This is a genomic window from Nonomuraea sp. NPDC049129 (genome assembly GCF_040648495.1).
GTDB lineage: Bacteria > Actinomycetota > Actinomycetes > Streptosporangiales > Streptosporangiaceae > Nonomuraea.
Genome location: NZ_JBEZDU010000029.1, coordinates 55,691 through 112,702, shown reverse-complemented (window position 1 = coordinate 112,702; position 57,012 = coordinate 55,691). Strand labels below are relative to the sequence as shown.

Below are 57,012 nucleotides of genomic sequence, written 5' to 3'. Positions count from 1 at the left end.
CGTCTTGGTGCCCTTGGTCTTGAAGTAGACCTCCAGCTTCTTCTTCGGATACCCCTTGGAGCCGCGATAGACCTTGCCGGAGACCGTGACGGAAGCGCCCTTCCGTACCTTGGCCGGGGCCTTGATCGTGATCCTGACCTTGGCCTTCTTCGAGGCGCCGCCCACCGGGGCGACGACGGTGAAGGAGCTGACGCCCTTGAGCGACTGGCCGCCGCGGTTGGCGTACACCTCCAGCGTCCAGTCGCCGGGAGGCGTGTCGTCGCTGAAGAACGTGCTGCCGCGGTAATAGCCGTCGGAGCCGCGCTCCAGGTCGCCCAGGTCGTAGGACTCGTTGGACTCCTCGCTGATGAGCTTGGCGGAGACCGACTCCGCATCGGTCACCGAAGCCTTCACCGAGACCTTGACGTCCTTGCCCTTGACCAGGCGCACCGGGTTGGGCGTGACGCCGCCGCTGGTGATGCCCTGCTTGCCGGAGACATTGAGGACGAAGGCGTTGTTTCCGGTGCCCGAGGCACGCGGGACACTGACGTTCAGCTTCCAGTCGCCGGCGGGGTCGTCCTTGCCGATGCCGAACCTGCCGGTGATCGTCGTCTCCGTGGCCTTGCTCGCCGGAGACGGCCGGAAGTCGAAGTCCACGTCCCGTCCCGACTTGCCGGGCGGAGTGATGCTGCCAGTGACGGCCGCCGTGACGGTCGCCGGGTCCTTCAGCCTGAGAGTGACGCTGACTTCGATGTCCCGGTCGACCGGGATGAACGCGTCCGACGTGGCCGCCCCGTTGAAGTCGCTTCCAGCACTGGCCGCCTGCGCGGCCGAGAGGTTCACGCATCCGAGGAGAAGCGCGGCCCCCGTAGCGGTCGCGAGTAGCGACCGCAGCCCCTTCTTCATCTGATCGCAGTCCTTATGGGATAAAAGTAATGGTTTGTGCGCGGGAGCCTAATGTGACGGCAGTGAGTCCGCTATAAGGTTCCGGGAATGCCCAGTGGCCTGGGACGGTTACAGCATCTGGCACACTGGTAGCTGACCCGCAGCGGTTCCGGCTCCCGCCCGCGTTTGATCGCGACTTCTGGCGACCCGGCGACCGCACCTCGAAAGGACAGCAATGAAGCCCGACATCCACCCCGCCTACAACGTGACCCAGGTCTCCTGCACCTGTGGCAACACGTTCACCACCCGCAGCACCGCCAAGAACGGCGTCATCCACGCCGACGTGTGCTCGGCCTGCCACCCGTTCTACACGGGCAAGCAGAAGATCCTCGACACCGGCGGCCGGGTCGCGCGCTTCGAGAAGCGCTTCGGCAAGAAGTCCTCGGGCAACTAGCTTCACCGACGCCGACCCGGACGCACTCACGTGCGCCGGGTCGGCGTTCTTGGTGAAGAGACCGTTACACCCCAGACGAAGGACGCACGGTGAATCTCGACGAGTTGCTCAAGGAGTATTCCGAGCTGGAGCTGCAGCTCGCCGATCCCGCCGTGCACGCCGACCAGAACAAGGCCCGCACTCTCGGCAGGCGTTACCGGCAGCTGACCCCGATCGTGGGCACCTACCGGGAGCTGGCGTCGGCCCGCGACGACCTGGCCGCGGCCAAGGAGCTGGCGGGCGAGGACGAGGGCTTCGCCGCGGAGGCGGCCGAGATCGAGGAGCGCATCCCGCGCCTCGAAGAGCGGCTCAAACACCTGCTTATCCCGCGTGACCCCAACGATGACAAAGACATCATCATGGAGATCAAGGCGGGCGAGGGCGGCGAGGAGTCCGCGCTGTTCGCCGGCGACCTGCTCCGGATGTATCTGCGTTACGCGGAGCGGCTCGGCTGGAAGACCGAGATCATCGACACCCAGCACTCCGACCTGGGCGGCTACAAGGACGTCACGGTCGCGATCAAGGCCAAGGGCGACGAGGGCGTGTGGTCCAGGCTCAAGTTCGAGGGCGGCGTACACCGTGTGCAGCGGGTGCCTGTCACCGAGTCGCAGGGCCGCATCCACACCAGCGCCGCGGGCGTGCTCATCTACCCCGAGGCCGAGGACGTCGAGGTCCAGATCGACCCCAACGAGCTGCGCATCGACGTCTACCGCTCCAGCGGCCCCGGCGGCCAGAGCGTCAACACCACCGACTCGGCGGTCCGGATCACCCACCTGCCCACGGGCACTGTGGTCTCCTGCCAGAACGAGAAGAGCCAGCTCCAGAACAAGGAGTCGGCGCTGCGCATCCTGCGCGCCCGGCTGCTGGCCATCGCCCAGGAGCAGGCCGAGGCCGCCGCGCAGGCCGAACGCAAGTCGCAGGTGCGGACGGTCGACCGTTCCGAGCGGGTTCGCACGTACAACTTCCCGGAAAACCGCATCTCCGACCACCGAGTCGGCTTCAAGGCGTATAACCTCGACCAAGTTCTCGACGGCGAGCTCACCGCCGTCACCCAGGCCCTCATCGACGCCGAAATGGCGGAGAAGCTCGCACAACACTCATGACATTTCTGCTGGACGAAATCGCCCTCGCCACCGCACGGCTGGCCGAGGCAGGTGTGCCCTCACCGCGTACGGACGCGGAGGAGATCGCGGCCTTCGTCCACGCCGTGCGCAGGAGCGAGCTGCACACGGTCAAGGACGCCGACTTCGACGCGCTCTTCTGGGAGGGCGTCGCCAGGCGCGAGGCCCGCGAGCCGCTGCAGCACATCACCGGCCACGCCTATTTCCGCTACCTGGAGCTCGCGGTCGGGCCCGGCGTGTTCGTACCCCGGCCCGAGACCGAGGTCATGGCGGGCTGGGCCATCGAGACGCTGCGCGCGATGGACGTCGCCGCGCCCCTGGTCGTCGACCTCGGCACCGGCTCGGGCGCGATCGCGCTGTCGATCGCCCAGGAGGTCGCGCTCTCCGAGGTGCACGCGGTCGAGGTCGACCCCGGCGCGTACGGCTGGGCCAAGCGCAACATCTCCGAACACGGCCAGGGCCGCACCCACCTGCATCCGGACGACCTGGCCGAAGCCCTGCCCGAGCTCAACGGCAAGGTCGACCTGGTCATCTCCAACCCGCCCTACATCCCTCCTGGCGCGATTCCGCGTGATCCCGAGGTGCGCGACTACGACCCCTCACGGGCCCTCTACGGCACCGGGGACGACGGTCTGGGTGAGGTACGCGCCGTGGAACGTACCGCGCGCCGCCTGCTGCGCCCCGGCGGCTGGGTCTCCGTCGAACACGCCGACGAGCAGGGCAGGGCCGTCTACCTGACGTTCCCCGAGGACAACGGCTGGCGGGACGTACGACTGCGGCAGGATCTGACCCGCAGGGACCGCTTCGTCACGGCCAGACTTGGCCAGGACTAGGATGCACGCGAGCGGCGCGGCCTTCTCCTGACGGCGAGAGGTCGCGAAGTGACCGAATGAGGAGGGGGGAGCCTCGAGAGCACCGCTCCCCGCCGAGCGGAGCGAGGCGATAAGACCGTGGGAAGACGCTTTGACTGCACGGACATGGAGCAGCGGGCCGAGGGCCTGACGGAGGCCGCCTCCGCCGTACGCCGCGGCGAGCTGGTAGTGCTGCCGACCGACACGGTCTACGGGATAGGCGCCGACGCCTTCACTCCCGCGGCGATCACCGCCCTGCTCGAGGCCAAGGGCCGCGGCCGCGACATGCCGCCACCGGTCCTCGTCGGCACCGTCAGGGCGGCCAACGCCCTGGTCGACGACCTGGGACCGTACGGTCAGGACCTCATCGACGCCTTCTGGCCCGGTCCGCTCACGCTCGTCTGCAAGGCCAACCGGGCGCTGTCCTGGGACCTGGGCGAGACCAAGGGCACGGTCGCGCTGCGCATGCCGCTCCACCCGGTCGCGCTCGACCTGCTGAAGGAGACCGGCCCGATGGCCGTCTCCAGCGCCAACCGCTCGGGCGCCCCGGCGGCCGTCACGGCGGCGGAGGCCGAGGAGCAGCTGGGTGAGTCGGTCGCGGTCTACCTGGACGGCGGCAAGACCACGGACAACACACCGTCCACGATCCTGGACCTGACCACGGCGGTGCCGCGGATGCTCAGGCGGGGGGCGATCCCGGTGGAGAAACTGCGCGGCATCATCGGCTACGTCGCCACGGACGACTGACCACGGGGTCTGTCGGCCTGGTCCGTTTGTATCTCCATTTGCGGGGCCCCTCGGCCGCCTGGCCCGTCCGGCTTGTCGGCCTGGTCCGCCCGCTCGGCACGTCTGTCCGGCCCATCGGTCTGGCCTGTCGGCCTTGGTCTGTTCGTCCACCCGGCTCGTCCGTATGCCCGTCCGCCTGGTTTGCCCGGCGGGCTTATTCGGTTTGTCCGGTCGGCGTGTGCGGCTTGAAGGGACGCCTGACGTATACCGTCTGATTATCCCGGCTGCGGTGATGCCAGCAGGCCCTTACGGTGAAGTCCGGAGCGGCGAGACGTCCGGGAGTGACCCATGGGCAAGTTCGACGGCATGGATCCCAAGCTGGTCCGTGATCTGCTGGCCGAGGTTAAGCACGCGGTCACGCAGATGCGGTCGGTCGAGGGCCGTGTCGGGCAGGTCATGAGCGGGGCGGGTCTGGCCACCCAGACCACCCATCGCCCGGTCCAGGTGGCCGACGCCGCCGAGGTGATGGTCCGTGACGTGACGGCCCGGCTTGGGCTGCTGGAGAAGAAGGCCGATCACCCGCGGATGGGGGATCAGGCCAAGGAGGCCGCGCCGACGGTGGGCAGTGACGCCAAGGACGGCGACGAGCCCAAGAAGGACCGAGGCGATGAGCGGTCCAAGTACGAGAACCCGCGAGCGGACGACGGCACCCCTGCCGACAAGCCGGACGCCAAAACCGGCGAGGACAAGCCCGACACGAAGACGGGCGATAAGCCGGATGCCAAGACGGACGATAAGTCTGACGCGAAGAGGGATGACAAGCCCGACGCGAAGACAGGCGATAAACCGGACGCCAAGACCGACGATAAGCCTGACGCCAGGACGGGCGAAGACAAGCCGGACGCCAGGACGGGCGAAGACAAGCCCGACGCGAAGACCGACGATAAGCCGGACGCGAAGACGGGCGAAGACAAGCCCGACGCCAAGACGGGCGAAGACAAACCGGACGCGAAGACCGACGATAAGCCGGATGCCAAGACGGGCGAAGACAAGCCTGATGCTAAGGCTTGCGATGGCGACAAACCGGACGCCAAGACCGGTGCGGACAAGCCGGACGCCAAGACGGGTGACGACAAACCGGATGTCGACAACATCACGCCTGACACCGGTGACGAGCCCAAGGACGACGACATCGCCAGCAGGCGAGATCGCGGCGCCGACTCCGACAGCGGGATCATCGACACCCCGGCCAAGGACCATCCCGACGACTCCGACCCGCACAAACCTCGGGTCATCGTGGTCGACGGTGTCAAGGTGCTCCAGGTGCCCATTGATCCGCCTACGGCCGAAGAGTTGCGGGCGCTGCTCGACGACATCGAGAAGGTGCAGCCCGCCGAGATGCCCTCGGTCTCCGGCGACGCGTCCACGCACGGCGCGGACGTCAACGCCTGGGCCAACAACGGCAGCGACGTAGTGTCCATCGACGCCAAGCCGTTGGACCCCGACGCGGTGTCGACGGTGGTGGACCACGCGCGCGACGTCCAGCCGGCCGAGATGCCGAGGGTGGAGGTCCCGGCGGGCGAGTACGGCACGGGCGAGTGGGCACCCAGGCACATCAGCCCCGACGGCCAGCCGGGGACGATCGACCCCGGCAGTGCAACCTCATCCACGGGCCACCACACCCCATCAACCGGGGATATAGCCTCCGCAAGCGGCACGCCGTCCGTAGACGACATATCGGGCTCGACGGCGGACACGGCCGCTACGGCCCAGACAGCCGACTCCACCGCGACGGCGGACACACCCACGGCCACGACCGACACCGGCGAGTGCCAGGGAACGGACACGGGAACGCGCTCGACCGGCGACGGTTCGGTGGTCACACCGGCGGATCCGCCGGGTCAGCAGGTTCCGGATCAGAGGGCGGGTGATGCGACGCCCACCAACCCGCCGGGTCAGCAGGTGCCCGACCACAGAGCAGGTGACACGACACCGACCAATCCCTCGGGGCAGCGGGCCACGGATGTCTCGATGCCCACTGTCGGTGAACCGGTCGTGGTGCCACCTACCGAGCCGTCGGCGGATCAGGGTGGCTCCACCCCGCCGCCTGCCAGCGACAGCGCGACGCCCCCGCCCGCCGACACCTCCACCCGCGAGACCACCGCTACGACCGTCTACGCGGCACAAGGGGCAGATGCCGGGAAGTGGGCCGGCGACGTCGTCTCCATCGACGTGAAGCCGCTGGACACCGACGCGCTCAGCACCCTGGTCGAACACGCCCGTGACGTTCCGCCCATGGACATGCCGAGTGTGCAGGTGCCACAGGGCGAGTACGGCAAGGGCGAGTGGGCGCTCAGAGACATTCAGCCTGATGGGCCGCCCGGCACAATCGAGCCGGGGACCCACGAGAGGAGCGTGTGATGTACCTGGACCCGCCCGCCCCTCAACCCCGCCAACCGGGCGAGAACCCGCCCGTCAACGGTAACGGCAACCCCCTGGAAGCCCACCCAAGGGCCTGGGAGTTCAATCCCGAGTACCAGCGCCTGGTCACCGCCTGGCAGACCGTCCTACCCCTGCTAGAGGGCCTCACAACGGCCCTTGACAAGGCGTACCAGCTTGCCAAGAGCCCGCAGACGTGGGATGCCCCTGTGGGCACCCGCTACGTCGAGGACATCGGCGCGTGGCGCTCCAGGCTCGCCCTCTACCGTCAGGCCGTGCTGACGTCGATCAGCGAGGAGGCCGCCGACACGCCTCGCTGGGTGCCCAGTGCGATCGGCGCCCCTCACGCGTTCTCCTGACAGCCCGACCCACTGACCGCCCACCTGACCGCTCGGCTGGGTCGATGCTGGGCCCAGTCACTCGACTGGCCGCCACACCGGCTGCTCGGCTGGTCGCCTCCTCGGGGGCGGTGGCCCCAACGGTCCCCCGGTGTTTCGTCACCCGACCGTCTCAATCTCGGTGACGGTCTGACGTGGCTGGGGTCTTTTGGAGGCATATCCCCTGCGGGGAGTAGGGGAAGACGGTTCGTGGGGTTGGGGTGCCGTCGAGCGGCCCCGGGTGAGCGGAGGAGGCGGTCCGTGATGGCTTGGGTCCCTTCGGGCGGGTCCTCCGTCGGGGGAGTGGAAGATGACGGTCCGTCGTGGCTGGGGTCCCCGTCAGGTAGAGGAAGGACGGATGGTCGGCGCGCGTCCGTGGAGCAGCGCTTCGGCAGCCCGCCTGACTGCCGGAACGACGGTGGGGCATGGGAAAAACGGACAAATGGCCGTACAGTGGGAGAATGGGTGTAGTGCCCTACTACGGTCCGGACTTCGGACGGCTCCAGCGGCAGGACCCCGAGCTGGCTCAGGTGCTGCTCGACGAGCTGGAACGGGTCCGCGGTGGTCTCCAGCTGATCGCGAGTGAGAATCTCGCTTCCCCGGCGGTCCTCGCCGCCCTCGGATCCACCCTGACCAACAAGTACGCCGAAGGCTACCCGGGCCATCGCTACTACGGTGGCTGTGAGGTCGTCGACCGGGCGGAGCGGCTGGCGATCGAGCGGGCCTTGAGGTTGTTCGGGGCCGAGCACGCCAACGTGCAGCCCCATTCGGGGGCCTCCGCCAATCTCGCGGCGTACGCGGCCCTGCTGCAGCCCGGCGACACCATGCTGGCCATGGACCTGCTGCACGGCGGTCATCTCACCCATGGCTCGAAGGTGAACTTCTCGGGAAGATGGTTCGACGTCGTGTCATACGGGGTGCGACGGGACACCGAACTCATCGACTACGACGAAGTACGGGACCTCGCGCTGCGGCACCAGCCAAAAGTGATCGTCTGTGGCGCCACCTCCTACGCCCGGCTGATCGACTTCGCCGTCTTCCGTGGCATCGCGGACGAGGTGGGCGCCTGGCTGCTCGCCGACGTGGCGCATCCGATCGGGCTGATGGCCGGTGGCGCCATTCCGTCCGCCGTGCCGTACGCGGACGTGGTCACCTACACCACGCACAAGGCGCTGCGCGGACCGCGCGGGGGCGGCATCCTCTGTACGGCGGAGCTCGCCGCGCGGATCGACCGGGCGGTGTACCCGTTCATCCAGAGCGGTCCCCTCATGCACGCCGTGGCGGCCAAGGCGGTGGCGTTCGGCGAGGCGCTGCGGCCCGAGTTCGGCGCGTACGCCAAGCAGGTGGTCGCCAATGCCCAGGCCCTGTGCGACTCCCTGGCGGCCGAGGGGATGCGGCCGGTGTCAGGCGGCACGGAGACGCATCTGATGCTCATCGACCTGCGCGAACTGGGCGTGTCGGGCGCCGAGGCCGAGCGGCGGTGCGCCGCGGCGGGGATCACGCTCAACCGGAACGTGATCCCGTACGATCCGGAGCCTCCGGCCGTGACCTCCGGGATACGTGTCGGCACGCCGTGTCTCACCACTCAGGGGATGGGGCCCCAGGAGTTGAAGGAAGTGGGGGCCCTGCTCGTGCAGGCCGTACGCCATCCGGGCACTGCGGCCGAGGTCAAGGGGCGGGTTGCGGCCCTGGTGGGGGCCTTCCAGCCATATGACAGCCAATATTAAGAGCCAAAATTAAGCTGGTGTGTGTCGATTTCCGGTCACAGCCGGTCGGAGCATCCAGGAAACTAGGTCCGTGCGCGAATACCTGTTCATGGCGCTCATTGCGGCAGCGGTGACGTATCTGCTCGTCCCGCTGGTGCGCCGCTTCGCCATCCGCATCGGCGCCATGCCCGAGGTCCGCGAACGCGACGTGCACACCACGCCGACGCCGAGACTGGGCGGTCTGGCCATGTACGGCGGGCTGGTCGTCGGGCTGCTGGTGGCCAGCGAGCTGACCAACACCGGCAAGGTGCTGAGCGAGGCCGAGGGCAACCCGGTGATGGCGTTGATCATCTCGGGCGGCCTCATCACGTTGACGGGGTTCCTCGACGACTGGTGGGGCATGGACGCCTTCATCAAGCTGGCCGGCCAGATCGCGGCCGCCGGCGTGCTCGTCTGGTTCGGCCTGCGGCTCACCTACATCCCGCTGCCCAAGGACTGGGGCGGCTCCACCAGCCTCGACTACACACTGAGCACCGTCATCACGATCATGGTCGTGGTGGTGGCGATCAACGCGGTCAACTTCGTCGACGGCCTCGACGGCTTGGCGGCGGGCATCGTCTGCATCGCGGGCATGGCCACCTGGGCCTACTCGATCTTCCTCAAACAGAGCATCAGCGGCGACCGCATCGCCACCACGGCGGCCATCGCCGCCATCCTCATCGGCTGCTGCCTGGGATTCCTGCCGCACAACTTCCATCCCGCGAAGATCTTCATGGGCGACACCGGGGCGATGCTCATCGGGCTCGTGCTCGCCTCCTCGATCGTCACCGTGACGCCGGTCGACCCGTCGGTCATCGAGGGCATGAACCGGGTGCCGGTGCTGCTGCCGCTGCTCGTGCCCGCCGCGGTGCTGGTGCTCCCGCTCATCGACCTGATCACCGCCGTCGTGCGGCGCACCTCGCACGGCATGTCGCCGTTCGCGCCCGACCGCGGTCACCTGCACCATCGCCTGCTCGACATCGGCCACTCCCACCGCCGCACCGTGCTGATCATGTACGCGTGGACGTTCCTGTTCGCGTTCGGCATCGTCGCGCTGTCCACGATCGGTGTGCCCATCCTGCTGTTCCCGGTGGTCATCCTGCTCGCGCTCGGTGTGCTGGTCCTGATGGCCGCGCCACGCTGGCGGGGCAGGGGCGGCCTCCACTCCCGCGGCAGGTCCGACGACGACGGCCCGCCCACGGGCCCCATGCCGCCGATCGTGCCGGAAGCCGAGGTCAGGCGGCAGGTCCCGCCGCCCGTCGGACCGCCGCCGGGTCCGTCGCAGGAGCGGGCGAGCGCCGCGGCGAAACCGGTCATTCCTGCCGTTCCAGGCCGTTCATGATCGCGAACTAGAAACGGCAGGTAAAAGCGGTCTTCAGTGAGCTTGTGATATCTTTCACGAGCAGGGGCCCCCAATGCACCGGCTTTGGGGGTAGCAAACGCTCGCTTGATAACATGCTTACTGGAGCACCGATGCAGGCCAACGACGTGCGCGTACTCAAGAGTGCCGCGATCCCCACCCTCGCGGTTGGGGTGGTCGCCGTGGTCGTGGCCCTGCTCCTGTCGGGAGCGAAGGGAGCGCTGGGCGCGGCCATCGGCGCGGCGCTCGTCGGTGTCTTCTTCAGCATCAGCGTGGTGGCCGTCTCCTACGCGGCCCGAGTGTCCCCGCAAATCATGGCCATCGTCGCGATGGTGAGCTATCTCATCAAAGTCATCGCCATCATGGCGATGCTGGCGGCCTTCGGCGACACCACGGCGTGGAACAACAGGGCTTTCGCCTGGTCCGTCGTGGTATGCACGCTCGTCTGGACGGCTTTCGAGGTCCGGGCGTTCATGAAGACAAAAATGCTTTATGTCGACCCCGAAGCCAAGGTCCCGGGGAACGGTGGCCCATGAGGCTGGTAAAGGGATGGGGTCCGATATGACTAGTCCTCTACTTGCCTGCTATCGTCGGCCCCGCGATGAGCGAACAGGAACGCCGACCGGAAGACGACGGTCAGGACTTCGCCAACGCCGCATGGTCGATCCCCAGCTACCTGCTCGCCGGGATGGCGATCTACGGCGGCGGCGGCTGGTTGCTGGACCGTTGGCTCGACACGTCCGCGTTCTTCCCTATAGGCGTCGTCCTGGGGATCGTACTGTCCGTGTACCTGGTCTACCGCAAGTACGGTCGCTAGCCGCACGGCGCGACCACTTCGCTGAGGAAACCCTTGTGATCCGCTACGACGTTGAAGGGAACGCCGCGTGAGTGCGCTGACGGTCCTCGCCGACGATCAGTTCAAGGCGCCGTCGCCTGATGAACTGTTCAATTTCGCCCCCATCATTCCCGGGGTGGACTGGTTCACCAAGCCGGTTCTTCTCGCGATCCTCAGCTCGATCATCGTGATCGGCTTCTGCTGGGCAGCCTTCGCCAGCCCGAAGATCGTGCCACGGGGCGTTCAGAACGTGGCCGAATACGGCTACATGTTCGTCCGCGACCAGGTCGCCCGGCCCTTCCTGGGCAAGGACGCCGACCGGTGGATGGGCCTGCTGCTGACGCTGTTCTTCCTGGTGTTCGTGTGGAACATCATGGGCGTCGTCCCGCTGCTCCAGTTCCCCGTGGCCTCGCACATCGCCTTCCCGGCCGTGCTCGCGATCTCGATCTACGTGCTGAAGGTCTACCTGGGCGTCAAGCACCAGGGCGCGATCGGCTACTTCAAGAACATGATGTTCCCGCCGGGACTGCCCAAGCCGATCTACATCCTGCTGTCGCCGATCGAGTTCCTGTCGAACCTGATCATCGCGCCGTTCACGCATGCGGTCCGACTGTTCGCGAACATGTTCGCGGGCCACATGCTCCTCGCGTTCTTCAGCATGGTGGGCTTCTGGTTCCTGTTCGAGAAGCTGACCCCGCTGGGCGCCCCCGTCGGCGTCATCGGCGTGATCATGACCATCATCTTCACCGGCTTCGAGATCTTCATCCAGTTCCTGCAGGCGTTCCTGTTCGCCATGCTGGCCTCGATGTACATCGGCAACGCACTTCACCCCGAGCACTGAGAACCATCCATACCGGAATATCCATGACCGGTGGAGACACCGCTTCACCGGCCGTCCAGTAAAGGAATACAGCAATGAGCGTTCTCGCTGAGGTCTCCGGCAACGTCACCGCCATCGGTTACGGTCTTGCCGCCATCGGCCCCGGCATCGGCGTCGGCATCATCTTCGGTCAGGGCGTGCAGGCCATCGCGCGCCAGCCCGAGGCCTACGGCCTGATCCGCCAGAACATGCTCCTCGGCTTCGTCCTCACCGAGGCCCTGGCCCTGCTCGGTCTGGTCGCGCCGTTCATCTTCCAGAACATCGGCGCCTCCTGATCACCCCTTCTGACGAAAGGCTGCATCCATGATCAAGGCAGCTACGCTCCTGGCCGCGGAGGAGGGGTCCAACCCCCTCATCCCGCACACATTCGAGCTCGTCGTCGGTATCTTCTCGTTCCTCGTCGTCCTCTTCGTAGTCGGTAAGCTGCTCGTCCCGCGTATTCAGACGACGCTGGCCGAGCGTACCGAAGCTATCGAAGGCGGCATAAAGCGAGCGGAAGAGGCTCAGGCCGAGGCCCTGAACCTGCAGAAGCAGTACCGCGAACAGCTGGCCGAGGCCAGGCAGGAAGCGGCTCGTCTCCGTGAGGAGGCTCGCGAGCAGGCCGCGGAGATCCGGGCAGAGCTCCGCGAGGAGGCGCAGGCCGAGGCCCGCCGTCTCGTCGAGGCGGCGCACGCCCAGATCGAGGCGGACCGGCAGGCGGCCTTCGCCCAGCTCCGTACCGAGATCGGCCGGCTGTCGACCGACCTGGCCGGCCGCATCGTTGGTGAGTCCCTGGAGGACGAGGCCCGGCAGAGCCGCGTCATCGACCGGTTCCTCGACGAGCTGGAGCGCTCGGACGCGCAGGCGGTGCGGTGAGCGACCAGATGAGGGGCCTCAGCAAAGACTCGCTCGCCGTGGTCGAGGAGCGGTTCAACGCTGTGGCGGGCTCGGCGGACCTGGGCCGGCTGGCCGAGGACCTCAACGCGATCGCGGACCTGCTGGACCGTGAGCACGGACTGCGCCGGGCCCTGTCGGACCCGGCCCGGCCCGGTGCTCAGAAGGCGCAGGTCATCCGGAATCTGCTCGATGGCAAGGTCAGCGCGGCCGCGCTCGCCACGGCCGAGGCCGCGGTCGAGGTCAAGTGGTCGCGCGCCGGAGACCTGGCCGACGTGCTCGAACGGCTCGGCGTCGTCGCCGCGGCCGCGGAGGCCGAGGCGCAGGGCAAGCTGGACGACGTGGAGGACGAGCTCTTCCGCTTCGGCCGGATCGTCGCCGCCAACCTCGAGCTCCGCCTGGCCCTCACCGACGCGGCCGCTCCCGAGGAGGGCAAGCGGCAGCTGCTGCAGGACCTGCTCGGTGGCCGTGCCGCCCCCACCAGCCTGCGTCTGATCACGCAGGTGGTCGTGCATCCTCGTGGGCGTAGCCTGGAGGCAGGCCTGGAGGAGTTCAGCCGGCTGGTGGCGCAGCAGCGCCAGCGCCTCGTCGCGACGGTGCGCACCGCGGTCGAGCTGACCGGGGAGCAGAAGCAGCGTCTCACGGCGTGGCTGCGCACCTCTTACGGTCGCGACGTGCACGTCAACGTCGAAGTGGATCCCCGAGTGCTCGGTGGTTTCTCGGTCCGCATCGGCGACGAGATCATCGACACCACCATTGTGGGACGAATCGAAGAAGTCCGCCGCCGGTTGGCCGGCTAGGGCGATAGAGGAGACAGAGAAGAGATGGCGGAGCTTACGATCCGGCCGGACGAGATCCGGGACGCGCTTGAGCGCTTCGTCCAGGCGTACGAACCGGAAGGCGCCGCGCGCGAGGAGATCGGGACCGTCGTCGACTGTGGCGACGGCATCGCCCATGTCTCCGGCCTTCCCTCGGCGATGGCGAACGAGCTGCTCGAGTTCGAGGACGGCACGCGCGGCCTGGCACTCAACCTCGACACCCGCGAGATCGGTGTCGTGGTCCTGGGCGACTTCAGCAGCATCGAGGAGGGCCAGACGGTCCGCCGGACGGGCGAGGTCCTGTCCGTGCCCGTCGGCGATGGCTTCCTCGGCCGCGTGGTCGACCCCCTCGGCAACCCGCTCGACGGCAAGGGCGCCATCGAGTCCGAGGGCCTGCGCGCCCTCGAACTCCAGGCCCCCTCGGTCGTCCAGCGGCAGCCGGTGAAGCAGCCGCTGCAGACCGGCATCAAGGCGATCGACGCCATGACGCCGATCGGCCGTGGCCAGCGTCAGCTGATCATCGGTGACCGTGGCACCGGCAAGACCGCGATCGCCGTGGACACCATCATCAACCAGCGCGAGAACTGGGCGTCCGGTGACCCGGACAAGCAGGTGCGCTGCGTCTACGTCGCGGTCGGCCAGAAGGGCTCGACGATCGCCCAGGTGCGGGCTCGCCTCGAGGAGGCGGGCGCGCTCGAGTACACCACGATCGTCGCCGCCCCGGCGTCCGACCCCGCGGGCTACAAGTACATTTCGCCCTACACCGGTTCCGCCATCGGGCAGCACTGGATGTACCAGGGCAAGCACGTTCTCATCGTCTTCGACGACCTGACCAAGCAGGCCGACGCCTACCGCGCGGTCTCGCTGCTGCTGCGCCGTCCGCCGGGCCGTGAGGCCTTCCCGGGCGACGTCTTCTACCTCCACTCCCGCCTGCTGGAGCGCTGCGCCAAGCTCTCCAACGACATGGGCGCGGGGTCGATGACCGGTCTGCCGATCATCGAGACCAAGGGTAACGACGTCTCGGCGTTCATCCCGACCAACGTCATCTCCATCACCGACGGGCAGTGCTTCCTGGAGACCGACTACTTCAACGCCGGTATCCGCCCCGCCATCAACGTCGGTATCTCGGTCTCGCGAGTCGGTGGCTCGGCGCAGATCAAGGCGATGCGGAAGGTCGCGGGCACGCTGCGTCTGTCGCTGTCGCAGTATCGCGACCTGGAGGCCTTCGCGGCCTTCGCGTCCGACCTCGACGCGGCGTCCAAGGCTCAGCTGGAGCGCGGTCAGCGCCTGACCGAGCTGCTCAAGCAGGCCCAGTACTCGCCGTTCTCGGTCGAGCGCGAGGTCGTGTCGGTCTGGGCCGGCACCACCGGTGAGCTCGACGAGGTGCCGGTCGAGGACATCCGCCGCTTCGAGTCGGAGTTCCTGGACTACCTGCAGAGCAAGCACAAGGGTGTCTTCGACAGCATCCGTGAGACCAACGATCTGCTGGACGACACGGTGACCGTGCTCAAGGACGCCATCACGGAGTTCAAGAAGTCCTTCACCACCTTCTCCGGCGAGCTCCTGGTCAAGGACGAGCCGGTCGCACCGCTCGAAGAGGGCGAGGTCGGCCAGGAGAAGATTCGCAAGGTCGTCCGCTCGGCGGAGAAGAAGTAGCCCATGGGTGCCCAGCTAAGGCTGCTGCGGCGGCGGATCAAGTCGGTCAAGTCGACCGCCAAGATCACCCGCGCTCAGGAGCTCATCGCCTCTTCGCGGATCGTGAAGGCGCAGATGCGGATGCAGGCGGCGCTGCCGTACGAGCGTGAGATCACTCGCGCCGTCACCGGCGTCGTCAGCAACGCGGCGAGCGTCGACCATCCGCTGACCGTGGCGAAGGACAATCCCACCAAGGCGGGCGTGCTCGTCGTCACCAGCGACAGTGGGTTCTGCGGCGGCTTCAACGCCAACGTCCTGCGCGAGGCCGAGGCCCTGCGCGGACTGCTGAAGACCCGCGGCCTGGAGGTCATCCCGTTCGTCACCGGCCGTAAGGGTGTCACCTGGCACTCCTTCCGCAACCGGACGATGGGCGGGCAGTGGGTCGGCTTCTCCAGGAAGCCCGCCTACAGCGACGCCAAGGAGATCGCCGAGCTGCTGATCGAGTCGTTCAAGGACGAGAACGGGATCGACGAGATCCACATCGTCTCGACCGAGTTCGTCTCGATGCTCACGCAGAACGTCGTGGTCAAGCGCATCCTGCCGCTGGAGGTCGAGGAGACCGAGGCGAGCGAGAGCGACGCGATCCCGCCCTACTTCGAGTTCGAGCCCACCGCGGCCGACGTACTCGAGTCGCTGCTGCCGCGTTACGTGGAGTCCCGCATCTTCACGGCGCTGCTGGAGTCGGCGGCTTCAGAGGAGGCCGCGCGTCGCCGCGCGATGAAGTCCGCCACGGACAACGCCAACGAGCTGATCCGCGTGTTCACCATGCAGATGAACCAGGCTCGTCAGGCGGAGATCACCCAGGAAATCAGCGAGATCGTCGGTGGCGCCAACGCGCTCGCTGACGCCGCAGCGGGGAAAGAGTGAAATGACTGCAGAGGCTGTTGAGACCGTTGAGACCCCCGCGGCCGGTGTCGGCCGCGTGGCTCGGGTCACAGGGCCCGTCGTCGACGTGGAGTTCCCCGTCGAGGCGATGCCCGACATCTACAATGCGCTGACCATCGATGTAACCCTCGGTGAGGACACCAAGCTGCTGACCCTCGAGGTCGCCCAGCACCTCGGTGACAACATCGTCCGGGCCATCTCCATGCAGCCCACCGACGGTGTGGTCCGGGGTGCGGCCGTCACGGACACCGGCCTGCCGATCTCGGTGCCCGTCGGCGACGTCGTCAAGGGTCACGTGTGGAACACGCTCGGCGAGTCGCTGGACGTGCCGACCGCTTCTCTCAAGATCAACGAGAAGTGGGGCATCCACCGGCCGTCGCCGCCGTTCGACCAGCTCGAGTCGCGCACCGAGCTGCTCGTCACGGGCATCAAGGTCATCGACCTGCTCACGCCGTACGTACAGGGTGGCAAGATCGGCCTGTTCGGCGGCGCGGGTGTGGGCAAGACCGTCCTCATCCAGGAGATGATCCGCCGGGTCGCCCGCAACTTCGGTGGCACCTCGGTGTTCGCCGGCGTCGGCGAGCGCACCCGTGAGGGCAACGACCTCTGGCTGGAGATGGAAGAGGCGGACGTCCTCAAGGACACCGCGCTCGTCTTCGGTCAGATGGACGAGCCGCCGGGCACCCGTCTGCGGGTCGCCCTGTCGGCGCTGACGATGGCGGAGTACTTCCGCGACGTGCAGAAGCAGGACGTGCTGCTCTTCATCGACAACATCTTCCGCTTCACGCAGGCCGGCTCCGAGGTGTCCACGCTCCTCGGCCGTATGCCGTCGGCCGTGGGTTACCAGCCCACGCTGGCCGACGAGATGGGTGTGCTCCAGGAGCGCATCACCTCGACGCGTGGTCACTCGATCACCTCCATGCAGGCGATCTACGTGCCCGCCGACGACATCACCGACCCGGCCCCGCACAACGCGTTCGCGCACCTCGACGCGCAGACCGTGCTCTCCCGGCCGATCTCGGAGAAGGGCATCTACCCCGCGGTGGACCCGCTCGACTCCAACTCCCGCATCCTCGACCCGCAGATCGTGGGCGAGGAGCACTACGCGGTGGCCCAGGAGACCAAGCGGATCCTGCAGAAGTACCGCGAGCTCCAGGACATCATCGCCATCCTCGGTATCGACGAACTGTCGGAAGAGGACAAGGTGACCGTCCAGCGGGCCCGCCGTATCGAGCGGTTCCTGTCGCACCCGATGTACGCCGCCGAGGCGTTCACCGGCCAGCCCGGCGAGAACGTGCCGCTGGAGGAGACCATCCGCTCCTTCAAGGGCCTGTGCGCCGGCGAGTACGACCACCTGCCCGAGCAGGCGTTCTTCATGGTGGGCGGCATCGACCAGGCCATCGCCAAGGCCAAGGAACTCGAGCGCTGATCGCCCGTGGTGGGGGTATGGCGCGAGCCGTACCCCCACTCCTGTCCGGAAAGGAGCCTACGTGGCGAAGCTACGAGTAGGCGTTGTCTCGCCCGAGCGTGAGATCTGGTCGGGCGAGGCCGACATGGTGATTGCCAAGACCGTGGACGGCGAGATCGGTATTATGCCGCAACACGCACCTGTGCTCGGCGTCCTCGTCGAGGGCGGCGTGCTGCGCGTGAAGCGGGAGGGCAAGGGCGACCTGGTCGCGGCGGTCCACGGCGGATTCATCTCCGTGGCCGACGACGAGGTGTCCGTGCTCGCCGAGGTCGCCGAGCTCGGCTCGGAGGTCGACATCGCGGCGGCCCGTGACGCTCTCGAACGGGCGCAGGCCTCGATCGAGGCCGACCAGGCGGACGCCGACGCGGCCGTCGAGGCCAAGCGTGCCAAGGCCCGGCTGCGTGCGGCCGGCGAAGAGGTCTAGATCCTTTGAGGTCTAGATCCTTGAGGTCTAGTTTTTTGAAGCGGGTTTGATGCAAGGGGGCGGCTTGGTAGCGACGGTTCTCATCTGTGTGCTGCTGGTCGCCGTCCTGGTGGTGTTGCGCGGGCTCCTGGTGGCCCGCTCCCGGGGGAGTGTGCCCTGCCGCCTGCGCGTGGGAGACCACGGCTGGCAGCGCGGGGTAGCCCGCTACGCCGACGGGGAGCTCCATTGGATCCCGCTCATAGGTCTGCGACTCAGGCCCCGCCACGCTATCGCGAGGCGGGGCCTCGTCGTTTCCTCGCGGCGGGAGTTGGACAGTGGGTTCTTCGCGGTGGACTGCTCTGGCACCACGCGGGACATCTCGCTGGCGATGAGTGCGGATGCGCTGACCGGGTTTCTCGCCTGGCTTGAGTCCGCGCCGCCGAGCGCTTATCTGGACGTCGCCTAGGCTCCGGCGGGGTTCGTCACGCGACCGTTTCGGTCTTTGCGACGGTCCGTGGTGGTTGAGGTCCCTTGGGAGGGATACCCCCTCCGGGGGAGCAGAAGAACGCGGCCCGTGGGGGCTGAGGTCCCTAAAGGGAGTTAGCGGGTGCCGCCTGGCTTCCAGAGGATCTCGCCGCCCGCGTGGGCGACTCTGCACAGGATGAACAGCAGGTCTGACAGGCGGTTGAGGTATCTGGCCGTCAGCGGGTTCATGTCCTCGTGCGCTTCCAGCGCCGCCCACGTCGTACGTTCCGCGCGCCGGACGGTGACCCTTGCCACGTGCAGCCCGGCTATCGACGGGTCGCCGCCGGGGAGGATGAAGCTGCGCAGTGGCTTGAGCTGCTCGTTGAACTCATCGCACCGCGCCTCCAGCCAGTCGATGTAGGACTGCTCGACCCTCAACGGCGGGAACTCCGGATTGTCCGTGACCGGCGTCGCCAGATCGGCGCCCACGTCGAAGAGCTCGTTCTGGACGCGGATCAGCACCGCCGTCAGGTCCATCGGCAGCGTGCCGTGCGACATGGCCAGGCCCAGATGGGCGTTCGCCTCCTCCACGTCCGCGTAGGCCGCCAGGCGGAGGTCGGTCTTGGCGGTGCGGCTCATGTCGCTCAGCGTGGTCGTGCCGTCGTCTCCGGTGCGGGTGTAGATCCGGGAGAGGACGACCGGCTTGTCCTTGTCGGCACGCGTCATGAGGTCAGCGTAATGACAAAAGTCACCCGGAACGGACGCGGGGCGCATACGGCGTCGGTGATTTGCACGACTACCAGCGTGCGGCGCCGCCCGAGACGATGGCTTGCATGACAAAGGAGAGGATCTGATGCTCGAGATCAGCGAGCTGCGTAAGCGCTTCGCCGGTGGGCCGGACGCGCCGGAGGGCAAGGTGGCCCTCGACGGGATCAGCTTCGCCGTACGGGCGGGCGAGATGTTCGGGTTCGTCGGCGCGAACGGCGCCGGCAAGACGACCACCATGCGGATCGTCATGGGTGTGCTGCAGCCCGATGAAGGCTCGGTCGGCTGGCAGGGCCGGCCGCTGGAGTACAACGACCGGCGGCGGTTCGGCTACATGCCCGAGGAGCGGGGGCTGTACCAGAAGATGCGGGTCGCCGAGCAGGTCGAGTACTTCGGCCGGTTGCACGGCATGGACGCCGCGGCGGCCAGGACGGCGGCCGACGACCTGCTGGAGCGGCTGGGCCTGACCGAGCGCCGGGGTGACGCGGTCGAGGCGCTGTCGCTGGGCAACCAGCAGCGCGTGCAGCTCGCGGTGGCGCTGGTGCACGATCCCGAGGTGCTGGTGCTCGACGAGCCGTTCTCCGGGCTCGACCCGATCGCGGTGGACGCGCTGGCCACGGTGTTGCAGGAGCGGTGTCGCGGGGGCGTACCGGTGATCTTCTCGAGCCATCAGCTGGAGCTGGTGGAGCGGCTGTGCGACTCGGTCGGCATCGTGTCAGCGGGCCGGATGGTGGCCAGCGGTACGGTCGGCGATCTGCGGGCGGCGGAGAGCCGTACGCTCCGCGTCGTGGTGCGCGACCCGGCGCCCGGGTGGGCCGACGGCCTGCCGGGCACCGTCACAGTCACCGGCGATCGGCATGTGCTGCTCACCACCGACGGGGATGGCCAGGAGATCCTGCGCCGCGCCATGAAGGCCGGGCAGGTCGAGCACTTCGGCGCCGAACAGCCGACCCTGACCGAGATCTTCAAGGAGGCCGTGGCGTGAACAGCGTGATGCTGGTGGCGAGGCGCGAGATCACCACCCATATCCGGACGAAGGCCTTCGTCATCGGACTGCTCATCACCGCCGTACTGGTGGGCGCGGTGGCGTTCGCGCCGAAGGTCCTGGACCGCCCTGATTCGTACAAGATCGGCACTGTGAACTCCCAGCAACTGCCGCTCAAGGCGGCCCTGCCGGAGGCGGAGTTCGAGTGGCGCACGTTCCCCGACGAGGCGGCGGCCAAGAAGGCGGTGCTCGACGGCGATGTGGACGTGGCGCTGGTGAACAACGCCAAGGTGCTCACCGACGGTGAGATCGAGTCCGAGCTGGGCGTGCTGCTGCAGAGCACCAACCGGGAGCTCAAGCTGGGCGCCGCAGGCGTGTCGATCCCGCCGCTCCAGATGGTGTCCGTGGGTGCCGACACCCGCTACCAGGCCGCCAGGACCGGGATCGCCGTGGTGCTCGTCCTCGTGCTCTTCATGCTGATCATCGGACAGGTCATGATGGTCGCCATGGGAGTGGTGGAGGAGAAGGGCAGCCGGATCGTGGAGATCCTGCTCACCTCGGTCCGGCCGTGGCAGCTGCTCGCCGGCAAGATCATCGGTCTGGGCGCGCTCGGCCTGATCAACCTCGTCACGATTCTGGTGGTCGGTGTGTCGGCCTCGCTCGTCTCGGGCATCGCGGTGGACTTCCCGCCCGGCCTGCCGGGGATCGTGGCGGGGGTACTGCTCTGGTTCGTGCTCGGCTACGCCTTCTTCGCCACGCTCGCGGCCGCGCTCAGCTCACTGGTCTCCCGGCAGGAGGAGGTGAGCAACGTGATGTCGCCCCTGACCATGCTGATCATGGTGACCTACTTCGGGGCCTTCTACGCCACCACCGACCCCACCGGGACGCTGGCCAAGGTCGCCTCGCTCGTGCCGCCGTTCTCCTCGATGGTCATGCCGGTGCGGATGGCCGCCGCCGACGTGCCGCTCTGGGAGATCGGGCTGTCCACGGTGCTGATGGTGCTCGCCGTGGCGGGGGTGCTGTCCTTCGGCGCGAAGGTGTACGAGCGGGCGGTGCTGCGGACCGGGGCCAGGGTCAAGCTCGGCGACGTGCTGCGCGCGAAATAGATGGACCCGAAACAGGTGGACGCGAAATAGATGGATGCGATCAGGCGGGCGCGGCGCATCTCCCTGTGCGTGCTGAACTCCATGATCGTGATGACGTGGGTCGGCATCGCCCTGGCGACCCTCGGCGGCCTCGCCACCGGCACGCTCTCCTGGCTGCGCATCGTGCCCGCGATGATCGCCTTGATCGTCTTCACCTGGCTCTTCCTGCGCATCACCCGCGCCGTCCTGGAGCGCCGCTACCTCACGAGAGAGGTGGTGGCGGCCGGCGCTCTCGCCGTCCTCGCCGCGGTGTTGGGGGGCGCCGACCCGTTCGGATGGGGCTTCGGGCTGCTGGCCTGGGTGTCCGTGGCCCTGATCAATATCCGCGTGTGGGCGGCTGTGGGCCTGGCAGTGGGTACGGCCGCGGTCGGCACCGGGCTGGGCGTCGTCACCCTCCTCATGGGACAGCCCCTCGTGTCGATCCTCGTTCCGTACGACGATGGGGCGGTCGTCGCCCTGGGACTCGTCTACGCGATCATGTGCGCCCTGCTGCCGCCGTCCAACCGGTTCTGGGCGTGGATCTACACGCTCGCCGTACAGGCTCACGAGGGCAGGGAGGCGCACACCCGGCTGGCGGTCGCGGAGGAGCGGCTGCGCTTCGCCAGGGACCTGCACGATCTCGTGGGGCACCAGCTCTCGGCCATCGCGGTCAAGACCGAGCTGGCCGTACGGCTGTCGGCCGCCGACGCCGTCGCCGCGAAGGCGGAGATGGTGGCGGTGAACACCCTGACCAGGACGGCGCTGCGGGAGCTGCGCCAGGCGGTGCGCGGCTATCGCGAACTTGACCTGAGCGCTGAGCTGAATAGCGTGAAAGGCGTACTCGAAGCGGCCGGCGTCCGCTGCGAGCTGCTGCTGCCCTACCGCGAGCCGCCCGGCGGCGTGGCGCCCGTGTTCGCCTACGCGGTCCGCGAGGCGGCGACGAACGTGCTCAAGCACAGTACGGCCTCTTTCTGCGAGATCACCCTCCGCTTCACCGAGGAGGAGGCGGAGCTGAGCGTGCGCAACGACGGAGTGGTCCGCCATCAGGTGTCCGACCTGGGCAGTGGCCTGACGGGCATGGGGGAGCGGCTGGCGGACATCGGCGGCAAGGTGACGGCCCGTCCCACAGGCGATGGAGAGTTCCTTCTGCGGGCGGTTGTGTCACTTCCGCTGCGTGGGTAGGGGGACGGTGCCGGGTTCACCTCGGCGGACGCCCTGCGGAAGGGTATGAATACGCCGCGTGAGGTGTGCGGCGTGACTGAGGAGGTGGCATGCGCGTCCGGGGCAATCCCAAGGCCCAGGTGGTGCGGATCGGAGCGCGGCTCGACGCGGGCACGTCGGCGGGGGTGCGGGAACGTCTGCACGACGCGGTCGACTCCGGCGAGGGCGATCTGATCCTCGACCTCTCCAAGCTGGAGATGATCGACGCCACCGGTCTCGGAGTGCTCGTGGGCACGCATCGGCGCGCGCTCAGCGTGCAACGCCACCTCGTTCTTCGGGGGGTGCCACCGCGGATCATGCGGGTCTTGGCGGTGACCCGGCTGAATCGGGTCCTGCGGGTAGAGATTCAGGCAGCCGCGGTGGCCTGAAGCGGCGCCCGGCGGGTGCTCGGGAGTGCGCCGGGATGTCGCGATATATAGGGGCGAGCAGCGATCAGCCGCTGCTCGCCCTCTTTTCCGCGGCCATACTCCCACACGCGGTAGTAGTTTCTGGAACTCAGATATCACCCTTTAGCTTGGTGATTATCTCCTTACCAGATCGCCAGATAAACACGAACCGTAATCAGCGCCTCACGGCGAACCGAGGGATCTGCCGAAGATGTGTACGGCCACACCGACCAGTTCGTCGATGGACGGCGGCTCCTCCGACAGCAGCCATTCGATGAGCAGCTCTTGTAGCGCTCCAATAACCCCGAGCGCCACCAGGCGTCGATTCGGTTCGGCGCCCAGAGGGAATTCCGCCGCCGCCTCCTCGACAAGGCGGGCGAAGGAGTCGACGGCCCGCTGCCGGGAAGCGGTCAGAATGTCGCCCGACCTGCGTACCTCAAGGTGCATGATGCGGGCGCGACGCCAGTCGGCCGTGGAGAACTCGATATACGCGCGAATCCCGGCCTGCATCCTGTCGTCCAGGGTCGCAGGCGCCTCTTGTAACGCCTTGGCCACAACGGCGAGGGTTTCCTCCGCGCACCGCTCGTGCAGCGCCTGAAGAAGTTCCTCACGGCCGCCGAAACATTCGTAGAAGGCGCGGTTCGAGATCCGGGCCTCCGAGCACAGCCTTTCGATGGTCGTAGCCACGAAACCTGGCTTCGCGTATAGCGTGTAGGCGGCTGTCATCAGCCGCTCGCGTCTGTCCGCCAGCCTTTGCTCAGCCGACATTCCCCGGTAAGACCGGTTCACATTCCACCCGTCCAACATGATCGTGGCCCCCAGAGCACACAATTATGGACGGATGATCCGTTTTGGGAAAGAGCATATACTTTATCTCTTACGTCGGCCGTGCAAGAACGTGACAAGCCTGATCAGCCGCTCAAGCTCAGCGGGGGCTCTGCTGAACGAAGTCAGGTTCATGCCGGGCATCGCGAAGCGTTGACGGCTGATCGCTTTGGGCCTGGCGAACTCCCGCAACCCGTCGGCCCCGTGGATGCGCCCGAAGCCGGAATCGCCGATTCCGCCGAACGGCAGCGCGGGCACTCCGGCGAACGAGATGACCGAGTTGACGGCCGTCATCCCGGTACGCATCAGCCGGGCCAGCTCCGTCGCCCGGCGCGCGTTGCCGGAGAAGACCGTGCCGGCCAGCCCATATGCGGAGGCGTTGGCCAGCTCCAGCGCCTCCCGCGCGTCGCGGGTGCGCCGTACGGTGATCGTCGGGCCGAACGTCTCCTCGCGCACCGCGGGGGAGTCCTCCGGCACGTCCTCGACGATCACCGGGTCGACGTACGGCGCACGCACCGAGCCGGGGCCACCTGTCACGACTTTTCCGGACTTGGTGGCGTCGTCGATGTGGCGCCGGATGATGTCCAGCTGGCCCGGCATGGTGATCGGCCCGTAGTCCTCGCCGGCTTTGACCGTGGCGACCCGGCCCGACAGCTCGCGCATGAAAGTTTCATAGACCGCGTCCACGACGTACACCCGCTCGACACCCACGCACGTCTGCCCGGCGTTGGACATCGCCCCCCACAGACAGGCGTCGGCGGCGGCCTTCAGGTCGGCGTCGGCGTCGACGATGAACGCGTCCTTGCCGCCGCACTCGGCCACGATCGGCGTCAGGTTCTCGGCGCAGGCCGCCATGACCCGCTTGGCCGTGGCGGTCGAGCCGGTGAACGCCACCTTCTTGACCCGCGGGTCCTTCGCCAGCAGCGCGCCCGTCTCCCCGAGCCCGGTCACGGTCTGGAACACCGGCTGCTCCGGCACCGACTCGGCGAACAGCTCCGCCAGACGTACCCCGACGCCGGGGGTGAGCTCGCTGGGCTTGAAGACGACCGCGTTGCCGGCCGCGAGCGCGTACGCGATCGAGCCCATCGGCGTGAAGACCGGGTAGTTCCACGGCCCGATCACGCCGACCACGCCCAGCGGCAGGTATTCGAGCGTGGCGGCCAGGTTGAGGCCGATCATCCCGGTCGAGACGCGGCGCCGCCCCAGGACCTTGGCCGCGTTGCGGGCCGCCCAGTCGAGGTGCGTGATCGCCAGCACCATCTCCAGCGTGGCGTCGCCGACCGGCTTGCCCGTCTCTTCGTGCACGAGCCCGGCCAGCTCCCGGAGGTGCTGGGTGAGCACGGCCTTGTAGTCGAGCAGGCGGCGCCTGCGCTCGGCGGGGGCCAGCCCGGCCCACCAGGTCGCGGCCTGCTCGGCCCGGCCGACGGCATCGCGTACGCCCTCGGCGGACTGCTTGGGGTGACTTCCGACGACCTCGCCGGTAGCCGGGTTCAGTGAGTCGAACGTCAGCGTGGTCATGGCGTCACCCTAGACCGGTAAGCCGTCACTTACCAGCTCAGGACGCCGCCCGCCACATGCCCCACACGAGTGGCCCGTCGGGGAGCCGGAACTCTTCGGTGACGTGGAATCCGTACTTCTCGTAGAGCGGCACGTTGGACTCCTTGCTGCACTCCAGGTAGACGGGCAGCCCGGTGCATCGGGCCAGACCGGTTCGCAGCAGCGCCCCGCCCACGCCGCGGCCCCGCACTTCGGGCAGCGTGCCGATCTGCGCCAGGTACCAGTGCGGCTCGGCGGGCCGGTGCGCGGCGAACGTCTCCTCCAGCACCAAGCCGTACGACACCCGCTCGCCCATGGCCTCGACGAAGCCGGAGAGGCCGGCCTCGTCCGGCTGGTGACCCGGCGGATCCCAGAGCGCGGCCCCCGCCATCGCGCCCTCGGCGTCGTAGGCGGCCTCGGTGATCGCGTGGCTGTAGCGGGCGAGCGTGGTGAACATCAGCGCCGTGCCCGGATCGTCCGGCAGCAGCCACCTGACCACCGGGTCATCGTGGAACGCCCTGGCCAGCACCTCACCGGCCAGCTCGATGACGGCCGGGTCCGCGACGAGTGCGAGGTCCATGGCTCAGCCCTCCGCCAGCCACGTCCCGTGGAAGCCGGCCGGGACGCGCTGGGGCAGCCGGATCGAGGCCACGTCCGAAAGGTCGCTCGCGTCGAGCACCAGCAGCTCGGAGCTGCCGCCCGTGGTGACCACCGACAGCAGCCAGCCCTCGTCCTCGGCCCGCGCCCCCTCGGCCGCCACGAACACCGCCTCGCCCGTGTCGTCGCCGGTCATCCTGACCTGAGCGGTGTCGGTCTGGTGGTCGTACTTGACGATGGAGTTAGAGTTCTCGCCCACCGTGTACAGGTAGCGGCTGGGGCGGCCCAGCAGGTCGTCGGCGAACGTGGGGAACTCGATGCCCCGGTCGTCGAGCGCCTCCTCCTTGACCAGGCCGGACGCCGGGTCGAGCGTCCACTGGTGCAGTGTCGCGCCGCCGATCGTGGCCGCATGCCTGGCCGGGTCCCCGGTGTTGCCGATGCGGGCCCAGACCCGGGTGAAGGACTCCCGCGAGTAGCGGGCGCCGTTGAGCACGATCCGGCCGTCCGCGTCCTCCCACGCGTTGCCGACGTGGAAGACGTAGCACGGGTCGACCTCGAACCACTGGGTCGGGCCGCCCTGCCTGGGCGTCACGCCGATCCGGGCGCCGTATCCGTCCTCCCAGGCGTACGGCATGCCGCCCGCGCGCCCGGCCTCGAACACGAAGGGCAGGTCGAGCCAGACCAGGTAGTGCTCGGTGACGGCGAAGTCGTGCATCATCGTCGACTTCGGCACCTCGATCTCCCGGCTCTCCACCAGCTCGCCGCCCGCCGACAGGCGGTGGTAGGTGACATACGGCGGGGCGTAGCCGTAGCCGAAGAAGTGCAGCTCGCCGGTGGCCGGGTCCTCCTTGGGATGCGCGGTCATGGCCGTGGTCAGCCGCCCGCCGAAGTCGCACGGGCCGACCGTGGCCAGCTCCGGCGTCATCTCGTACGGCAGGCCGTTCTCGACGAGCGCGAAGATCCGGTCGGCGTGCCTGATCACGGAGGTGTTGGCCGTGACGGCGGCCAGGTCGACGCCGCGCTCGCCGATGAAGGGCGCGTCGTCGGTGAACTTCTTGGTGCGAACCCACCGGTTTCGGTACCACTCCGCCCGGCCCCGGTCGATCCGTACGCCATGCAGCATGCCCGCTCCGCCGAACCAGTGGCCGGGGTCGAAGCCCGGCTTTGGATTGGGTCCGTTACGGAAATATCGCCCGGTCAACTCGGTGGGCAGGGCGCCGGAGACGGGGAGGTCGTGGGCCTCGGTCTCGTCGGAGACGGGGGCGAGGTTACCGCTCAGGTAGAAGGGCGTCGTCATATCACGCTCCAATCTTGATAGGTCAAAACTAGAATGTCTAGTCGTGACATGTCAACACAGGAACGTGGTGTGTATCAGAAGAGCGTGGGGTTCTCCGGTTCGATCCCGCGCAGCGCGTCGTAGTCGAGCGTGACGCAGTGGATGCCCCGGTCGGTGGCCAGCACGCGGGCCTGGGGCTTGATCTCCTGGGCGGCGAAGACGCCGCGGACCGGGGTCAGCAGCGGGTCGCGGTTGAGCAGCTCCAGATAGCGGGTCAGCTGCTCGACGCCGTCGATCTCACCGCGGCGCTTGATCTCGACCGCCACCGTCGCGCCGACCGCGTCGCGGCACAGGATGTCGACCGGGCCGATCGCCGTCATGTACTCGCGGCGGACCAGCGTGTAGCCGGGGCCCAGCGTCGTGATGTGCTCGGCGAGCAACTCCTGAAGGTGCGCCTCGACGCCGTCCTTGATCAGACCGGGGTCGACGCCGAGCTCGTGACTGGAGTCGTGGAGGACCTCGTCCATCGTCAGGACCAGCTTCTCGCCGGACTTGCCGTGGGTGACGGTCCAGGTCTGGCCGTCCTCCTTGAGCTTGCACGGCGGGTTCATCCAGTTGAGCGGCTTGAAAGCCCGGTCGTCGGCGTGGATGGACACGCTGCCGTCCGCCTTGATGAGAATGAGCCTCGGCGCCATCGGCAGGTGAGCCGTGAGCCGTCCGATGTAATCCACGCTGCATCGCGCGATGACCAGCCGCATGACGGCCAACCCTACCGGCTCTGGAAAACTGGACGCATGGCGTTCGCGATGGTGGGAGTGGTCGCCCCCGGCCCAAGGGGTGCGGGGGCCGGCGAGATGTCCGTTCGGGCGGAGCCATTCGTACGGGCGGAGCCATTCGTACGGGCGGAGCCATTCGTACGGGCGGAGCCATGAGCCCGCGCCGCGCCCGCCGCAGGGAGTCCTCGCGCCCGCTCGGCCTGCCCGGGGGCATGGAGCGGGTGGAGGAATGGCCGGACGGCGAGTGGAAAGTCCGCATGCTCACCGGCTCCTCCTCGACCAAGGACTACCGTTGCCCCGGCTGCGACCAGGAGATCCGCGGCGGCCAGCCGCACCTGGTGGCCTGGCCGAGCTGGAGCGGCGGCGACGACGAGCGTCGCCATTGGCATCCGGCCTGCTGGCGAAAGAGACTGGATCGCGGCCCCGGCCGCAGCCGCTACTGAGCGGCCCCGTCCCCGCCCCCAGCCCCCGCCCCAAGGGGCAAGATCACACTGAAGGGACCGACCTTGGAGATTCGCGCGGCGACGGTGCTGCCCGCCCGGCGAGAGCCGATCGAGTTGCACACGGCCGACGGCCAGACCCTGGTCGGGGAGCTGGCCCTGCCCCTCGACCGGCCCCCTGTGGCGACACTCGTCACCTTCCATCCCCTGCCCACCCACGGCGGGTTCATGGACAGCCACGTCTTCAAGAAGGCGGCCAACCGCCTGCCCGCCCTGGCCGACCTGGCCGTGCTCCGCTTCAACACGCGCGGCACCTCCTCCGAGCGTGGCACCTCCTCCGGCACCTTCGACGGAGGGGAGGGGGAGCGGTTCGATGTGGCGGCGGCGCTGGAGTACGCCGAATACCACGACCTGCCGCACGTGTGGGCGGTCGGCTGGTCGTTCGGCACCGAGCTGACGCTGAAATGGGCCCGCGACCCGCTCGTGGAGGGCGCCATCCTCCTCTCGCCGCCGCTGCATCGGGCCACGGACGAGGACCTGGACGCGTGGGCCGAATTCGGCCGGCCGCTGGTGGCGCTGGTGCCGGAGTTCGACGACTACCTGCGGCCCGAGGAGGCCAGGCGGCGCTTCGCGCGGGTGCCGCAGGCCGAGGTCATCGGGGTCGACGGGGCCAAGCACCTGTGGGTGGGCGAGCCTTACGTACGCATCGTGCTGGATCAGATCGTCAGCCGGGTGAACCCGGCCGCGGCCCCGCTGCCCGTCGACGCCTGAGTTGGCGATTATTTTCGGACATCGTGTAGTTCTTGATGAAATCCGCCGAAAGATCTAGACGAATCCTCTATCGCGGGTGACAATCCGATCGTCAATTGAAGATCGCGGCGTCGCCGGGCGGGCCTGACCTGCGTGGCGTCTCCGGCTCGGCAGCGGCGAGGGTGGATGCGCGTAGTTCGTGGTCTGGTCGTGGTGATGTTGGCAGGGGCGGTAGTGGCAGGGCCCCTTGATCATCTGGATGCCGTCGCCAGCGCGCGACAGAAGAGCACGGACACCGTTCTCCGAGAACAGAGCACGAACGCGGGGACCCCGGCGGAGAAATCCGCTCTCGCCCTGGCCCGCCGGGACGGCCGGCCGGTCGAGGTGGAGTCGATGCGCACCGAGACGCGCCAGGTCTTCGCCCAGCCGGGCGGCACCCTCCTCCTGGAGCAGTACGCGCGGCCGGTACGCGTCCGCAAGGCAGGCGGCTGGGTGGCCGCGGACGCGGCACTCCGGTTTCAGCCGGACGGGTCGATCGCCCCGATCGCCACATCGGTGGATCTCCGCTTCTCCGGCGGGGGCGGCGCGCCGCTCGCCCGGATGGCCCGCGGCGCCAAGGCAATGGAACTCAATTGGCCGGGGCAGCTGCCCAAGCCGACGCTGAGCGGTGACACCGCGACCTACGCCGAAGTGCTACCGGGCGTGGACCTCCAGGTGAAGGCGGACGTCGACGGCTTCTCGCATCTCCTGGTGGTCAAGTCGCGGGCGGCGGCCGAGAACAAGGCCCTGACCGAGCTGAGCTTCCCGATCTCGACCGCCGGCCTGTCGATGAAGTCCACCGAAGGCGGCAACCTCGAAGCCAACGACGCGAACGGCGGCACGATCTTCACCGCCTCGCCGCCGATGATGTGGGACTCCTCCGGATCCTCGGCCGCGCGCACGCTGGCCGCCGGGGAAGGCTCACCCGCCGACGCCCGGCACGAGGTGATGGGCCTGCGGCTCGTGGGCAAGAAGCTGCTGCTCAAGCCGCATCGCGGCATGATCGAGGACCCGGCGACCCGCTATCCCATCTACCTGGACCCGTTCTTCTCGGCGGCCCGGGGCGCGTGGACCTCCGTCTGGAGCAACAACCCCACCTCCAACTTCCTGAACGCCAACGACGTCGCCAGGGCGGGACACGTCCCCGGGCAGACCAACAGGTCGTTCTTCCAGATGAACACCGGCTCGACCATCCACGGCAAGCAGATCATCAAGGGGACGCTGCGGACGTACGAGACGTGGTCCTACTCGTGCACCAAGCGGCCGGTCGAAGCCTGGTCCACCAACTCCATCAGCAAGGCCACCACCTGGAACAAGCAGCCGACGTGGGTCAAGCTCCTCGACACCCAGAACGTGGCGAAGGGCTGGGGATCGTCCTGCCTGCCCGGCGGCGTGGAGTTCAACGTCACCAGCCAGGTCGTGGACGCCGCCGCGAAGAGCTGGCCCAACATCACCATCGGGCTCAGGGCGACGGACGAGGGCGACAACTACGGCTGGAAGAAGTTCAAGAACAACCCCAGCCTGGTGATCGAGTACAACTCGCTGCCGTCCGCGCCCGTCGCGGCCGACATGTGGTCGGACCCGGGAGGCGCCTGCGTCTCCGGGGACGCGCGGCCGGTCATCGGCGGCACGACGCCGAAGCTGTGGGCCAAGCTGCGTGACGTCGACAACTCGGTCAAGGGCCGGTTCGAGTGGTGGACCGCGGCCGGTGTGAAGGTCAGCGAGTACGTCACCGGGCTGCAGAGCACGGGCAGCGCCTTCTACGCGCAGGTTCCCGCGGGCGCCTACGCCGACGGTTCGGTGATCCGCTGGCGGGTCCGCGCCGAGGACGGCAAGGCCAACAGCGCCTGGGGCCCCTGGTGCGAGGCCACGGTCGACGCCTCCGCTCCCGGCAAGGAGCCGGGCGTGACGTCGTCGCAGTACCCCGAGGGCGGCTGGAACGACGGCGTCGGCCGGGCCGGCTCCTTCACCTTCACCCCCAACGGCGTCTCCGACGTCGCCACCTACGTCTACGGGCTCGACACCACGCCGAAGACGGAGGTCGCGGCCGGCCAGGCGGACGGCACGGCGACGATCCAGCTGACCCCGCGGCATGACGGCCCCAACGTGCTGTCGGTACGCAGCAAGGACCGCGCCGGACAGCAGGGCCCGATCCGCACCTACCTGTTCAACGTCAACGCGGGCACCGGCCCCGACGGCCATTGGGCACTCGACGAGGGCCAGGGCACGGTGGCCGCCGACCGTACGAACGCCCACCACGCCACCCTGTCCGGCCAGGCCACCTGGACGACCGGCAGGACCGGACTGGGCCTGCGGCTGGACGGAGTGAGCGGCCAGGCGCAGACCAACGGCCCCGTCGTGTCCACCCAGGGCAACTTCACCGTCACCGCCTGGGCCCGGCTGACCAGCGCGAACGCCACCGCGACAGCGGTCAGCCAGGGCGGTACCCGGGCCGGCGGCTTCGCGCTGCAGTACTCCAAGGCCGACGACCGCTGGGCGCTGAGCCGTACCGTCGCGGACGCCGACGGGGCGCAGAGCGTGCGCGCGCTGTCGGCGGCGGCGCCGAGGCTCGGCGAGTGGACCCATCTCACCGGCGTGTACGACGCGGCGGCCAGGGAGCTGTCCCTGTACGTCAACGGACGGCTGGAGTCGACGGTCCCGTTCACCCAGCCATGGGACGCGACCGGGGCGCTGGCCATCGGCAGGGGGACGGTCAACGGGGCGGCGGCCGAATTCTGGCCCGGCGACCTCGACGAGGTCCGCGTCTATGGGCGGGCCATGTTCGCCGACGAGGTCGCCGACCTGGTGAACAGCGCCGCGACGCTGGTCGGGCACTGGAAGCTGGACGAGGAGTCCGGCACCACCGCCGCCGACTCCTCCGGCAAGGGCACGGCCGCGACACTGGCCGGCGCCGCGACCTGGGGTGAGGGCTGGCTGGACGGCGGCCTGGCGCTCGACGGGGTCAACGGCCACGCGCAGGCCGGCGCGCCCGCCGTCAACACCAAGGCCGGGTTCACCGTCGCGGTCTGGACGCAGCTCGACTACCTGCCGACCCGCGACGCCGCCGCCGTCTCCCAATCCGGCACCCGGGCCAGCGGTTTCCAGCTCGGCTTCGACAAGGAGCAGGGGCGGTGGGTGCTCGGCATGGCCGCCGCCGACACCGACACCGCCGCGCTGGTGCGCACGCGGTCCGACGCCGTACCCGCGCCGATGGAGTGGACCCATGTGGCCGGGGTCTATGACCCGCTCCAGGGCGAGCTGCGCGTCTACGTCAACGGCCGCCTGTCGACCAGCACCATCGCCGACCACGTAAGCGCGTGGAACGCCACCGGCCCGCTGCAGCTCGGCCGGGCCAAGACCGCGGGCGTCTTCGCCGGCTACTGGCCGGGAACCGTGGACGACGTCCGCACCTATGACGGTGTCCTCAACGCCGAGCAAATCTCTCAACTAGCCGCCCAGTAATCCCCCATAGACCTAGTCGCCCAGTAACCCCCCATAGACCGGGAGAGGTCGAAATGGATCAACCGAGCGAGTTAGACCTGCCGGAAGCCTACTGGAATCGTTTACAGCAACCCGCGAAACGGTCGTCGTGGCCCCGCCGGCTGGCGGCCACACTGACCGTGGTCATGGTCTCGACACTGGTGTCGGGGATGCCCGCCCAGGCCGCGACCCGTTCCGCGCCGAACGTGCAGAAAGAGACGCCGGTAACCGGGAAGAAGGTCCCGGTGCTGCCACCGCAGGCCGATCCGGCGCAGAAACAGGCGTGGAAGGCGCCACCAGGCACGACCTGGCCTAAGGCGCAGACGGTCGAGCTGACCACGACCGGCGACGCGCAGGCCAGAACGCTCGGCGCCGACACCTTCCCGATCCGCCTGGCCGCCCCGAAGGCGGGCACGAAAACCGCCAAGGCGGCGGCCTCTCCCACCCCCGCCCGCGTCGAGCTGCTGGACCCCGCCCAGACCCAGCGGGCTGGCCTGCTCGGCCTGGCCCTGCGGGTCTCACCGGGTCAGGGCCTGGCGGCCAAGAGCGGGAAGACCCGCCTGGCGATCGACTACTCGGGCTTCCGCTACGCCTCCGGCGGCGACTACGGCGCCCGGCTGCGGCTCGTACGGCTGGACGAGTGCGTACTGACCGCCACCGCGACCGGCTGCCCGCAGCCGCAGCCGGTGCCGGGCGACAACGACACCAAGGCGGGTACGCTGACCGCCGACGTGGACATGCCGGCGATGTACGCGCTGACGGCGGCCCCTTCGGGCTCGTCGGGCGACCACGCGGCCACCTCGCTCGCCCCTTCGGCACAGTGGAGCGTCGGCGCCCAGTCCGGCGACTTCAGCTGGGGTTACGAGCTACGCGCGCCGCCCGCGCTGGGCGGTGACGAGCCGGACCTGTCGATCGACTACTCCTCCCAGAGCGTGGACGGCCGTACCGCCTCCACCAACAACCAGCCCTCCTGGGCCGGTGAGGGCTTCGAGCTGAACCCCAGCGGCTACGTCGAACGCCGCTACAAGTCCTGCATGATCGACGGCAAGAAGACCGGCGACCTGTGCTGGGACCAGGACAACGCGACGCTCTCCCTCGGCAACTCGGCCGTCGAGCTGGTCAAGGACGCCACCACCAAGCAGTGGCGCCCCAAGCGCGACGACGGCACCCGGATCGAATACCTCACCGGAGCCGTGAACGGCGACAACAACGGTGAGTACTGGCGCGTCACGACCGCCGACGGCACCCAGTTCACCTTCGGCCTGAACCGCCTGCCCGGCTGGGCCACCGGCAAGCCGGAGACGAAGTCGGTCCAGACCGTGCCGGTGTTCGGCAACAACAGCGGCGAGCCCTGCTACAACAGCACCCCGGCCAACGCCTGGTGCCAGCAGGCCTACCGGTGGAACCTGGACTACGCGGTGGACACCCACGGCAACGCCACCACCTACTGGTACGCCCTGGAGAACAACTACTACGGCCGCAACATGAAGCCCGAGCTGGGCACCCTGTACGCGCGCAGCGGCTACCTCACCCGCATCGACTACGGCTACCTGCAGAACGAGCTGTTCACCAAGGCGCCCGCGGCCCGCGTGGTCTTCGACGTGGCCGAGCGCTGCCTGCCCAGCGGGACGATCACCTGCGCCGCCGACCAGCTCAAGAAGGAGACCGCGAGCAGCTGGCCGGACGTCCCGTTCGACCAGATCTGCGACTCCGGGGTGAAGTGCACCGACCGCCTGTCACCGACGTTCTTCACGCGCAAGCGGCTGTCCAAGGTCACCACCCAGGTGGTCAACACCGACACCGCCAAGTGCGGCGGCGCGCAGTACTGTCCGGTGGACTCCTGGACGCTGACGCACCAGTTCCCCGCCACCGGTGACGGCCTCAGCCCGTCGCTGTGGCTGGCCTCGATCCAGCAGAGCGGCCACGTGGGCGGCACGATCACGCTGCCCAAGATCACCTTCACCGGTGTCCAGCTGCCCAACAGGGTGGACGCCAACGAGGGCCGCGCCCCGCTGGTCAAGTGGCGGGTCCAGGCGGTGAACAACGAGAGCGGCGGCGAGCTCCGGATCAATTACGCCCCGGCCGACTGCAAGCCGGGAGACCTGCCGGCCGCCGACAAGAACACCAGGCGTTGCTTCCCGCAGCGCTGGGCCCCGGCGAACGAGGCCGAGGTCACCGACTGGTTCCACAAGTACGTGGTGACGCAGACGGTGGAGGCCGACCGGGTGGCGGGCTCGCCGAACGTGGTCACCGACTACGAGTATCTGGACGGCGGCGCCTGGCGCTACGCCGAGAACATCCTCGTCAAGCCCGAGCACCGCACGTGGTCGGACTGGCGCGGGTTCGGCCGGGTACGGGTGCGCGAGGGCGACGGCCAGGACACCAAGCGCACGCTCACGGAGTTCAGGTACTTCCGCGGCATGGACGGCGACCGTCAGGCCGACGGCTCCAAGCGCGACGTGCAGGTCGTGGACACCGAGGGCGGCAAGCTGGACGACCTCGACCAGCTGTCCGGGTTCGAGCGGGAGGAGATCCTCTACGACGGCGACGGCGGGGCCATCCTGACCGCGACCGCCGAGGAGCCGTGGTCGCTCAAGACCGCCGAGTCCACGCAGGGCGGCGTCACCAAGACCGCGTACGCGGTCGAGCCCAAGTCGATGGTCACCCGCACCGCGTTGAGCGGCGGCAAGTGGCGGCGTACCGGCGAGGAGCGCGCGTACGACGCCAAGGGCCTGCTGACCCAGGTGGAGGAGAAGGGGGACCTGGCCAGCGCCGACGACGACCAGTGCACCCGCTACACCTACGCCCGCAACGACACGGCCTGGATGCTCGACTACACCAGCAGGATCCAGAAGGTCGCCGCCGGCTGCGGCACCGGAGTGTCCGCGCTGGCCGCCGGTGACGTGATCTCCGACCAGCGGGTCCAGTACGACGGCAAGGCGTACGGCCAGGCACCGAGCAAGGGCGACGTGACCGCCGTCCAGCTCGCCACCGGGGACGGCACGACGACCACCGACAGCACCCACACCTACGACACCTACGGCCGCGAGACCAGCGAGACCGACGCGGTCGGCACCAAGTCCGTGACCACCTACACCCCGACCGCGGGCGCCCCCGCGACGGAGATCACGGAGACCAACCAGCTCGGCCACGTCGACCGCACCCTGCTCGAACCGGCCTGGGGCGAGCCCGTCGCCGAGATCGACGCGAACAACCGTCGCGTCGACATGGAGCACGACGCGCTCGGCCGCCTGGTCAAGGTCTGGCAGCCCGACCGGAGCAAGGCGGCCGGGCAGACGCCGAACACCGAGTACTCCTACCTGATGCGCAACGACGGCCCCAGTGTCGTCACCACGAAGACGCTGCGCGCGGACGGCGGCTACACCACCAGCCACGAGCTGTACGACGGCCTGATGCGCGAGCGCCAGACCCAGGAGCCCGCGCCCCGCGACGACCAGACGCAGGACCCCGCGCTGCGTGACGGGCGCACGATCACCGACACCGTCTACAACTCGCTCGGCGAGGCGGCCAAGTCCAACACCGGCTACTTCGCCACCGGAACGCCGTCCACCGAGCTGCTCGCGGTGGCCGACGCCGACGTGCCGACCCAGGTCGTGTCGTCCTTCGACGGCGCCGGCGACGTCAACGCCCAGGTCCTCAAGGCGAAGGGCGTGGAGAAGTACCGGGTCAGCGCCACGCAGGAGGGCGACCGGATCCACGTGACGCCGCCGCCGGGCGGCACCGCGACGACCCGCATCGGCGACGCCGACGACCGCCTCATCGAGCTGCGCCAGTACAAGGGCGCGACCCCGACCGGCGAGTACGAGTCCACCAAGTACACCTACGACCCCGCGGGACAGCTGTCCACCGTGACCGACCCCGCGGGCAACGTGTGGCGCCACCACTACGACCTGCGCGGACGGGAGATCAAGACCGAGGACCCCGACAAGGGCGTCACCTCGATGACCTACAACGACGCCGACGAGCTGGTCACCACGACCGACGCCCGCGGCAAGACCCTCTGGTACGGCTACGACGAGCTGGGCCGCAAGAAGGAGCTGCGCGACGGCTCCGCGACCGGTCCGCTGCTGGCCGAGTGGAAGTACGACGCGCTGGCCAAGGGCCACCTGAACGCCAGCATCCGCTACGCGGGCGGGCAGGCGTACAAGGCGGAGATCAACGCCATCGACTCGAGCTACCGCTCGCTGCGCCAGACCGTCACCGTCCCCGAGCGGGAGGGCAAGCTGGCCGGTTCGTACCAGCTCAACACCCGCTACACGCTCGACGACCAGGTCCAGTCCGTCAGCTTCCCGGCAGCGGGCGGCCTGGCGGAGGAGTCGGTCGTCTACTCCTACGACGAGCTCAGCCAGCCGACCAAGGTCACCGGCCTGTCGTCGTACGTGACCGCGACCCGTTACTCCAAGCTGGGCGAGACCCTGCAGTACGAGCTGGGCGCCGGCGGGAAGAAGACCTGGCTCACCTACACCCACGACGAGGCCACCCGCAGGCTGACCAGGATGCGGCTGGACAGGGAGAGCGCGGCGGCCACCGACCTCGACCTCAACTACACCTACGACGCCGTGGGCAACGTCACCAAGATCGCCGAGCGGGCGGGCGGTCAGGACACGCAGTGCTTCAAGTACGACCATCTGCGCCGCATGACCTCGGCGTGGACGGCCACCGACGACTGCGCCAGTGGCACCCCGCAGTCGGACAAGATCGGCGGTGTGGCCCCCTACGCGACCAGCTACACCTACGACGCCACCGGCAACCGGACCAAGGAGACCAAGCACGCCTGGGGCGGCGCGGCCGAATCCGTCCGCACCTCCGCCTACCCGGCGGCGGGCGGCAAGCAGCCGCACGCGCTCCAGAGCGTCGGGGCGGACGTGTTCGCCTATGACGAGGCGGGCAACACCACCAGGCGCAAGGTCGGCAACTCGGACCAATCCCTGGTCTGGGACGCCGAGGGCAACCTGGAGTCGGTGACGGAGGCGGGCAAGACGACCTCGTTCGTGTACGACGCGGACGGCGAGCGGCTGCTCCGCAAGACCACGACCGACGCCACCCTGTACGTCGACGACATGGAGCTGCGCTTCGACTTCGCCAAGGACGCGGTCGAGCAGACCCGCTACTACACCATCAACGACCAGCCCATCGCGGTCCGCACGCCGGACAACCAGGTCTACTTCCTGGCCAACGACCACCAGGGCACCGGACAGGCCGCGGTCAACGCCGGGACCGGTGAGCTGGCCATCAGGAGGATGACGCCGTTCGGCGAGGACCGGGGGTCGGCACCACCCTGGTGGCCTGGCCAGCGCGGTTTCGTCGGTGGCGGCAACGACCCGACGACCGGGCTGGTCCACCTCGGCGCCCGCGAGTACGACGCCAAGAACGGCCGCTTCCTGTCGGTCGACCCCATCATCGATGAGGAGGACCCGCAGCAGCTCAACGCCTACGCCTATGCCAACAACAGCCCCGTCACCATGAGCGACCCCGACGGGCAGCTGTTCTGGATCGCCGTCGGCATCGCGGCCAGGATCGCGGCCCGGATCATCGCCAGGAAGCTGGCCCAGGCGGCGGCCAGGCGGGCGGCGCTGGCGGCGGCACGGGCGGCGGCCAGACGCGCGGCCATCGCGGCGGCCAAGCGCCGGGCGGCGGCACTGGCCAGGAAGAAGGCCCTGGAGCTGGCCAAGAAGAAGGCCGCTGCGGCGGCCAAGAAGAAGGCACTGGCGGCGGCCAGGAAGAAGGCGGCCGAGAAGGCCAAGAAGGCCGCTGCCGCGGCGGCGAGACGACGGGCCGCGGCGGCGGCGAAACGGCAGGCCAGAAGGGAGGCCGCGGAGGCGGCGGCGAAGAGGCGGGCCGCGGCGGCGGCCAGGGCGCGAAACCACCGGGCAGGCCGGCTCCCACGCGGGATCCAGCAGGCACGGCAACGTCCGGCGCACCGGCCGACCAGCCAACGGGCGGTACAGCGGCAGTCGCCGCCCAGGGCGAGCCGGCAGCCGGCACAGCCAAGGCCGAGCCAGGTCTATCGCAACGACGGCACCACACAGCCGACCCAGTCCTACACCGTTTACGGCAACGGCAGGATGTACCCCGAAGGCCGGCCGCCGACGAACCTCCCGCCGCGCGCCGGCGCCGGGCAGGGAGAGAAGCAGCTCTGGAGGAATGAGGAGATCGAGTTGACCAGGAGGTCCGGCGCGATCGCCGAACTGGGCGCCCGAAGCCAGAAGATCGTGGACAACGTCATTGACACGATCGACACCATCCTGGGTGGCTTGGGTTAGCACTCTGTTCAGCCGATGATGGACCGGCGCGGGGCTCTCGCAGCTCCGCGCCGGTGGCGTTCCCGGACCCTGGCCCCTAGAATCTTGTTCGGTTCCGAGGCGAGGAGGCCCCATGGGCGCGTTCGATCTCACCGGTAAGCAGGCCCTGGTCACCGGGGCGTCGAAGGGGATCGGGCGGGCCATCGCGCTGGCCTACGCCGAGGCGGGGGCCGACGTGGCGCTCGTGTCCCGCTCGGCCGACGCCCTGGCCGAGGTCGCCAAGGAGGTCGAGGCGCTGGGGCGGCGCGCCGTCGTCCTGCCCGCCGACCTCACCGACCGCGACGCGGCCGCAGGCGCCGTGGCGGGGGCGATCGACGGGCTCGGCCACCTCGACATCGTCGTCAACAACGCCGGCGGGTCGAATTTCCTGGTCGAGTTCAAGGATCTGCGCCTGTCCGGCTGGGACAAGATCATCCGGCTCAACCTCGACTCGGCCATGGCGGTCTGTCACGCGGTGGCGCCTCATCTGCTGGGCAGGGGCACCGGCACGGTCATCAACGTGGCGTCGGTGGCGGCGCTGGGCGCGCCGTTCCTCGCCTCATACGCGGCGGCGAAGGCGGGCGTCGTGGCGCTGACGAAGACCCTGGCCGTGGAATGGGCGCGGGCCGGGGTACGGGTCAACGCCCTGTGCCCGGGGTGGACGGCCACGGGCCTGAACCGGAACCTGTGGGAAGACGCCGCGGCGAACGAGGCGACGGTGTCCAGTGTCCCGATGCGTCGTTGGGGGACGGTGGAGGAAATGGCTCACCCGGCGGTCTTTCTGGCTAGTCCGGCTTCTGCCTATATGACGGGTCAGGTGCTGTTCATCGATGGGGGCGCCACGGCCATCGGATAGGGCAGGGACGGTCAAGAACGCGCACGTCACGGCGCTCAGCCGGGGAACCGGAGGAGCGTTTCCCTGGAGGGGGCCCGGCCGCGTATGGCGGGTGGGGCCGGCCGCTGCCGGCCGTAAAAAAGACTGGTGTTTCATAAAGCGGTCAGCACAGCGGCGAATATCGGCATAAGCCGTGCAGTGATTGTCGGGGCGAAGAGGTCTACCGTATCGTCCGTGCAGCTTTACACGAGATCAGCCGGTACGGGACTCCCGGTCGTACTGCTTCACGCCTTTCCGCTCTCGTCGGCCATGTGGCTGGCACAGCGCGAAGGATTGGCCAGGTCATGCCGTGTGATCACGCCTGACCTGCGCGGCTTCGGGGGGTCGCGCCTGGGGGAGGAAGAGCCGTCGGTCGAGGTCATGGCCGACGACGTCGCCAGGTTGCTCGACGCAGAGGGAATCGACCGGGCGGTCATCGGCGGCCTGTCCATGGGCGGCTACGTGACGATGGCGTTCTGCCGTCGCCATCCCGACCGGGTGCAGGGCGTGATACTTGCCGACACCAAGGCGAGCCCGGATCCCGAGCCCGCCCGCGCCAACAGGGAGCGCATCGCCCAGGCGGTCCTGTCCGGCGGCAGCGCGGTGCTGGTGTCCGAGGTGCTGCCCGCGTTGATCGGGCCGACCACCAAGGAGCGCCGCGCCATGGTGTTCGGCCGGGTCAAGGGGCTCGTGCAGTCGGCTCCACCCGGTGCGGTGGCCTGGGCGCAGCGGGCGATGGCCGGGCGGCCCGACTCCTTCGACACGCTGGCCGCGCTCAAGGTGCCGCTGCTGGTCGTGGTGGGGGAGGAGGACGAGCTGGCGACCGTTGCCGACGCGGAGGCGATGGCGCGGGCCGTACCCGACGGGCGGCTGGAGATCATTCCGAAGGCCGGGCACCTGACGGCGGTCGAGCAGCCGGAGGCGTTCAACGCGGCCGTGGCGAAGTTCCTCGACACCGAACTCGGCGGCGCCACCCGACCACGCTGACGGCCCGCACCGCGTCCGTCCGGCTGCGTGCCGCGTCCGTCCGGCTCGTGCCGCGTCCGTCGGCCCGCAGCGGGCCGACGGACGGTCAGGCGCGGGCTTGGCGGGGGAGGACGAACTCGCGGATGATCAGCGCGATGGCCGCCGCGACCGGGATGGCCACCAGCGCGCCCACGATGCCGAGCAGCGCGCCGCCGAACAGCGCGGCGATCACCGTGACCGCCGGCGCCACGTCCACGGAGCGCTTCATGACGCGCGGATAGATCAGATAGTTCTCGACCTGCTGGTAGATCACGAAGAACACCGCGCACGCGATCCCCACGGGCAGCGACTGCAGCAGCCCGACCCCCGTCACCAGCACCGCTCCGATGGTCGCGCCGACGAGCGGGATCAGGTCCGTGAGCGCGACCACCAGCGCCAGCGCCAGCGCGTACTTCACGCCCACGATCGACAGGAAGATCCAGGTCAGCACGCCCGCGATGACCGAGATGAGGACGTTGCCGGCGACATAGCCGCCGATGCCGTCGAGAATCTGCTCGGTGATCTCACCGGTCCGCTCCCGCCGGGAGGCCGGGACCAGCTTGAGCATGTACGACTTGATGGTGTGCAGGGAGCCGAGGAAGTACAGCATGAGCACCAGCAGCGTCACCGTGGTGAACACGCCGTCCAGCACCACCAGCCCCGCCCCCACGACCCCGCTGGCCAGCGAGGGCCCCAGCTCGCTGGTGACGAACGTGGCCAGCTTCGGCAGGATCTGGTAGTCGGCGTCGAGCTGCCGGAGTGTCGGATGGTTGCTGAGCTCGGTCACGTAGCCGGGTACGGCCGCGATGAACTCGGCCAGCTGCTTGCTCACCGGCGGCACCACGGCCAGCCCGAACAGCGCGAACGCCACGATCACCCCGGCGAACACGATCGAGATCGCCCCTCGCCTGGCCAGCCCGCGCCGTTGCAACGCCTCCACGGCCGGGTTCAGCCCGACCGCCAGGAACATCGCCACCACGATCAGGACGATCACGCTCAACGAGCTGACGACCATCTGCGCGATCGCGATCGCGGTCAGCACGCCCAGCCCGCCGATCAGCCCGAACGTGAACGGTCCCCGGGACAGCGGCAGCGCGTACGACGGGGGCTTGGCGACGTCCGCCACGGCAGGGGATTCGGCTTCTGCTGACACGGGGTCTCCTGGGAATTGCGACAAACCACGACACATGCCGTCCGGAACAACAAAGAGAGCCTAGCGACCCCAAGGTCACCAGGCTCTCTTCAGCCGTCAGCCCACCCCCGTGTAGTCGGTCGTGTGACGGTTACTCCTGCCACCACTCCGCGTCGTCCTCGCCCTTGGACTCCGCCTTGGCGGGGGCCGGTGCGGGCTTGTCGCTGGCCGGTGCGGGGGCCGCTGCCGCGATCGCCGGCTTCGGCGGAGCCGCCGTGACGGCGGGCTCGGGCTCCATGCCCGGCAGCGCGGCGCCACCGAGCAGCTGACGCAGCTGCGCCAGGTGGCTGGTGATGCTGTCGCGCTGGCGGGTGAGCTCGTCGACCTGGCGCTGCATCGCGGTGCGCGTGCGCTCGGCGTCGTTCTTCGCCTCGGTCACGATGGTGTCGGCGCTGGACTTGGCCTCGGCGACGATCGTCTCGGAGCTCTTGCGGGCGTTGGCGACCAGCTGCTTGGCGTGCAGGTCGGCCTCGCGCCTGGTCTGGTCGGCCTGCTGGGTGGCCTTCGTGGCCCGCGACTCGGCCGTGGCCGCGCGCTGCTCGGCCTCGGCGACCAGCTTCTGCGTGTTGGCCTGCGCGGTGGCGTGGCGCTCGGCCTCCTGGCGCTCGGCCTCCTCACGCCGCGACGCGAGCTGGATCTCGAACTCCGCCTCGTCCTGCGCCCGCTTGGCCTCGGACTCCTCCAGCACCCGCTGAGCCTGCGCCCGCATCTCGTCGGCCTGCCGCTTCGCGGTGGTCAGCACCTCGTCGCGCTCGCGCTTGGTCGAGGCCCGCAGCTGCGCCACTTCGCGCTCGGTCGTCGTGCGCAGCTTGGCGATCTCGCGCTCGGCGTCGGCGCGCTTCTCCGCCACCTCGTGGTCGGCGGTGGCCCGCAGCTTGGCGACCTCGCGCTCGGTGGTGTTGGTCAGCTCGTCGGCCAGGCGGCGAGCGGTCGAGCGGGTCTCCTCCGCGTCGCGCTCGGCGCTGGTGCGCATCTCGTCGCTCTCACGCGTCGCCTGCGCCCGCTTGTCGGCGGCCTCGGCCTCGGCGGCGGCCCGTACGTCGGCGGCCTCGACCTTGGCGGCGGCCTTGATCTCGTTGGCCTCGGACCGCGCGGCCTGGACGAGCTCGGTGGCCTGCTCTTCGGCCAAGCGCAGCAGCTGCTCGATGCGGGCGCCGAGACCGGAGTAGGTCGGGCGCTCCTGCTCCTGCAACTGGCGCTGGGAGTCGGATAGATCGCGCTGCAGGGACGTCACCTGCTCGCGGGACTGGCGGAGCTCGCCGTCGAGCTGCTTCAGATGATCGTGGACCTGGTGGCGGTCATAACCACGCAGCACGACGTCGAACTCGCGTGCTGGGGCATCCTCGAAGAAATTGTTGAGCTGGGCGTCGATGTCGGACTGCATGGAGGCTCGATCCTGGGTTGTCGAGACGGCTACACGGGCCGGACGGGGGGTTCGGGACAGCCGAGCCAGGAGCCTGTGCCTCGCGGCAGGCGCCTTGTCCGGTGGAAAGCCAGCGTACTCCGCTAGTGCCGCCTGAGAAGCCCCGTCCGACTATCTGCGTGACTAGTTACATACGAGCGGTTTTGGGGTTTGCTGGGGACTCGGTGGCCTGTACGAGCTCAGTGAGCATTCCTCCCACGTCCTTGGGGTGCACAAACGCGATCTCCGACCCCATCGAGCCGTGTCGCGGACGCTCATCGAGCAGCCGCACACCCTTGCCCGCCAACCGATCCATCGCCTCGGCCACGTCCGGCACGCCGAACGCCACGTGATGCACCCCCTCGCCCCGTCTCGCCAGGAACTTTCCCACCGGCGTGTCGGGGGACAACGGCTCCAGCAACTGAATGTAGGAGCTCCCGCCCTCGCCGTCGGCGATGTGGAGCATGGCCTCCCGGACCCCTTGCTCCTCATTCACCTCGCGCGCGACGACGGTCAGCTCGAACGTGTCCGAGAATAGCGCGATCTTGGCGTCGAGGTCGTGACAGGCGATACCGATGTGGTCGATCCGCATGAACATGTGTGGCCTGCCTCCATAGCGAGCGTGCACCTACTCGTGGGTATGGTGTCAAAGAACCCCTCACGTGCACAGGAGGCCGTCGCCATGTCTGGGTCCGTCATCGTAGCCGGAGCTCGTACGCCGATCGGCAGACTGCTGGGCGCCCTGTCCGGGCTGCCCGCCGTGGAGCTCGGGGGCATCGCCATCAAGGCCGCCCTGGAACGCGCCGGCGTGTCGCCGGAGGACGTCGAATACGTGATCATGGGCCAGGTGCTCCAGGCGGGCGCCGGGCAGATCCCCTCCCGCCAGGCCGCGGTCAAGGCGGGCATCCCCATGACCGTCCCCTCACTCACCATCAACAAGGTCTGCCTGTCGGGGCTCGACGCCATCGCCCTGGCCGACCAGCTCATCCGCGCGGGCGAGTTCGACATCGTGGTGGCGGGCGGCATGGAGTCGATGACGAACGCGCCGCACCTGCTGCCGGGCATGCGCAAGGGCGTCAAGTACGGCGGCGCCGAAGTGCTCGACTCGATGGCGCACGACGGGCTGTTCTGCGCGTTCGACCAGTGCGCGATGGGCGAGTCCACCGAGCGCTACAATGCCCGCCTCGGCATCGGCCGCGAGGAGCAGGACGCGCTCTCCGCCCGCTCCCACCAGCTGGCCGCCGCGGCCACCAAGAACGGCGTCTTCGAGGACGAGATCGTGCCGGTGGAGCTCCCGCAGCGGCGCGGCGAGCCGGTGGTCGTCAAGGAGGACGAGGGCATCCGCGGCGACACCACCGTGGACACGCTGGCCGGGCTGCGGCCGGCGTTCGCCGCCGACGGCACGATCACCGCCGGCTCGGCCTCGCAGATCTCCGACGGCGCCTGCGCCGTGGTCGTGATGTCCAAGGCCAAGGCCGAGGAGCTGGGGCTGCCCTGGCTGGCGGAGATCGGCAGGCACGGCAACGTGGCGGGACCCGACACCTCGCTGCAGTCGCAGCCGGCCAACGCCATCAAGCAGGCCCTGGCCAAGCAGGGCCTGAGCGTCGGCGACCTCGACCTGGTGGAGATCAACGAGGCGTTCGCCAGCGTGGTGCTCCAGTCGGCGAAGGAGCTGGGCGTGCCCCTCGACCGGGTCAACGTCAACGGCGGCGGCATCGCGCTCGGCCACCCGATCGGCGCATCGGGCGCCCGCATCGTGCTCACGCTGGCCCACGAGCTCAAGCGCCGGGGCGGCGGCCTGGGCGCGGCCGGGCTGTGCGGTGGCGGCGGCCAGGGTGACGCGCTCATCATCCGCGTACCCGCCTAAAGGCCGCGTACGCCGAAGGGGTGAGAGCTCAGCTCTCACCCCTTCGGCTTACGGAGGTAGGTAGGCCCGGCCGCGAGGGAGGTTGCGGCCGGGCTTCTTGGCGGTGGTCATGAGGAGAGGAATCTGGCGAACACCGAGCGGTGACGACGCTCGGCCTTCTGTCCCTTCAGCGCCTCGCGTACCCGGCGGTGCTCGGCCGCGGCCTCGCGCAGCTCGTCCGCGTGGTTCTTCATGACGACGTATTCGAGTTCGGCGTTCATCCGAATGCTCCCGGTTTCTTTCGGTCCTCTTCCCTGGCACTTTCAAGATTGCTCCTAAGGCCCCTGCCGCCACATCGGGCGGATGCCCTATCTGCGGTCGTAGGCCGACATGAGGAGATACCTAGGGCGCCGGTCGGAGGACCTAAGGCACTTAGGGCTGGTCGGCGAACTTCACCGTCACCTTGGCGAACCCGAGCGACTTGAGCATCCCTTCGAGCATGGCCTTGGTGTTGGTGTCGGCGCGGGCCCGCAGGTCGCTGGCCGCCGCGGCCTCGGAGATCTTGGTCTCGGCCAGGACGTACAGCTCCCGCTGGTCGTCCGGAGACGACGACAGGAAGCCCTGTACGCGGTCCAGCAGCCCACGCTGCTGCGCGAAGACATAGGAACGCCGGTTGTCGAGGTTCGGCTTCTCCAGTTGCGCGCGGGGCAGGCGGATCGTGGCCTCCTTACGGTCCTTCGAGACCGTCACGCCGTTGGCCGCCATGCCGGAGAAATCGACGTAGGCGTCCACGTTGCCCGCCCCCACGAACAGCGTCCGGCTGCCCTTGATGGCGTCGGGCAGGAAGCGGGCGTCCTTCTCCAGGTCGACCACGACCTGGAAGTTGCCGGTCGCCGCCTCGAACCGGCTCAGGTCCTTGATGGATTGCAGGAGCACCGGCTGGCTGCGGTCGATGGTCTGCTCGCCGAACGGATTGAGCCAGGACCAGGCCAGGCGGCCGCCGACCACGAGCAGAACCACCACGACCAGGAACCCGGCCAGATATCGCCACCGGCGGCGCCGCTGCGGTGTGACCGCGGGGGGCGCCGTTTGGGAAGTCGTCATGGCGGTTGACTACCCGACGATCGATCATCATTGCCACCTTTTAGGTGACATCTCCGATCCCCAGTCGGCAGAGCCCTCTTCGTCGCTGGGATTCGGATAGACCGGATAGACCTGTGGAGAGCCCGTCGAGGCCGCCACCGGAGCCGCCGCGGCACCCGCCGGCCCGCCGCCGAAGTGCGTACTCGACAGCTTGCACGCCTGGAAGTCGCTGAAGAACATGCGCAGCCACTCGCGCCGCTGGTGCTCGCTCAACCCGGAGAACCAGGCCGCCGCGTATTGGTGCTCCGGCAGCGGCCCGCCCGGCAGCGGCTCGCCGCGCAGCCAGGCCACCACGATCTCGCGGTAGCCGCCGGCGGGCGTGTCGGGGCACTTGGCGGCCAGCGACTCGACGTACTCGTACACGGCCTCGTCGGCGAAGCCCGCCGACAGGTCGGGCACGTGGATCTGCGCGAGCCCGGCGGACGGCTGCAGCGGCTCTTCCAGCGGCCGTTGCTCGACCCGGGTGAACCCGGCGGGCGTGCCCGCCAGCCGCGACGCGATCTTGGTGAAGGCCGCGCCCAGTTCGGTCAGGCCCGCGCGCATGCCCGGATGCAGGCAGACCGTGATCGGCCAGTCCTGGCAGCTGTAGGCGATCCCCTGGGCGGCGGCGGGCTTGGTCGCGCCCAGCAGCCGGGCCACCCCCGTGCCCGCGGCGAGCACGGCCAGCAGCGCGCACGCCAGCACCAGGGCTTGCCTGGTCACCACCGCCGCCCAGCCGAGCAGCAGCGCCGCCGTGATGCCCAGCAACCAGACCGTCTGGTCGAGGAACGCCGTGCCGCCGAGCCCCTGGAACAGGTCGTACGGCTCGCCCGTGCCGGGCGCCAGCTTGTCGGCCCAGCCCCGGCCGCCGGCCAGCCAGGTGAACAGCCCGTAGCAGGCCAGCCCGGCCAGCGGCGGCGTGTAGGCCTTGGGCAGCAGCCAGCCCGTGATCCACCCGATCACCGAGTAGAGGGCCAGCCCGGCCATGCCCACACCGAGCCCGGCCAGGCTCAGCCGGCCCGACTGCTCGGTGAGCACCGTCTTGATGGCCAGCACCAGCACGGTCGCGCTGAACGAGCCCAGCACCACCACGACGATCGCCAGCGGGGCCTTCAGCGCCCGCCAGGTCGTCAGTGAGCGGCCGCGCAGCGCCCTGCGCTTGCGCATCGCCACCCACGCGGCGAAGGCGGCGGCCACGGGCCCGGTCAGCCGGAGCGAACCGATGACCGCGGCCACGATATTTTCCCACGCGTCTACACCAGGAATCAGGACGCTCCACGCCGCGATCAAGCCGAGCGCAAGGAGCACGGCAACCGTGACGGCCGCGCTCTGCTTCAACTCCTCACGTGTAACGCCCGCGTGCTCACGCACCCGTTTTTCCATTGAAGATCACCAAGCACCCCCCGTGCCCCGATGTCGGCGCGGCGGAAGCGATTCAGTTCGGGCCGGTCCCCACGGCGAATGAACTTGGCTTCCGCGTCACCATCGATGCGAGAACCATAACGGAGCGTGATGATTGACGTCCGGATTCTTGGTCAAGCCGTGAGTCCGATCGCTCTCCGTAACCATACTAATCAGGACGAGCGGCGCGCTACGGTAGCGCTGTGTCGCAGCCCAAGCCGCTCAACCTGCCGTTCGATCCCATCGACCGCGCCGCGGAGACCTGGCGCGCTCACTTCGGGGCCTCCTCCGCCATGGCCGCCGTCACCTCGATCATGAGAGCCCACCAGATCCTGCTGTCGCAACTCGACTCGCTCCTCAAGCCGTACGGGCTGACCTTCGCCAGGTACGAGGCCCTGGTGCTGCTGACCTTCAGCAAGTCCGGAGCCCTTCCGCTGTGGAAGATCGGCGAGCGGCTCATGGTGCATCCGACGAGTGTGACCAACACCATCGACCGGCTGGAGAAGTCGGGATTCGTCTGCCGGATGCCCAATCCGCAGGACGGCCGCGGGGTGCTCGCCGAGATCACCGACGCCGGACGTGACGTCGTACAACGGGCCACGGCCGATCTGATGGCGGCGGACTTCGGTCTGACCATGTACGGCGAGGACGAGCTGCGGCAGCTCTTTGACCGGTTGCGCACGCTGAGGGTGGCGGCGGGTGACTTCTCCGCCGCGTCCATGCGGCAAGATGAGGAGCATGGCGGACTTCTCTAGGCCTGGGTCGCTCTACGGAGCCGTTGATCTGGGCGCGCGTAAGCAGGCACTCGAGGCACAGTCCCGGCGGGAGGCCGGGGGTCCCCAGGCGGCCGCGTCGGGTTCGATCATCGACGTGACCGAGGAGACGTTCACTACCGAGGTCATCGACCGCTCGATGAGCGTGCCGGTCGTCCTCGACCTGTGGTCGCCACGTGCTCCCGGTAGCGCCCAGCTCAGCCCGGTGCTGGAGAAAGTGGTCGGCGACATGGGCGGCCGGGCGATCCTGGCCAAGGTCAACGTCGACGGCAGCCCGCAGATCGCGCAGGCGCTGCGGGTGCAGGCGGTGCCGACCGTGCTGGCCATCTTCCAGGGGCAGGCCGTCACCGGCTTCCAGCAGGTGCTGCCCGAGCAGGAGGTGCGCCGCTGGCTCGACGAGCTGATGGGCGCCGTCGAGCAGTTCTACCAGGCCAACCCTGACGCCCGCCCGGCCGACGTGGGAGAGCAGCAGGACGAGCCCGCCGGCCCGCCCGCCGACCCCGACGTGCTGGCCGCCGAGGAGGCCGTCGACAAGGGCGACCTCGACGCCGCCGAGGCGGCCTACCAGCGGCTGCTGGCCCGCTCGCCGGCCAACGAGGACGCGAAGATGGGGCTGGCGGGGGTCGGCCTGATCAAGCGGACCGCCGACGTCGACCCGGCCGACGTGCAGCGTCGCCTGCAGGACCCGGCCGACATCGACGCCCAGCTGCTCGCCGCCGACCTGGAGATGCTGTCGGGCGCGATCGACGAGGCGTTCGACCGGATCATCGGCGTGGTCAAGCGCACCTCGGGCGACGACCGGGACAAGGCCCGGCGTCACCTGCTCGGCCTGTTCGACGCGCTACCCGCCGAAGACCCTTCTTTGGCCAAGGCACGTAGAGCTTTGTCCAGCGCGTTGTTCTAACCTGGTTATATGCGGGTCGTCACGATCTCGGCGACATATGGCACGGCCGGTAGCCACATAGGTCCGGCCGTGGCCGAACGCTTGGGTGTGCCCTTCGTCGACCGGGCCATCCCCAGCGCCGTCGCCGAGGAGCTCGGCTGCACGCTGGAGGAGGCGCTGGCCCACGACGACCGGGCCGAACACGGCCTCGGCCGGCTGCTCTCCGGCGCGATGCGGCTGCCGACGGTCACCTTCGGCGGCGTCGACATGTACGTCCCCGGCGCGATGCCGATCGCGCAGGAGGAGTTCGTCCGCCGTACCGAACGCCTGCTCGTGGACACGGCGCGGGACCGGGGCGGTGTCTTCCTGGGCAGGGCGGGGGCCCTGGTGCTGGCCGACCATCCCGGCGCGCTGCACGTCAGGCTCGACGCTCCGCTCAAACGCCGGGTACGGCAGACCGCCACGCTGGGCGAGCTCAGCGAGCGCGAGGCGCGCAAGATCGTCGAGGACAACGACCGCGCGCGCACGGCATACGTGCGCCACTTCTATCGGGCGGACCCGTCGGATTCGTCCCTATATCACCTGGTTATCGATAGTACGAGTATTCCTGTAGCGACGTGCGTAGATTTGATCGCGACGGCGGCCGAGGCACTCGACTGACCGAACCCGCCCTACCATGGGATAACTTCTTGGTCAGTCCCGAAGGAGCAATTGACGTGGCGACCGTCCCTAGTGTCTCGTACTCGATCACCGTGCGGCTTGAGGTGCCCGCAGGCGGCAAGGCCGTCAGCCAGCTCACCCACGCCGTGGAGTCGGCGGGTGGTGTGGTCACCGCGCTCGACGTCACCAACGCGGGTCACGAGAAGCTGCGCATCGACGTCACCTGCGCGGCCAGGGACACCGACCACGCGCAGGAGATCGTCGACCAGCTCGAATCCGTCGACGGCGTGGTCATCCACAAGGTCTCCGACCGCACCTTCCTCATGCACCTCGGCGGCAAGATCGAGATGGTGTCGAAGGTCCCGCTGCGCAACCGCGACGAGCTGTCCATGGCCTACACCCCCGGTGTGGCGCGCGTGTCGATGGCCATCGCGCGCAACAAGGAGGACGCGCGGCGCCTGACCATCAAGCGCAACACGGTCGCCGTCGTCACCGACGGCTCCGCCGTGCTCGGCCTGGGCAACATCGGCCCGGAGGCGGCGCTGCCGGTCATGGAGGGCAAGGCGGCCCTGTTCAAACGCTTCGCGGGCATCGACGCCTGGCCGATCTGCCTCGACACGCAGGACGTCGACGAGATCGTCCGCACGGTCCAGGTCATCGCGCCCGGCTTCGGCGGCATCAACCTCGAGGACATCGGCGCGCCGCGCTGCTTCGAGGTCGAGCGGCGGCTGCGCGAACTGCTCGACATCCCGGTCTTCCACGACGACCAGCACGGCACCGCCATCTGCGTGCTGGCCGCGCTCACCAACGCGCTGCGCGTGGTGGGCAAGCCCATCGAAGGCGTCAAGATCGCCATGGCGGGCGCGGGCGCGGCGGGCAACGCGGTGCTGCGCCTGCTGCTCGCGGCGGGCGCGCGCAACGTCATCGTCTGCGACTACCTCGGCGCCGTGCACAAGGGCCGCGACGACCTCGACGAGTCGCTCCACTGGATCGCCGACCACACCAACGCCGAAGGCTACTCGGGCGACCTGCGCGGGGCGGTCAAGGGCGCCGACGTGTTCATCGGGGTGTCCGCGCCGGGCATCCTGACCGGCGACGACATCGCCACGATGGCCGACGGCGCGGTGGTGTTCGCCCTGGCCAACCCGGAGCCCGAGGTGTCGCCCGACGACGCCCGCGAGCACGCGGCCGTGGTGGCGACCGGCCGCTCCGACTATCCCAACCAGATCAACAACGTGCTGGCGTTCCCGGGCGTGTTCCGCGGCCTGCTCGACGCCCAGGCGACCGAGGTGAGCCAGGAGATGCTGCTGGCGGCGGCGCACGCGCTGGCGGCCGTGGTGTCTCCGGAGGAACTCGGGCCCAACTACATCGTGCCCAGCGTGTTCCACCCGGACGTGGCGACGGCCGTGGCCGCCGCCGTCCGCGACTCAGCGGGTGGGCGTGCGCGGGGCTTCACAGAAGCCTGATTGCTTTTTAGAAGCAGACAATCGCCTTCTTTTACGGCACAGCCGCTCCCACCGCCACCCGCCGACCGGGGTTGAGGGCCTCCAGGAAGACGGCCGCTGACCGGTGCGTGGCCGGGCGCCGTTACGGCGTCTTCTGAGCCGGTGGCGACGTTTTCGTGACCGGCGGGATGCTGCGGTAGTCCGCCCGCAGGACGAGGTTGTGGCGCCGGCCGTGGGTGGTGACCGGTCCCCGGCGCCCGCCTCGTCGGAGATGTTCAGCGGCCGGCTGGCTGCGTTCCTGTGCGATCTTCCCTGCTGAGCGCGGTGTGGGCGGCCATGGCCAGGACCAGGGCCGCGTTGATCAGGACCGCGGTCGTCACTCCTCGCAGGATCGTGCCCATGGCGGCCGTTGCTATCGCGCTCATGATCGGGATGCCCATCGTGATGCCGATCTGCTGCGTCATGGTGGCCAGTCCCGTCGCCAGGCCCTGTTCGGAGGCGGGCAGGCCCGAGGTGGCGGTCACCATGAAGGCGACGATCGCCAGCATGTTGCCGACACCGCCGACGAAGGTGGCCACCAGGAGCAGCCAGATCCAGCCTGCCTCCGGGCCGAGCAGGGCCAACGCCGCCGTCGCCGCGGCCTGCACCGCGAAGCCGGTCGCCAGTGTCCTGCGGTTGCCGAGGCGGGACAGCACGCGCGGGGCCGCGAGTCCGCCGAGAACCGTGCCGAGCCCGAGCACGCCGAACGCCATCCCCGTGGCCAGGGGCGAGTAGCCGAGGACCTTCTGCAGGTAGAGGGTCATGAGGAAGACCAGTGAGGTTTCCGTGGCGAACGCGACCAACCCCGCGAGGTTGCCCCACTTCACGCTGGCCCTGGCCAGGATCGTCACCGGCACCAGCGGTGCCTGCGCCCGCCGTTCGACGAACCAGAACGCGACCAGCAGCCCCGCCCCCGCCAGCAGCCCGCCGATCCCGGCCGGGTCGGCGAAGCCGTGTTCGCCCGCGCGGGTAAGTCCGTACACCAGGGCCAGCAGGCCCGTGGTCACTGTCACCGCGCCCGGAAGGTCCATCTTGGGCCGATCCGCGGGGCGGCTCTCGGCGGGCAGGGCCGGGGCGGCGGCCAGGACGGCGAGCGCGACCGGGACGTTCACGAAGAACGCCCACCGCCAGCTCAGCAGGTCCGTCAGCAGCCCGCCCAGGATCGCTCCGGAGGTGAATCCGGCTGACATGAGCGCCCCGTTCAGTCCCAGGGCGCGCGCCCGCAGCGGCCCCTCGGGGAACGAGGTGGTCAGCAGCGCCAGAGCGGCCGGGGTGACGGCGGCGGTGGCCAGCCCCTGGGCCACCCTGGCGACCAGGAGCATGCCGTGCGAGCCGGCCAGCCCGCCGGCCAGCGAGGAGAGCCCGAGCAGCGCCATCCCGCCCAGGAACAACCGGCGTCGCCCGAACAGGTCCGCGATCCGGCCGAACAGCAACGTGAACCCGGCCGCCGCGAGCGCGAACGCGGTCGCCACCCACTGCAGGTCGGCCAGCTCGAACCCGAGTCCGGCGCCGATCACCGGCAGGGCGACGTTCAGGATGGAGAAGTCGACGGCGAGCATGAACTGGGAGCCGAGCAACAGCACCAGGACCAGCCGCTGCCGCCCCGTCATACGGACGGCTTGCAAGGCCACGGACATGTCATCCCCCTAATGGGTCTCTAGTTCCGTTAAGATGAGATGACGCTAGCACGCTAAGGAGCCTTAATGGAACAGGATTCCCGTTTGGCTGGAACGGTGCGCCCCGGTGGCCGCACGGCCCGGGTCCGGGCGGCGGTTCTGGAAGCCACCCAGGACGAGTTGGTGCTCCACGGCTTCCACGGCCTCAGCATGGATGCGGTGGCCGCCCGGGCGGGCGTCGGGAAGACCACGGTCTACCGCCGCTGGGCCGGTACGGCGGGCTTGGTGGCCGACCTCATGACCGAGCTGGCCGACCAGTCCGCCGCGCACGCGGACACCGGCACGATCGAGGAGGACCTGCGCGCCAACGCCCTGAGCGTCCTGGCCGCCATCACGGACGAACGCCTGGGCGCCACGCTGCAGGCCGTCATCGCGGCGGCCACCTGCGACAAGGAGGCGGCGGCCGCCCTGAGCACCTTCTACGAGCGCCGGATCGCGGAGTGGGGCAAATCAATCGACCTGGCGATCGGGCGCGGCGAGCTCCCGGAGGGCACCGACGGCCACGAGGTCATCCGGGCGATCTCGGCCCCCCTCTACTACCGCCTGCTGGTCACCAAGGAGCCGGTGGACAAGGCGACGGCCGAGCGGTCGGCGACGCGCGCTCTCGTGGCGGCCCGCAACGGGGCCTTCATCGGGTGACGGCCTTGCCGGTCGTGTCGCCGTACGGGATCAGGCGCGAGATACCCGATGCTCGCCACGCTCCGGCTGCACCACGAGGAGGCCTCCGGCCACGCCGAACACGGTGTCGGGCGAGCCGTTCACCGCGGCGCCCCTGACAGTGATCCTCTCGCTGACCGCGCTGCTCGCCGCCCTGATCCGCCTCCGCGACCGCGACCTGGGCTGAACTGCTTGATGTCCGATTTCCACTAGGTCGTACGGGATGGACTGTGCGCGACCAGGGCGTACGGGATCAGGTAGTGCGGGCTCGGGTCGTGTGGGATCAGAAGGATCCGCGTGGCCAGATGGAGCTGTACCACCAGAAGACCGCGCCCGTGAGGAGCAGACCGCCCGCTGTGGCGAGTTTGGTGAGCAGGTCGGTCGGCGGGCCGGTGCGGGGAAGGTGGCGGTCCTGGTGTCCGGTGCGGGGGAGATGGCGGCCCCGGTGCCTGGAGCAGGTGTTGCGTACCCGCGTCGAGTCGATCAGCGCGTCAGGGTGGCCGGCCGTGACCGAGAACGCCTCGATCTCCCTGCTGTGGCCCCGGCGGACATGGACGTTCCGGGTCACCGACTTGCGGGCGGGGATGGATCCGGTGGCGAGGCTGGTCGAGCCGGCCTTGAGGTCGAAGCGGGCCGGCTCGCGAGTCTGGTTGCGCAACGTGACCAGCGTCCGCCCGCTCCCGCAGTCGGTCCACCCGGCGGACATCGTGAACGGGTCACCGGGATGGGATCCCGCCCAGGCCCCCATGGTCGCGGGGAGGAGCAGCCACGCGCCGAGTGGCAGGAGGGCGAGCGTGCGACGGTTCGCGATGGGCATTAGCTCCTCCCGAGCCCCACAGGATGGCGATCTTGATACCTATGGTGCCCATATGACTACAGAAAGTAACATCCAGGTGGTGGGGGAGCGAGATGTGGGGTTGACCCTTCATGATGGAGGTATGGCGGAAGCGATCTACGTCGGCGGTTTACTGGTGGCGACGCCGCTTCTCGACGACCCCAACTTCCGTCGTAGCGTCGTGCTGATCCTCGAACACGACCTCGACGGCGGCACTCTCGGCGTAGTGCTGAACAGGCCGAGCGACATCTCGGTGACGCAGGTGCTGCCGGTGTGGGACCCGCTGGTGACCGGGCCACCGGTGCTGTTCGAGGGCGGTCCGGTGCAGACCGACAGCGCGCTGGCCCTGGCCGCGGTGCCGAGCGGCGAGGAGCCGCTGGGCTGGCGCAGGCTGCACGCGGGCACACCCGCCGTCTCCCGCCTGGGCACCGTCGACCTGGACGCGCCGCCGGAGATCCTGCAGGGCGAGATCGCGCAGATGCGAATCTTCGCCGGTTACGCCGGCTGGACGTCCGGGCAACTGGCGAGCGAGATCGCCGAAGGGGCTTGGTACGTCGTCGACTCGGAGGTGGGCGACACCTTCCACACCGACCCCGGCTCCCTGTGGCGCAACGTCCTGCGGCGTCAGCCGGGCGAACTGGCGTTCGTGGCAACCTGCCCGGACGACCCGACACTGAACTAGCGGTGTCCGCGAGCGACGATCCGGCGCCGAGCTAGACGTCCCAGCCGGGGCGGAAGGCGTTCTGGGCGAGTTCGAGGGTTTCCTCCATGCGGTCCACGATGATCCGTACGTCCGTCAAGTCGGCCTGCGGGCACTCGAACCCGACCCGGAGGATCGACATCGCGAACGCGACGATAAGGTGCGAACGCTGATCGGTCGTAACGTCGACGCCCCTGCGGGCGGCGATCTCGACGGCCAGGCGCCGCTCCGTCTCCGCGCCTCTGGCGACGGACAGGCCGACCAGGCGCGGATTCTCCTCAAGAAGCCGCCGCAACTTCAGGAATCTCGCCGTGTCCTCGGGTGTTGAGTCGTCCATGTCGTGCGCGACCGCGCGCACCGCGTGGATCATCGAGGTGAACGGGGGCTCATCGGCCGGGCGGGTCCGCAGGGTCTCCTGCATGATCTCCTCGCCCTGGTCGTGGTACCAGAGCACGAGATGGTCCTTGCTGGTGAAGTAGCGGAAGAACGTCCGCGGGGAGATCTCGACCGACCCCGCTATCTGGTCCACGGTGGTCGAGTCGTACCCTTGTTCGAGGAACAGGTCGAGCGCGGCGTCGAGGATCGCCAGGCGCGTCTTCTCCTTCTTGCGTTCCCTTAGACCCACTTGCGTCACTCCCTAGAAACCTTCCTGTCATAGTGTGCCATAAGTCATAGTCCGACAAATAAAACTCGTTTGTCATCTGTCATGGACTGCCATAGATTACCTGAGGCTTAAGTGACTTATGCCCCGTTATGGGGCGGCATTGAGGGGGACTTCATGGCTCACGCGAGGACGGTCGACGCGCCGTCGTCGCCCGGCCCCAGGGAGACGGGGACCGGGGGCGGCAACCCATGGCTGGTGCTTCTGGCGGTCTGCCTGGGCGTCATCATGGTGATGCTCGACGGCACCGTGGTCGGCATCGCCAACCCGTCCATCCAGCACGATCTGGGCGCTTCGCTGTCCGATCTGCAGTGGGTGACCAGCGGTTACCTGCTGGCGCTGGCGGTGTTCCTGATCACGGCGGGCAAGCTCGGGGACCTGTTCGGGCACAAGCGGGTCTTCTTGATCGGCGTTGCGGGGTTCGCGCTCTCCTCGATCGGCATCGGCCTCAGCCAGCAGCTGTCGGACATCATTCCTGGCCTGTCGCCGGTCGGCGCGCTGATCGCGCTGCGCGTGCTGCAGGGCCTTTTCGGCGCCCTGCTTCAGCCTGCCGCCCTTGCCCTGCTGCGTGGTGCCTTCCCCGGTGAGAAGCTGAACGCGGCCATGGGCGCCTGGGGCGCCATCATCGGCCTGTCCAGTGCGGCCGGCCCGATCGTGGGCGGCGTCCTGGTCGAGAACGTCAGCTGGCAGTCCGTCTTCTTCATCAACGCGCCGGTCGGGATCATCGCCCTGATCATGGGCATCTTCCTCATCAAGGAGAACCGCGTCCCGTCGCTGGCCAGGATCGACTGGCTCGGCGTGGTGCTGCTGTCGGGCGCGATGTTCGCGCTCGTCTGGACGATCATCAAGGCCCCCGAGTGGGGCTGGGGCGACAGCACGACGCTCGCCTTCATCGCCGGCTTCGTGGTGCTCATCGCCGCCTTCATCTTCTGGCAGAGCAAGGCCAAGGAGCCGCTGGTCCCGTTGTCGCTGTTCAAGAACCCGTCCATCTCCATCGGTACCGTGCTGATGATGATGGTGGCGTTCGCGATGTTCGGCGCG

53 protein-coding genes (2 of these 53 only partly in view) are annotated in these 57,012 nt (G+C 68.9%); 37 read left to right on the top strand and 16 right to left on the bottom strand.

The features are described from left to right. On the bottom strand, window positions 1-822 hold the 5' portion of the coding sequence (locus AB0B64_RS51080) for a hypothetical protein (RefSeq protein WP_358197206.1). The gene continues 153 nt to the left of window position 1, outside the view; only the first 822 of its 975 coding nucleotides appear in the window; it begins with the start codon at window positions 820-822; its stop codon lies off the left edge, out of view. 277 nt (window positions 823-1,099) lie between these two features. Between AB0B64_RS51080 and rpmE the strand changes: the two genes are divergently transcribed. The 19 genes from rpmE to AB0B64_RS50985 all read left to right on the top strand — a co-directional run bounded on the left by rpmE (window position 1,100) and on the right by AB0B64_RS50985 (window position 18,299). After that, a complete protein-coding gene (gene rpmE / locus AB0B64_RS51075) occupies window positions 1,100-1,318 on the top strand; it encodes a 50S ribosomal protein L31 (RefSeq protein WP_225290356.1) in 219 nt (72 codons plus the stop codon). 89 nt (window positions 1,319-1,407) lie between these two features. Further along, window positions 1,408-2,460 (top strand): peptide chain release factor 1, encoded by a 1,053-nt coding sequence (prfA, locus tag AB0B64_RS51070; protein WP_357942648.1) that lies wholly within the window; start codon window positions 1,408-1,410, stop codon window positions 2,458-2,460. Next, window positions 2,457-3,311, top strand: a complete 855-nt coding sequence (prmC, locus tag AB0B64_RS51065; protein ID WP_357942650.1) for a peptide chain release factor N(5)-glutamine methyltransferase — start codon at window positions 2,457-2,459, stop codon at window positions 3,309-3,311. The genes prfA and prmC overlap by 4 nt, the downstream gene beginning before the upstream one ends. 117 nt (window positions 3,312-3,428) lie before the next feature. Continuing rightward, window positions 3,429-4,076 carry an L-threonylcarbamoyladenylate synthase gene (locus AB0B64_RS51060; protein ID WP_225290359.1) on the top strand — a complete coding sequence of 216 codons (648 nt, stop codon included), beginning with the start codon at window positions 3,429-3,431 and terminating at the stop codon, window positions 4,074-4,076. Window positions 4,077-4,403: 327 nt separating this feature from the next. Then, the gene (locus AB0B64_RS51055; protein ID WP_358197205.1) at window positions 4,404-6,476 is read left to right on the top strand and encodes a hypothetical protein; all 2,073 of its coding nucleotides are present in this window, start codon (window positions 4,404-4,406) and stop codon (window positions 6,474-6,476) included. Next, window positions 6,476-6,853: a hypothetical protein gene (locus tag AB0B64_RS51050; protein WP_357942654.1), complete on the top strand. Its 378-nt coding sequence runs from the start codon at window positions 6,476-6,478 to the stop codon at window positions 6,851-6,853. Before AB0B64_RS51055 ends, AB0B64_RS51050 begins: the two co-directional genes overlap by 1 nt. 479 nt (window positions 6,854-7,332) lie before the next feature. Next, a complete protein-coding gene (gene glyA, locus AB0B64_RS51045) occupies window positions 7,333-8,598 on the top strand; it encodes a serine hydroxymethyltransferase (protein ID WP_357942656.1) in 1,266 nt (421 codons plus the stop codon). Window positions 8,599-8,668: 70 nt separating this feature from the next. Next, entirely contained in the window at window positions 8,669-9,958 is a 1,290-nt protein-coding gene (locus AB0B64_RS51040; protein WP_357942658.1) for an MraY family glycosyltransferase, read from the top strand. A 131-nt stretch (window positions 9,959-10,089) separates the two neighbouring features. Further along, on the top strand, window positions 10,090-10,512 hold the full coding sequence (locus AB0B64_RS51035; RefSeq protein ID WP_357942660.1) for a hypothetical protein: 423 nt from the start codon (window positions 10,090-10,092) through the stop codon (window positions 10,510-10,512). Window positions 10,513-10,577: 65 nt separating this feature from the next. Next, window positions 10,578-10,793 (top strand): AtpZ/AtpI family protein, encoded by a 216-nt coding sequence (locus tag AB0B64_RS51030; RefSeq protein WP_214641702.1) that lies wholly within the window; start codon window positions 10,578-10,580, stop codon window positions 10,791-10,793. Between the two features lie 67 nt (window positions 10,794-10,860). Continuing rightward, a complete protein-coding gene (gene atpB, locus AB0B64_RS51025; RefSeq protein ID WP_357942662.1) occupies window positions 10,861-11,652 on the top strand; it encodes a F0F1 ATP synthase subunit A in 792 nt (263 codons plus the stop codon). 74 nt (window positions 11,653-11,726) lie between these two features. Continuing rightward, window positions 11,727-11,966: an ATP synthase F0 subunit C gene (atpE, locus tag AB0B64_RS51020; protein ID WP_357942664.1), complete on the top strand. Its 240-nt coding sequence runs from the start codon at window positions 11,727-11,729 to the stop codon at window positions 11,964-11,966. A gap of 28 nt (window positions 11,967-11,994) precedes the next feature. Continuing rightward, window positions 11,995-12,546, top strand: a complete 552-nt coding sequence (locus AB0B64_RS51015) for a F0F1 ATP synthase subunit B (protein WP_357942666.1) — start codon at window positions 11,995-11,997, stop codon at window positions 12,544-12,546. Further along, window positions 12,543-13,364 (top strand): F0F1 ATP synthase subunit delta, encoded by an 822-nt coding sequence (locus AB0B64_RS51010; RefSeq protein ID WP_357942668.1) that lies wholly within the window; start codon window positions 12,543-12,545, stop codon window positions 13,362-13,364. The genes AB0B64_RS51015 and AB0B64_RS51010 overlap by 4 nt, the downstream gene beginning before the upstream one ends. Window positions 13,365-13,388: 24 nt before the next feature. Continuing rightward, a complete protein-coding gene (gene atpA / locus AB0B64_RS51005) occupies window positions 13,389-15,038 on the top strand; it encodes a F0F1 ATP synthase subunit alpha (RefSeq protein WP_357942670.1) in 1,650 nt (549 codons plus the stop codon). 3 nt (window positions 15,039-15,041) lie between these two features. Beyond that, window positions 15,042-15,944, top strand: coding sequence for a F0F1 ATP synthase subunit gamma (locus AB0B64_RS51000; RefSeq protein WP_357942672.1), 903 nt, complete (start codon window positions 15,042-15,044; stop codon window positions 15,942-15,944). A 1-nt stretch (window position 15,945) separates the two neighbouring features. Next, window positions 15,946-17,391: a F0F1 ATP synthase subunit beta gene (gene atpD / locus AB0B64_RS50995; RefSeq protein ID WP_357942674.1), complete on the top strand. Its 1,446-nt coding sequence runs from the start codon at window positions 15,946-15,948 to the stop codon at window positions 17,389-17,391. Window positions 17,392-17,452: 61 nt separating this feature from the next. Further along, window positions 17,453-17,854, top strand: coding sequence for a F0F1 ATP synthase subunit epsilon (locus AB0B64_RS50990; RefSeq protein ID WP_225290371.1), 402 nt, complete (start codon window positions 17,453-17,455; stop codon window positions 17,852-17,854). A gap of 64 nt (window positions 17,855-17,918) precedes the next feature. Beyond that, complete coding sequence (locus AB0B64_RS50985) at window positions 17,919-18,299, top strand: DUF2550 domain-containing protein (RefSeq protein ID WP_357942676.1); 381 nt, start codon at window positions 17,919-17,921, stop codon at window positions 18,297-18,299. 134 nt (window positions 18,300-18,433) lie between these two features. Here the strand turns inward: AB0B64_RS50985 and AB0B64_RS50980 are convergent, their stop codons facing one another. Next, a complete protein-coding gene (locus AB0B64_RS50980; RefSeq protein ID WP_357942678.1) occupies window positions 18,434-19,024 on the bottom strand; it encodes a cob(I)yrinic acid a,c-diamide adenosyltransferase in 591 nt (196 codons plus the stop codon). Window positions 19,025-19,151: 127 nt separating this feature from the next. Here AB0B64_RS50980 and AB0B64_RS50975 point away from each other — a divergent pair, with 127 nt between their 5' ends. The 4 genes from AB0B64_RS50975 (at window position 19,152) to AB0B64_RS50960 (ending at window position 22,761) form a co-directional block, all read left to right on the top strand. After that, complete coding sequence (locus AB0B64_RS50975; RefSeq protein WP_358197204.1) at window positions 19,152-20,048, top strand: ATP-binding cassette domain-containing protein; 897 nt, start codon at window positions 19,152-19,154, stop codon at window positions 20,046-20,048. After that, window positions 20,045-21,154 carry an ABC transporter permease gene (locus AB0B64_RS50970; protein WP_358197203.1) on the top strand — a complete coding sequence of 370 codons (1,110 nt, stop codon included), beginning with the start codon at window positions 20,045-20,047 and terminating at the stop codon, window positions 21,152-21,154. The genes AB0B64_RS50975 and AB0B64_RS50970 overlap by 4 nt, the downstream gene beginning before the upstream one ends. A 30-nt stretch (window positions 21,155-21,184) precedes the next feature. Beyond that, window positions 21,185-22,354, top strand: a complete 1,170-nt coding sequence (locus AB0B64_RS50965) for a histidine kinase (protein ID WP_358197202.1) — start codon at window positions 21,185-21,187, stop codon at window positions 22,352-22,354. A gap of 89 nt (window positions 22,355-22,443) precedes the next feature. Further along, window positions 22,444-22,761, top strand: coding sequence for an STAS domain-containing protein (locus AB0B64_RS50960; RefSeq protein ID WP_357942686.1), 318 nt, complete (start codon window positions 22,444-22,446; stop codon window positions 22,759-22,761). Between the two features lie 201 nt (window positions 22,762-22,962). Here the strand turns inward: AB0B64_RS50960 and AB0B64_RS50955 are convergent, their stop codons facing one another. The 5 genes from AB0B64_RS50955 to nucS form a co-directional block, all read right to left on the bottom strand. Continuing rightward, window positions 22,963-23,586, bottom strand: coding sequence for a TetR/AcrR family transcriptional regulator (locus tag AB0B64_RS50955; RefSeq protein WP_357942688.1), 624 nt, complete (start codon window positions 23,584-23,586; stop codon window positions 22,963-22,965). Between the two features lie 63 nt (window positions 23,587-23,649). Beyond that, complete coding sequence (locus AB0B64_RS50950) at window positions 23,650-25,122, bottom strand: aldehyde dehydrogenase family protein (RefSeq protein WP_358197201.1); 1,473 nt, start codon at window positions 25,120-25,122, stop codon at window positions 23,650-23,652. Between the two features lie 37 nt (window positions 25,123-25,159). Next, window positions 25,160-25,720 carry a GNAT family N-acetyltransferase gene (locus AB0B64_RS50945; RefSeq protein ID WP_358197200.1) on the bottom strand — a complete coding sequence of 187 codons (561 nt, stop codon included), beginning with the start codon at window positions 25,718-25,720 and terminating at the stop codon, window positions 25,160-25,162. Window positions 25,721-25,723: 3 nt separating this feature from the next. Continuing rightward, window positions 25,724-27,034 carry a carotenoid oxygenase family protein gene (locus AB0B64_RS50940; protein ID WP_357942693.1) on the bottom strand — a complete coding sequence of 437 codons (1,311 nt, stop codon included), beginning with the start codon at window positions 27,032-27,034 and terminating at the stop codon, window positions 25,724-25,726. A 74-nt stretch (window positions 27,035-27,108) separates the two neighbouring features. Beyond that, a complete protein-coding gene (nucS, locus tag AB0B64_RS50935; RefSeq protein WP_357942695.1) occupies window positions 27,109-27,771 on the bottom strand; it encodes an endonuclease NucS in 663 nt (220 codons plus the stop codon). 170 nt (window positions 27,772-27,941) lie between these two features. Between nucS and AB0B64_RS50930 the strand changes: the two genes are divergently transcribed. From AB0B64_RS50930 to AB0B64_RS50905, 6 genes are all read left to right on the top strand, one after another. Continuing rightward, window positions 27,942-28,232 carry an ATP/GTP-binding protein gene (locus AB0B64_RS50930; protein ID WP_357942697.1) on the top strand — a complete coding sequence of 97 codons (291 nt, stop codon included), beginning with the start codon at window positions 27,942-27,944 and terminating at the stop codon, window positions 28,230-28,232. A gap of 63 nt (window positions 28,233-28,295) precedes the next feature. Then, a complete protein-coding gene (locus AB0B64_RS50925; protein WP_357942699.1) occupies window positions 28,296-29,000 on the top strand; it encodes an alpha/beta fold hydrolase in 705 nt (234 codons plus the stop codon). A gap of 372 nt (window positions 29,001-29,372) precedes the next feature. Next, complete coding sequence (locus AB0B64_RS50920; protein ID WP_358197199.1) at window positions 29,373-32,480, top strand: LamG-like jellyroll fold domain-containing protein; 3,108 nt, start codon at window positions 29,373-29,375, stop codon at window positions 32,478-32,480. A 164-nt stretch (window positions 32,481-32,644) separates the two neighbouring features. Further along, window positions 32,645-38,782 (top strand): RHS repeat-associated core domain-containing protein, encoded by a 6,138-nt coding sequence (locus AB0B64_RS50915; protein ID WP_358197198.1) that lies wholly within the window; start codon window positions 32,645-32,647, stop codon window positions 38,780-38,782. A gap of 112 nt (window positions 38,783-38,894) precedes the next feature. Further along, window positions 38,895-39,656, top strand: a complete 762-nt coding sequence (locus AB0B64_RS50910; RefSeq protein WP_357942705.1) for an SDR family NAD(P)-dependent oxidoreductase — start codon at window positions 38,895-38,897, stop codon at window positions 39,654-39,656. A 177-nt stretch (window positions 39,657-39,833) separates the two neighbouring features. Further along, window positions 39,834-40,661 carry an alpha/beta fold hydrolase gene (locus AB0B64_RS50905; protein ID WP_358197197.1) on the top strand — a complete coding sequence of 276 codons (828 nt, stop codon included), beginning with the start codon at window positions 39,834-39,836 and terminating at the stop codon, window positions 40,659-40,661. 85 nt (window positions 40,662-40,746) lie between these two features. On the opposite strand, the gene AB0B64_RS50900 is transcribed toward AB0B64_RS50905, so the two are convergent. From AB0B64_RS50900 to mce, 3 genes are all read right to left on the bottom strand, one after another. After that, window positions 40,747-41,832: an AI-2E family transporter gene (locus AB0B64_RS50900; protein WP_357942709.1), complete on the bottom strand. Its 1,086-nt coding sequence runs from the start codon at window positions 41,830-41,832 to the stop codon at window positions 40,747-40,749. Window positions 41,833-41,962: 130 nt separating this feature from the next. Next, window positions 41,963-43,255, bottom strand: coding sequence for a DivIVA domain-containing protein (locus AB0B64_RS50895; protein ID WP_357942711.1), 1,293 nt, complete (start codon window positions 43,253-43,255; stop codon window positions 41,963-41,965). Between the two features lie 166 nt (window positions 43,256-43,421). Continuing rightward, window positions 43,422-43,871 (bottom strand): methylmalonyl-CoA epimerase, encoded by a 450-nt coding sequence (mce, locus tag AB0B64_RS50890; protein WP_357942713.1) that lies wholly within the window; start codon window positions 43,869-43,871, stop codon window positions 43,422-43,424. A gap of 84 nt (window positions 43,872-43,955) precedes the next feature. On the opposite strand from mce, the gene AB0B64_RS50885 reads away from it, so the two are divergent. Continuing rightward, window positions 43,956-45,140, top strand: a complete 1,185-nt coding sequence (locus AB0B64_RS50885; protein ID WP_357942715.1) for an acetyl-CoA C-acetyltransferase — start codon at window positions 43,956-43,958, stop codon at window positions 45,138-45,140. Between the two features lie 107 nt (window positions 45,141-45,247). Here the strand turns inward: AB0B64_RS50885 and AB0B64_RS50880 are convergent, their stop codons facing one another. The 3 genes from AB0B64_RS50880 to AB0B64_RS50870 all read right to left on the bottom strand — a co-directional run bounded on the left by AB0B64_RS50880 (window position 45,248) and on the right by AB0B64_RS50870 (window position 47,612). Further along, on the bottom strand, window positions 45,248-45,400 hold the full coding sequence (locus AB0B64_RS50880; RefSeq protein ID WP_225290392.1) for a hypothetical protein: 153 nt from the start codon (window positions 45,398-45,400) through the stop codon (window positions 45,248-45,250). A 151-nt stretch (window positions 45,401-45,551) separates the two neighbouring features. Then, window positions 45,552-46,223, bottom strand: a complete 672-nt coding sequence (locus AB0B64_RS50875; protein ID WP_357942717.1) for a DUF4230 domain-containing protein — start codon at window positions 46,221-46,223, stop codon at window positions 45,552-45,554. A gap of 27 nt (window positions 46,224-46,250) precedes the next feature. Beyond that, the gene (locus AB0B64_RS50870; protein WP_358197196.1) at window positions 46,251-47,612 is read right to left on the bottom strand and encodes a hypothetical protein; all 1,362 of its coding nucleotides are present in this window, start codon (window positions 47,610-47,612) and stop codon (window positions 46,251-46,253) included. Between the two features lie 233 nt (window positions 47,613-47,845). Here AB0B64_RS50870 and AB0B64_RS50865 point away from each other — a divergent pair, with 233 nt between their 5' ends. The 4 genes from AB0B64_RS50865 to AB0B64_RS50850 are packed head-to-tail and all read left to right on the top strand — an operon-like array spanning window position 47,846 to window position 51,424. Further along, window positions 47,846-48,397, top strand: a complete 552-nt coding sequence (locus AB0B64_RS50865; protein WP_357942721.1) for a MarR family transcriptional regulator — start codon at window positions 47,846-47,848, stop codon at window positions 48,395-48,397. Then, window positions 48,381-49,319, top strand: a complete 939-nt coding sequence (locus tag AB0B64_RS50860; RefSeq protein WP_357942723.1) for a tetratricopeptide repeat protein — start codon at window positions 48,381-48,383, stop codon at window positions 49,317-49,319. Before AB0B64_RS50865 ends, AB0B64_RS50860 begins: the two co-directional genes overlap by 17 nt. 9 nt (window positions 49,320-49,328) lie before the next feature. Further along, the gene (locus tag AB0B64_RS50855; protein ID WP_357942725.1) at window positions 49,329-49,958 is read left to right on the top strand and encodes a cytidylate kinase-like family protein; all 630 of its coding nucleotides are present in this window, start codon (window positions 49,329-49,331) and stop codon (window positions 49,956-49,958) included. Between the two features lie 56 nt (window positions 49,959-50,014). Continuing rightward, a complete protein-coding gene (locus tag AB0B64_RS50850; RefSeq protein ID WP_357942727.1) occupies window positions 50,015-51,424 on the top strand; it encodes an NAD-dependent malic enzyme in 1,410 nt (469 codons plus the stop codon). A 254-nt stretch (window positions 51,425-51,678) separates the two neighbouring features. On the opposite strand, the gene AB0B64_RS50845 is transcribed toward AB0B64_RS50850, so the two are convergent. Further along, on the bottom strand, window positions 51,679-53,079 hold the full coding sequence (locus AB0B64_RS50845; protein WP_357942729.1) for an MFS transporter: 1,401 nt from the start codon (window positions 53,077-53,079) through the stop codon (window positions 51,679-51,681). Between the two features lie 66 nt (window positions 53,080-53,145). Between AB0B64_RS50845 and AB0B64_RS50840 the strand changes: the two genes are divergently transcribed. After that, window positions 53,146-53,757, top strand: coding sequence for a TetR/AcrR family transcriptional regulator (locus tag AB0B64_RS50840; protein WP_357942731.1), 612 nt, complete (start codon window positions 53,146-53,148; stop codon window positions 53,755-53,757). A gap of 301 nt (window positions 53,758-54,058) precedes the next feature. Here the strand turns inward: AB0B64_RS50840 and AB0B64_RS50835 are convergent, their stop codons facing one another. Then, on the bottom strand, window positions 54,059-54,592 hold the full coding sequence (locus AB0B64_RS50835) for a hypothetical protein (protein ID WP_357942733.1): 534 nt from the start codon (window positions 54,590-54,592) through the stop codon (window positions 54,059-54,061). A gap of 121 nt (window positions 54,593-54,713) precedes the next feature. Here AB0B64_RS50835 and AB0B64_RS50830 point away from each other — a divergent pair, with 121 nt between their 5' ends. Then, window positions 54,714-55,292 carry a YqgE/AlgH family protein gene (locus AB0B64_RS50830; protein ID WP_225290402.1) on the top strand — a complete coding sequence of 193 codons (579 nt, stop codon included), beginning with the start codon at window positions 54,714-54,716 and terminating at the stop codon, window positions 55,290-55,292. A gap of 31 nt (window positions 55,293-55,323) precedes the next feature. Here AB0B64_RS50830 and AB0B64_RS50825 read toward each other — a convergent pair whose 3' ends face one another. Next, the gene (locus AB0B64_RS50825) at window positions 55,324-55,935 is read right to left on the bottom strand and encodes a TetR family transcriptional regulator (protein ID WP_358197190.1); all 612 of its coding nucleotides are present in this window, start codon (window positions 55,933-55,935) and stop codon (window positions 55,324-55,326) included. Window positions 55,936-56,088: 153 nt separating this feature from the next. On the opposite strand from AB0B64_RS50825, the gene AB0B64_RS50820 reads away from it, so the two are divergent. Then, window positions 56,089-57,012, top strand: the 5' portion of a protein-coding gene (locus AB0B64_RS50820) for an MFS transporter (RefSeq protein WP_357942737.1). The gene runs 687 nt beyond the window's last position; 924 of the gene's 1,611 nt are visible here — the first part of the coding sequence; its start codon is at window positions 56,089-56,091; its stop codon lies off the right edge, out of view.

Excerpts from the sequence above, each read along its gene's own strand:
- AB0B64_RS50845 (WP_357942729.1), bottom strand. The coding sequence starts at position 53,079 with ATGTCCGTGGCCTTGCAAGCCGTCCGTATGACGGGGCGGCAGCGGCTG.
- AB0B64_RS50885 (WP_357942715.1), top strand. The coding sequence starts at position 43,956 with ATGTCTGGGTCCGTCATCGTAGCCGGAGCTCGTACGCCGATCGGCAGA.
- AB0B64_RS50915 (WP_358197198.1), top strand. The coding sequence starts at position 32,645 with ATGGTCTCGACACTGGTGTCGGGGATGCCCGCCCAGGCCGCGACCCGT.
- rpmE (WP_225290356.1), top strand. The coding sequence starts at position 1,100 with ATGAAGCCCGACATCCACCCCGCCTACAACGTGACCCAGGTCTCCTGC.
- AB0B64_RS50930 (WP_357942697.1), top strand. The coding sequence starts at position 27,942 with ATGAGCCCGCGCCGCGCCCGCCGCAGGGAGTCCTCGCGCCCGCTCGGC.
- AB0B64_RS50945 (WP_358197200.1), bottom strand. The coding sequence starts at position 25,720 with ATGGACCTCGCACTCGTCGCGGACCCGGCCGTCATCGAGCTGGCCGGT.
- atpD (WP_357942674.1), top strand. The coding sequence starts at position 15,946 with ATGACTGCAGAGGCTGTTGAGACCGTTGAGACCCCCGCGGCCGGTGTC.
- AB0B64_RS50975 (WP_358197204.1), top strand. The coding sequence starts at position 19,152 with ATGCTCGAGATCAGCGAGCTGCGTAAGCGCTTCGCCGGTGGGCCGGAC.
- AB0B64_RS50920 (WP_358197199.1), top strand. The coding sequence starts at position 29,373 with ATGCGCACCGAGACGCGCCAGGTCTTCGCCCAGCCGGGCGGCACCCTC.
- AB0B64_RS50950 (WP_358197201.1), bottom strand. The coding sequence starts at position 25,122 with ATGACCACGCTGACGTTCGACTCACTGAACCCGGCTACCGGCGAGGTC.
- AB0B64_RS50860 (WP_357942723.1), top strand. The coding sequence starts at position 48,381 with ATGGCGGACTTCTCTAGGCCTGGGTCGCTCTACGGAGCCGTTGATCTG.
- AB0B64_RS50880 (WP_225290392.1), bottom strand. The coding sequence starts at position 45,400 with ATGAACGCCGAACTCGAATACGTCGTCATGAAGAACCACGCGGACGAG.
- AB0B64_RS50910 (WP_357942705.1), top strand. The coding sequence starts at position 38,895 with ATGGGCGCGTTCGATCTCACCGGTAAGCAGGCCCTGGTCACCGGGGCG.
- glyA (WP_357942656.1), top strand. The coding sequence starts at position 7,333 with ATGGGTGTAGTGCCCTACTACGGTCCGGACTTCGGACGGCTCCAGCGG.
- AB0B64_RS51030 (WP_214641702.1), top strand. The coding sequence starts at position 10,578 with ATGAGCGAACAGGAACGCCGACCGGAAGACGACGGTCAGGACTTCGCC.
- AB0B64_RS50960 (WP_357942686.1), top strand. The coding sequence starts at position 22,444 with ATGCGCGTCCGGGGCAATCCCAAGGCCCAGGTGGTGCGGATCGGAGCG.
- prmC (WP_357942650.1), top strand. The coding sequence starts at position 2,457 with ATGACATTTCTGCTGGACGAAATCGCCCTCGCCACCGCACGGCTGGCC.
- mce (WP_357942713.1), bottom strand. The coding sequence starts at position 43,871 with ATGTTCATGCGGATCGACCACATCGGTATCGCCTGTCACGACCTCGAC.
- AB0B64_RS51000 (WP_357942672.1), top strand. The coding sequence starts at position 15,042 with ATGGGTGCCCAGCTAAGGCTGCTGCGGCGGCGGATCAAGTCGGTCAAG.
- AB0B64_RS50965 (WP_358197202.1), top strand. The coding sequence starts at position 21,185 with ATGGATGCGATCAGGCGGGCGCGGCGCATCTCCCTGTGCGTGCTGAAC.
- AB0B64_RS51055 (WP_358197205.1), top strand. The coding sequence starts at position 4,404 with ATGGGCAAGTTCGACGGCATGGATCCCAAGCTGGTCCGTGATCTGCTG.
- nucS (WP_357942695.1), bottom strand. The coding sequence starts at position 27,771 with ATGCGGCTGGTCATCGCGCGATGCAGCGTGGATTACATCGGACGGCTC.
- AB0B64_RS50875 (WP_357942717.1), bottom strand. The coding sequence starts at position 46,223 with ATGACGACTTCCCAAACGGCGCCCCCCGCGGTCACACCGCAGCGGCGC.
- atpA (WP_357942670.1), top strand. The coding sequence starts at position 13,389 with ATGGCGGAGCTTACGATCCGGCCGGACGAGATCCGGGACGCGCTTGAG.
- AB0B64_RS51050 (WP_357942654.1), top strand. The coding sequence starts at position 6,476 with ATGTACCTGGACCCGCCCGCCCCTCAACCCCGCCAACCGGGCGAGAAC.
- AB0B64_RS50940 (WP_357942693.1), bottom strand. The coding sequence starts at position 27,034 with ATGACGACGCCCTTCTACCTGAGCGGTAACCTCGCCCCCGTCTCCGAC.
- AB0B64_RS50895 (WP_357942711.1), bottom strand. The coding sequence starts at position 43,255 with ATGCAGTCCGACATCGACGCCCAGCTCAACAATTTCTTCGAGGATGCC.
- AB0B64_RS50840 (WP_357942731.1), top strand. The coding sequence starts at position 53,146 with ATGGAACAGGATTCCCGTTTGGCTGGAACGGTGCGCCCCGGTGGCCGC.
- AB0B64_RS51035 (WP_357942660.1), top strand. The coding sequence starts at position 10,090 with ATGCAGGCCAACGACGTGCGCGTACTCAAGAGTGCCGCGATCCCCACC.
- AB0B64_RS51015 (WP_357942666.1), top strand. The coding sequence starts at position 11,995 with ATGATCAAGGCAGCTACGCTCCTGGCCGCGGAGGAGGGGTCCAACCCC.
- AB0B64_RS50955 (WP_357942688.1), bottom strand. The coding sequence starts at position 23,586 with ATGTTGGACGGGTGGAATGTGAACCGGTCTTACCGGGGAATGTCGGCT.
- atpE (WP_357942664.1), top strand. The coding sequence starts at position 11,727 with ATGAGCGTTCTCGCTGAGGTCTCCGGCAACGTCACCGCCATCGGTTAC.
- AB0B64_RS50835 (WP_357942733.1), bottom strand. The coding sequence starts at position 54,592 with ATGCCCATCGCGAACCGTCGCACGCTCGCCCTCCTGCCACTCGGCGCG.
- AB0B64_RS50830 (WP_225290402.1), top strand. The coding sequence starts at position 54,714 with ATGGCGGAAGCGATCTACGTCGGCGGTTTACTGGTGGCGACGCCGCTT.
- AB0B64_RS50855 (WP_357942725.1), top strand. The coding sequence starts at position 49,329 with ATGCGGGTCGTCACGATCTCGGCGACATATGGCACGGCCGGTAGCCAC.
- AB0B64_RS50980 (WP_357942678.1), bottom strand. The coding sequence starts at position 19,024 with ATGACGCGTGCCGACAAGGACAAGCCGGTCGTCCTCTCCCGGATCTAC.